52 protein-coding genes and 3 pseudogenes (1 of these 55 running past the window's edge) are annotated in these 57,671 nt (G+C 52.3%); 17 read left to right on the top strand and 38 right to left on the bottom strand.

Annotated elements, in window-relative coordinates:
• Together AC3Y5R_RS18225 and AC3Y5R_RS18220 are read right to left on the bottom strand one after the other, a co-directional pair.
• A protein-coding gene (locus AC3Y5R_RS18225; protein WP_489922488.1) for an ATP-grasp fold amidoligase family protein crosses the window boundary here: on the bottom strand, nucleotides 1-348 show its 5' portion. Its footprint begins 606 nt before the window's first position; 348 of the gene's 954 nt are visible here — the first part of the coding sequence; its start codon is at nucleotides 346-348; its stop codon lies beyond the left edge, outside the window.
• Nucleotides 349-356: 8 nt separating this feature from the next.
• Nucleotides 357-1,613, bottom strand: coding sequence for an MATE family efflux transporter (locus AC3Y5R_RS18220; protein WP_489922487.1), 1,257 nt, complete (start codon nucleotides 1,611-1,613; stop codon nucleotides 357-359).
• Nucleotides 1,614-2,153: 540 nt separating this feature from the next.
• Here AC3Y5R_RS18220 and AC3Y5R_RS18215 point away from each other — a divergent pair.
• A complete protein-coding gene (locus tag AC3Y5R_RS18215; RefSeq protein ID WP_489922486.1) occupies nucleotides 2,154-2,549 on the top strand; it encodes a transposase in 396 nt (131 codons plus the stop codon).
• 842 nt (nucleotides 2,550-3,391) lie between these two features.
• Here AC3Y5R_RS18215 and AC3Y5R_RS18210 read toward each other — a convergent pair.
• Both AC3Y5R_RS18210 and AC3Y5R_RS18205 read right to left on the bottom strand, forming a co-directional pair.
• Complete coding sequence (locus AC3Y5R_RS18210) at nucleotides 3,392-4,357, bottom strand: DMT family transporter (RefSeq protein ID WP_489922485.1); 966 nt, start codon at nucleotides 4,355-4,357, stop codon at nucleotides 3,392-3,394.
• A 75-nt stretch (nucleotides 4,358-4,432) separates the two neighbouring features.
• A complete protein-coding gene (locus AC3Y5R_RS18205; RefSeq protein ID WP_489922534.1) occupies nucleotides 4,433-5,263 on the bottom strand; it encodes an AraC family transcriptional regulator in 831 nt (276 codons plus the stop codon).
• Between the two features lie 322 nt (nucleotides 5,264-5,585).
• Here AC3Y5R_RS18205 and AC3Y5R_RS18200 point away from each other — a divergent pair, with 322 nt between their 5' ends.
• Complete coding sequence (locus AC3Y5R_RS18200; RefSeq protein ID WP_489922484.1) at nucleotides 5,586-6,458, top strand: VirK/YbjX family protein; 873 nt, start codon at nucleotides 5,586-5,588, stop codon at nucleotides 6,456-6,458.
• Nucleotides 6,459-6,489: 31 nt separating this feature from the next.
• Here the strand turns inward: AC3Y5R_RS18200 and AC3Y5R_RS18195 are convergent, their stop codons facing one another.
• On the bottom strand, nucleotides 6,490-6,927 hold the full coding sequence (locus AC3Y5R_RS18195; protein ID WP_489922483.1) for a DUF3828 domain-containing protein: 438 nt from the start codon (nucleotides 6,925-6,927) through the stop codon (nucleotides 6,490-6,492).
• A gap of 135 nt (nucleotides 6,928-7,062) precedes the next feature.
• Nucleotides 7,063-7,764, bottom strand: a complete 702-nt coding sequence (locus tag AC3Y5R_RS18190; protein ID WP_489922482.1) for an alpha/beta fold hydrolase — start codon at nucleotides 7,762-7,764, stop codon at nucleotides 7,063-7,065.
• A 319-nt stretch (nucleotides 7,765-8,083) separates the two neighbouring features.
• On the opposite strand from AC3Y5R_RS18190, the pseudogene AC3Y5R_RS18185 reads away from it, so the two are divergent.
• Nucleotides 8,084-10,163: pseudogene (locus tag AC3Y5R_RS18185) on the top strand (TonB-dependent receptor).
• 42 nt (nucleotides 10,164-10,205) lie between these two features.
• Entirely contained in the window at nucleotides 10,206-11,198 is a 993-nt protein-coding gene (locus AC3Y5R_RS18180; RefSeq protein ID WP_489922481.1) for an ABC transporter substrate-binding protein, read from the top strand.
• 153 nt (nucleotides 11,199-11,351) lie between these two features.
• Here the strand turns inward: AC3Y5R_RS18180 and ssb1 are convergent, their stop codons facing one another.
• Entirely contained in the window at nucleotides 11,352-11,888 is a 537-nt protein-coding gene (gene ssb1 / locus AC3Y5R_RS18175; protein WP_158781659.1) for a single-stranded DNA-binding protein SSB1, read from the bottom strand.
• Nucleotides 11,889-12,192: 304 nt separating this feature from the next.
• Between ssb1 and uvrA the strand changes: the two genes are divergently transcribed.
• Both uvrA and AC3Y5R_RS18165 read left to right on the top strand, forming a co-directional pair.
• Nucleotides 12,193-15,024 carry an excinuclease ABC subunit UvrA gene (gene uvrA, locus AC3Y5R_RS18170; RefSeq protein ID WP_489922480.1) on the top strand — a complete coding sequence of 944 codons (2,832 nt, stop codon included), beginning with the start codon at nucleotides 12,193-12,195 and terminating at the stop codon, nucleotides 15,022-15,024.
• A 197-nt stretch (nucleotides 15,025-15,221) separates the two neighbouring features.
• Nucleotides 15,222-16,274, top strand: a complete 1,053-nt coding sequence (locus AC3Y5R_RS18165) for an NAD(P)-dependent alcohol dehydrogenase (protein WP_489922479.1) — start codon at nucleotides 15,222-15,224, stop codon at nucleotides 16,272-16,274.
• Nucleotides 16,275-16,372: 98 nt separating this feature from the next.
• Here the strand turns inward: AC3Y5R_RS18165 and AC3Y5R_RS18160 are convergent, their stop codons facing one another.
• Both AC3Y5R_RS18160 and AC3Y5R_RS18155 read right to left on the bottom strand, forming a co-directional pair.
• Nucleotides 16,373-17,023 (bottom strand): TenA family protein, encoded by a 651-nt coding sequence (locus AC3Y5R_RS18160; RefSeq protein ID WP_489922478.1) that lies wholly within the window; start codon nucleotides 17,021-17,023, stop codon nucleotides 16,373-16,375.
• Nucleotides 17,023-17,868, bottom strand: a complete 846-nt coding sequence (locus AC3Y5R_RS18155; protein WP_489922477.1) for a BtpA/SgcQ family protein — start codon at nucleotides 17,866-17,868, stop codon at nucleotides 17,023-17,025. Before AC3Y5R_RS18155 ends, AC3Y5R_RS18160 begins: the two co-directional genes overlap by 1 nt.
• A 27-nt stretch (nucleotides 17,869-17,895) precedes the next feature.
• Here AC3Y5R_RS18155 and AC3Y5R_RS18150 point away from each other — a divergent pair, with 27 nt between their 5' ends.
• The gene (locus tag AC3Y5R_RS18150) at nucleotides 17,896-18,756 is read left to right on the top strand and encodes a PfkB family carbohydrate kinase (protein ID WP_489922476.1); all 861 of its coding nucleotides are present in this window, start codon (nucleotides 17,896-17,898) and stop codon (nucleotides 18,754-18,756) included.
• 37 nt (nucleotides 18,757-18,793) lie between these two features.
• Here AC3Y5R_RS18150 and AC3Y5R_RS18145 read toward each other — a convergent pair whose 3' ends face one another.
• Nucleotides 18,794-19,747: an ABC transporter substrate-binding protein gene (locus AC3Y5R_RS18145; protein ID WP_489922533.1), complete on the bottom strand. Its 954-nt coding sequence runs from the start codon at nucleotides 19,745-19,747 to the stop codon at nucleotides 18,794-18,796.
• Nucleotides 19,734-20,033, bottom strand: coding sequence for a hypothetical protein (locus tag AC3Y5R_RS18140; RefSeq protein WP_489922475.1), 300 nt, complete (start codon nucleotides 20,031-20,033; stop codon nucleotides 19,734-19,736). The genes AC3Y5R_RS18145 and AC3Y5R_RS18140 overlap by 14 nt, the downstream gene beginning before the upstream one ends.
• A gap of 67 nt (nucleotides 20,034-20,100) precedes the next feature.
• Between AC3Y5R_RS18140 and AC3Y5R_RS18135 the strand changes: the two genes are divergently transcribed.
• From AC3Y5R_RS18135 to AC3Y5R_RS18110, 6 genes are all read left to right on the top strand, one after another.
• Entirely contained in the window at nucleotides 20,101-21,114 is a 1,014-nt protein-coding gene (locus AC3Y5R_RS18135; protein WP_489922474.1) for a LacI family DNA-binding transcriptional regulator, read from the top strand.
• A gap of 376 nt (nucleotides 21,115-21,490) precedes the next feature.
• Complete coding sequence (locus tag AC3Y5R_RS18130; protein WP_489922532.1) at nucleotides 21,491-22,237, top strand: ATP-binding cassette domain-containing protein; 747 nt, start codon at nucleotides 21,491-21,493, stop codon at nucleotides 22,235-22,237.
• A gap of 10 nt (nucleotides 22,238-22,247) precedes the next feature.
• On the top strand, nucleotides 22,248-23,258 hold the full coding sequence (locus tag AC3Y5R_RS18125) for an ABC transporter permease (RefSeq protein WP_489922473.1): 1,011 nt from the start codon (nucleotides 22,248-22,250) through the stop codon (nucleotides 23,256-23,258).
• A 3-nt stretch (nucleotides 23,259-23,261) separates the two neighbouring features.
• Nucleotides 23,262-24,341, top strand: a complete 1,080-nt coding sequence (locus AC3Y5R_RS18120; protein ID WP_489922472.1) for a phosphotriesterase family protein — start codon at nucleotides 23,262-23,264, stop codon at nucleotides 24,339-24,341.
• Between the two features lie 12 nt (nucleotides 24,342-24,353).
• Nucleotides 24,354-25,109: a glutamine amidotransferase gene (locus AC3Y5R_RS18115; protein ID WP_489922471.1), complete on the top strand. Its 756-nt coding sequence runs from the start codon at nucleotides 24,354-24,356 to the stop codon at nucleotides 25,107-25,109.
• Nucleotides 25,109-26,227 carry a M20 family metallopeptidase gene (locus tag AC3Y5R_RS18110; protein WP_489922470.1) on the top strand — a complete coding sequence of 373 codons (1,119 nt, stop codon included), beginning with the start codon at nucleotides 25,109-25,111 and terminating at the stop codon, nucleotides 26,225-26,227. The genes AC3Y5R_RS18115 and AC3Y5R_RS18110 overlap by 1 nt, the downstream gene beginning before the upstream one ends.
• Nucleotides 26,228-26,279: 52 nt before the next feature.
• Here AC3Y5R_RS18110 and AC3Y5R_RS18105 read toward each other — a convergent pair whose 3' ends face one another.
• From AC3Y5R_RS18105 to AC3Y5R_RS18055, 11 genes are all read right to left on the bottom strand, one after another.
• Nucleotides 26,280-26,612, bottom strand: a complete 333-nt coding sequence (locus AC3Y5R_RS18105) for an MmcQ/YjbR family DNA-binding protein (protein ID WP_489922469.1) — start codon at nucleotides 26,610-26,612, stop codon at nucleotides 26,280-26,282.
• Between the two features lie 500 nt (nucleotides 26,613-27,112).
• Nucleotides 27,113-27,667, bottom strand: coding sequence for a hypothetical protein (locus tag AC3Y5R_RS18100; protein ID WP_489922468.1), 555 nt, complete (start codon nucleotides 27,665-27,667; stop codon nucleotides 27,113-27,115).
• A gap of 96 nt (nucleotides 27,668-27,763) precedes the next feature.
• On the bottom strand, nucleotides 27,764-28,525 hold the full coding sequence (locus AC3Y5R_RS18095; protein WP_489922467.1) for an N-acetylmuramoyl-L-alanine amidase: 762 nt from the start codon (nucleotides 28,523-28,525) through the stop codon (nucleotides 27,764-27,766).
• Between the two features lie 647 nt (nucleotides 28,526-29,172).
• On the bottom strand, nucleotides 29,173-30,591 hold the full coding sequence (locus AC3Y5R_RS18090) for a TolC family protein (RefSeq protein WP_489922531.1): 1,419 nt from the start codon (nucleotides 30,589-30,591) through the stop codon (nucleotides 29,173-29,175).
• Between the two features lie 50 nt (nucleotides 30,592-30,641).
• The gene (locus tag AC3Y5R_RS18085; RefSeq protein WP_489922466.1) at nucleotides 30,642-31,550 is read right to left on the bottom strand and encodes an HlyD family secretion protein; all 909 of its coding nucleotides are present in this window, start codon (nucleotides 31,548-31,550) and stop codon (nucleotides 30,642-30,644) included.
• 12 nt (nucleotides 31,551-31,562) lie between these two features.
• Nucleotides 31,563-31,769 (bottom strand): DUF1656 domain-containing protein, encoded by a 207-nt coding sequence (locus AC3Y5R_RS18080; protein ID WP_489922465.1) that lies wholly within the window; start codon nucleotides 31,767-31,769, stop codon nucleotides 31,563-31,565.
• Between the two features lie 4 nt (nucleotides 31,770-31,773).
• The gene (locus AC3Y5R_RS18075) at nucleotides 31,774-33,816 is read right to left on the bottom strand and encodes an FUSC family protein (RefSeq protein WP_489922464.1); all 2,043 of its coding nucleotides are present in this window, start codon (nucleotides 33,814-33,816) and stop codon (nucleotides 31,774-31,776) included.
• Nucleotides 33,817-33,864: 48 nt separating this feature from the next.
• The gene (locus tag AC3Y5R_RS18070; RefSeq protein ID WP_489922463.1) at nucleotides 33,865-34,287 is read right to left on the bottom strand and encodes a MarR family winged helix-turn-helix transcriptional regulator; all 423 of its coding nucleotides are present in this window, start codon (nucleotides 34,285-34,287) and stop codon (nucleotides 33,865-33,867) included.
• 528 nt (nucleotides 34,288-34,815) lie between these two features.
• Complete coding sequence (locus AC3Y5R_RS18065; protein ID WP_489922462.1) at nucleotides 34,816-36,147, bottom strand: MFS transporter; 1,332 nt, start codon at nucleotides 36,145-36,147, stop codon at nucleotides 34,816-34,818.
• A 36-nt stretch (nucleotides 36,148-36,183) separates the two neighbouring features.
• Complete coding sequence (gene murQ, locus AC3Y5R_RS18060; protein ID WP_489922461.1) at nucleotides 36,184-37,107, bottom strand: N-acetylmuramic acid 6-phosphate etherase; 924 nt, start codon at nucleotides 37,105-37,107, stop codon at nucleotides 36,184-36,186.
• Complete coding sequence (locus AC3Y5R_RS18055; protein WP_489922460.1) at nucleotides 37,104-37,745, bottom strand: anhydro-N-acetylmuramic acid kinase; 642 nt, start codon at nucleotides 37,743-37,745, stop codon at nucleotides 37,104-37,106. Before AC3Y5R_RS18055 ends, murQ begins: the two co-directional genes overlap by 4 nt.
• A 233-nt stretch (nucleotides 37,746-37,978) precedes the next feature.
• Between AC3Y5R_RS18055 and AC3Y5R_RS18050 the strand changes: the two genes are divergently transcribed.
• Entirely contained in the window at nucleotides 37,979-38,827 is an 849-nt protein-coding gene (locus AC3Y5R_RS18050) for a MurR/RpiR family transcriptional regulator (RefSeq protein ID WP_489922459.1), read from the top strand.
• 68 nt (nucleotides 38,828-38,895) lie between these two features.
• Here AC3Y5R_RS18050 and AC3Y5R_RS18045 read toward each other — a convergent pair.
• From AC3Y5R_RS18045 to AC3Y5R_RS18000, 10 genes and pseudogenes are all read right to left on the bottom strand, one after another.
• Nucleotides 38,896-38,973: pseudogene (locus tag AC3Y5R_RS18045) on the bottom strand (IS6 family transposase); the annotation flags it as partial.
• Between the two features lie 86 nt (nucleotides 38,974-39,059).
• On the bottom strand, nucleotides 39,060-39,908 hold the full coding sequence (sseA, locus tag AC3Y5R_RS18040; RefSeq protein WP_489922458.1) for a 3-mercaptopyruvate sulfurtransferase: 849 nt from the start codon (nucleotides 39,906-39,908) through the stop codon (nucleotides 39,060-39,062).
• Between the two features lie 69 nt (nucleotides 39,909-39,977).
• On the bottom strand, nucleotides 39,978-41,159 hold the full coding sequence (locus AC3Y5R_RS18035; RefSeq protein WP_489922457.1) for an enolase C-terminal domain-like protein: 1,182 nt from the start codon (nucleotides 41,157-41,159) through the stop codon (nucleotides 39,978-39,980).
• A 20-nt stretch (nucleotides 41,160-41,179) separates the two neighbouring features.
• The gene (locus AC3Y5R_RS18030; protein WP_489922456.1) at nucleotides 41,180-42,184 is read right to left on the bottom strand and encodes a Gfo/Idh/MocA family protein; all 1,005 of its coding nucleotides are present in this window, start codon (nucleotides 42,182-42,184) and stop codon (nucleotides 41,180-41,182) included.
• Between the two features lie 15 nt (nucleotides 42,185-42,199).
• Entirely contained in the window at nucleotides 42,200-43,204 is a 1,005-nt protein-coding gene (locus tag AC3Y5R_RS18025; protein WP_489922455.1) for a DUF4862 family protein, read from the bottom strand.
• A 26-nt stretch (nucleotides 43,205-43,230) separates the two neighbouring features.
• Complete coding sequence (locus AC3Y5R_RS18020) at nucleotides 43,231-44,310, bottom strand: ABC transporter substrate-binding protein (RefSeq protein ID WP_489922454.1); 1,080 nt, start codon at nucleotides 44,308-44,310, stop codon at nucleotides 43,231-43,233.
• Between the two features lie 73 nt (nucleotides 44,311-44,383).
• Entirely contained in the window at nucleotides 44,384-45,184 is an 801-nt protein-coding gene (locus AC3Y5R_RS18015) for an ABC transporter ATP-binding protein (protein ID WP_489922453.1), read from the bottom strand.
• Nucleotides 45,181-46,038 (bottom strand): ABC transporter permease, encoded by an 858-nt coding sequence (locus AC3Y5R_RS18010; RefSeq protein ID WP_489922452.1) that lies wholly within the window; start codon nucleotides 46,036-46,038, stop codon nucleotides 45,181-45,183. Before AC3Y5R_RS18010 ends, AC3Y5R_RS18015 begins: the two co-directional genes overlap by 4 nt.
• 282 nt (nucleotides 46,039-46,320) lie before the next feature.
• Complete coding sequence (locus AC3Y5R_RS18005; protein WP_489922451.1) at nucleotides 46,321-47,232, bottom strand: SMP-30/gluconolactonase/LRE family protein; 912 nt, start codon at nucleotides 47,230-47,232, stop codon at nucleotides 46,321-46,323.
• 1,103 nt (nucleotides 47,233-48,335) lie between these two features.
• A pseudogene (locus tag AC3Y5R_RS18000) lies at nucleotides 48,336-48,721 on the bottom strand (IS3 family transposase); the annotation flags it as partial.
• A 317-nt stretch (nucleotides 48,722-49,038) separates the two neighbouring features.
• Here AC3Y5R_RS18000 and AC3Y5R_RS17995 point away from each other — a divergent pair.
• Nucleotides 49,039-49,311: a hypothetical protein gene (locus tag AC3Y5R_RS17995; protein ID WP_489922450.1), complete on the top strand. Its 273-nt coding sequence runs from the start codon at nucleotides 49,039-49,041 to the stop codon at nucleotides 49,309-49,311.
• Nucleotides 49,312-49,456: 145 nt separating this feature from the next.
• On the opposite strand, the gene AC3Y5R_RS17990 is transcribed toward AC3Y5R_RS17995, so the two are convergent.
• The 3 genes from AC3Y5R_RS17990 to dnaB form a co-directional block, all read right to left on the bottom strand.
• Nucleotides 49,457-50,650, bottom strand: a complete 1,194-nt coding sequence (locus AC3Y5R_RS17990; RefSeq protein ID WP_489922449.1) for an amino acid aminotransferase — start codon at nucleotides 50,648-50,650, stop codon at nucleotides 49,457-49,459.
• A gap of 365 nt (nucleotides 50,651-51,015) precedes the next feature.
• Entirely contained in the window at nucleotides 51,016-51,480 is a 465-nt protein-coding gene (locus tag AC3Y5R_RS17985; protein WP_489922448.1) for an Lrp/AsnC family transcriptional regulator, read from the bottom strand.
• 119 nt (nucleotides 51,481-51,599) lie between these two features.
• The gene (gene dnaB / locus AC3Y5R_RS17980; RefSeq protein ID WP_158781677.1) at nucleotides 51,600-53,015 is read right to left on the bottom strand and encodes a replicative DNA helicase; all 1,416 of its coding nucleotides are present in this window, start codon (nucleotides 53,013-53,015) and stop codon (nucleotides 51,600-51,602) included.
• Between the two features lie 99 nt (nucleotides 53,016-53,114).
• Between dnaB and AC3Y5R_RS17975 the strand changes: the two genes are divergently transcribed.
• Entirely contained in the window at nucleotides 53,115-54,095 is a 981-nt protein-coding gene (locus AC3Y5R_RS17975) for a quinone oxidoreductase (protein ID WP_489922447.1), read from the top strand.
• A 223-nt stretch (nucleotides 54,096-54,318) separates the two neighbouring features.
• On the opposite strand, the gene pspG is transcribed toward AC3Y5R_RS17975, so the two are convergent.
• On the bottom strand, nucleotides 54,319-54,549 hold the full coding sequence (pspG, locus tag AC3Y5R_RS17970) for an envelope stress response protein PspG (protein ID WP_489922446.1): 231 nt from the start codon (nucleotides 54,547-54,549) through the stop codon (nucleotides 54,319-54,321).
• A gap of 470 nt (nucleotides 54,550-55,019) precedes the next feature.
• Nucleotides 55,020-56,069: a tRNA dihydrouridine(20/20a) synthase DusA gene (dusA, locus tag AC3Y5R_RS17965; RefSeq protein ID WP_489922445.1), complete on the bottom strand. Its 1,050-nt coding sequence runs from the start codon at nucleotides 56,067-56,069 to the stop codon at nucleotides 55,020-55,022.
• Between the two features lie 91 nt (nucleotides 56,070-56,160).
• Between dusA and AC3Y5R_RS17960 the strand changes: the two genes are divergently transcribed.
• Nucleotides 56,161-57,261, top strand: a complete 1,101-nt coding sequence (locus AC3Y5R_RS17960) for a site-specific integrase (RefSeq protein WP_489922444.1) — start codon at nucleotides 56,161-56,163, stop codon at nucleotides 57,259-57,261.
• A 32-nt stretch (nucleotides 57,262-57,293) separates the two neighbouring features.
• Here the strand turns inward: AC3Y5R_RS17960 and AC3Y5R_RS17955 are convergent.
• On the bottom strand, nucleotides 57,294-57,671 hold a 378-nt coding region (locus AC3Y5R_RS17955; protein ID WP_489922443.1), incomplete at its 5' end, for a hypothetical protein.

Below are 57,671 nucleotides of genomic sequence, written 5' to 3'. Positions count from 1 at the left end.
CATTCCTGAGCCGTGGTTGGATTTTATAACCGTATCTTTTAACGACTTAAGTCCTAACAGCGTAACGGGCTTATCCGTTTCGTGCAGCAAGGGAATTAAATACTCGTTACCAATGGTTTTTGCTATGTAGTCTCTCACCAATACTTTGTCCGAAAGGATCCCATAACGAACATAGTCGCCGGTGACAAATTTACGATACAGAATTTTCTCATTAAACAATTTCGGCTGGCGAATATTGGGTAACTTTTTAAATTTACGATAATAATGAAATCTGTCCTGGTAAGACCACGGCATTTTCCTGAGAAGGTATAAGACGCTGTTTCTCAATTGTGCTTTGAGTTTTGACATTTTTTACCTCATTTGTAGGTTTTGTAGTTAAGTGAGGAAAGCTGTATTTTAAGAATGACGCCATTCTTAAAGAAATAGTTCATTACCGTGAGGGACAACAGCTCGGTAACCAGTACGCTCCAGGCAGCGCCTGTCAGTCCCCAGGAACGAATGAAAAACCAGTTGGTTGCCACGCTAATCACCACCAGTAAAACGATCTTTACCAGCAGATAATTAAACCCACCTTCTTTCACCATGTAACGATAAGCTACTGTTCCCATTGCCGAAAAACAGGTTGCTAACGACAATAACGTAACGAGATTTCCCGATTGTGTGTAGTCATGCCCATAAAGGGAACGGATGATCTGCTCGCCAAACAGCGCGACGATTAAGAGCATCAAAAATGAGACTGCCATAACATAGCCATACAGCTTCGCAGCTAACTTCGCAGCCACATCCGCCCGCTCCCTGAAGATCTCAGAGAAGCTGGATGTAATGATTGCCACAGGGATAAAAATCCACGAGGCAGAGATCGTATTCGCAGCGGTAAACAGCCCCAGCTCATGCGCTGAACCCACGCCAACCAGGAAAAACTGTGCGAGCTTTACCTGAATTGAGATAAACACGCTGGAAATCGCCAGCGGCAACCCGGCATGAAACAGATAGCGCAGGTAGCTGCGGTGCTTTCGCTTCGGTGGCGGACTGATGCTGTTGGCCTGAAAGAAGATATTTCGCTTGATCAGGTAAGGCACCAGTGTCACCGACACGATCGATAACGAGAGCCACACGGGGTTCAGCTTCAGCCAGGCCACGGTAAAACTGATCCCAAAACTGAGTGCCATCCCTGTTGCATTAGCAATGGTGTTCATGCGCGATTCCAGCCTGGCGTTGTTATAAACGCTGAAGATATCCTGCGTCACGAACAGCGATGACAGAAATGCAGCAATGGCGAAAACCAGAAAGTTTTCCCGCATAATTAACCAGACATAAATCAAAACCGGTACGGACAGTAATAATAACAACGCCATACGCAATTGTTTTGCCACCGCCATCAGGCGTATGCCCTTGGTCGCACTTTTGCTGATACTTTTAAACAGAATGGTTTCAGTCCCGAATATAGCAATGGTCTGAACAATTGAAAAAAGTGAGGCAGAAAATGCTATTTGACCAAAAACGGATGGGCCAAAAGATTTAGCGACATAGGATGTGACAAATATCACACCGAATACAGAGACCACTTTCTCTGACATCATCCAGGCTGCATTTGATACGACACTGTGTTTCATCCAAGCATCCTTTGTAGTGCTTTAACGTATTGCCAATACTCGGTACGTCCTTGTCTACAAGGGAGAAAGTCACGCCAAGCTAACCCTGAACCCAAGTGGGCTCTGAAAATTTTTTTATTATGCGGACGAAACGAACCCGCTCTTATTCAAAAGATTTATTTTAAACTTATCATCCTTCAGGAATATTCTGATTATATCTGGACTTGAATTCCTGTGAGCCAAATCAGCAAATCTCTAAATCGGTAATTTATTTTGGCACAGATTTTTTTCTGTGAGCTGGATTAATCTGAATCATCCACCAGCCCTCGCTGCCGATACGAACGAATTTATAACAAAAAACAGAATATCGAAAGCTAACTGGCCTCTAATAAAATAAAATCGGAGAAATCCCATGATGATATTTCTTCATAATACTTTAACTTAATGTGTGCCATTCAAATCGCGAACTTAACAACATTCAGCTAATTCCTGGAACATTTAGATCCATGAATTAGTGAAGTTGTTCTCATCACATTATAGTTAAGAAAGGTAATAGCATTTATGAGAAAGTCACGATATACAGAAGAGCAAATCACCAATGCTATTAAAGCATCGGAGTGCGGGGTTAAAGTAAAGGAGATCTGTGAAGATCTGGGGATTTCCGAGGCCACTTTCTATAGCTGGAAAAAGAAATATGCCGGTCTTTTCTCTGAGGAGGGTAGAAAAATCAAAGAGTTGGAAGAGAAAGTGCACACCATGGAGCGCGAACTGCTAACGCTCTCTTCTGATAAGGAAATGTTACAGAGCGTCCTGAAAAACTTCTTTACTACCAATGACAAGCGTCAGGCAGTTAATTTTTTACAGGACACTTACGAAATCGGTACCCGCCGCAGCTGCCGGTTGCTGGATATTAGCCGCAGCGTGTATCATTATCCGTACAACCTGGAAAATCATTAATTGAGACGGGCGACACATTTTTTATTCGCCCAGCTAAAAATTAAAATATTCCCACTGTTAATTGAAAAAGATACTTTCATTTTCAGGCGACATATTTTCCTGATGAGTTAATCATCACGGCTGTCACCTGCCAGGTCGTCATATTACCTTCGCAAGAAAAAATTTTGCATTAAAGTCATATAGTTAATGGTGCATTTATCTCAAATTTAAGAGATAAATGCACCCCATTATGACATTAGCACCACTTACTTAAAGCGCTATAAACCTCCCTTTTTGTTCAAAAAAAGTGATGTATTCGATTTTAACATTGATTCACAATGCTCACTCATCTTCCAAAAAATCATTTCATGTGCCACTTACAAAACTAACGAAACACCCCATCAAACGGACAATTCTTTAACTTCCCCACCCACAACACCGCCATTAATTAAGTAGTAAAACTTAACATTAGGCTGGATTTCGCCTGAAAAGCAACCATCAGACAATACCTTAACTCAGTATTTCTAATGTTTCCAAAGCCGTTGCAGACCTGTCATTCAAAGAGAGTGGGCGGAAAATTTGAGTTAATGGTGGTTTGATAAATTAAAAACCGTCTCAAAAATTTCCATCCGGCTAATGAACAGGGAAAATTGACTGTCCCAAAATAGGAAGGAATCGCATTAGCGATTAATCTTATAGCGGAACAATTGCTTCCTGTGCCAGGGGATTGGCGAAAAAAAAACGGCATTTCAGGAAAAAAATTAGAGATAAAAATGCGGGTGATATCACAATTTTGGTTAAAGAAGGAGCCACCCGGCAGCAGGACCGGGATTTAAAAACCGGCCCTGACCGTTATTATCACCTCATTTTGAGACAGTTAATTGCTGGACTACCGGCTCAGGCTTTATCCTGGTTGCCAGAACCACTCCAGCCACGAGACAGGCGATTCCACAGGCGGTCAGTAATGGTGGCCAGCTGCTTCGCAGCAGAAAAGTATAGGCCAGCCCTGCAAGGGTTTCGAAAACGATCAAAGGGCCAACCAGTACCGTAGGCAAGCGCTGGCTCGCCTCATTCCAGCACAGCGCTCCAAGCCAGGAGCAGAGAAGGCCAATCAGGATCATCAGCGGAATAAACACTTCCGGTCGCGGTCCCAGCGGCAGCGAAAAATCGGGGCGGGTGAAGTGCAATTGCAGGCTGACCAGCAGATATCCCACCACCGCCAGCGGTAAAGTGGCGATGCCCTGAGCCGTCGCCCAGGTTGTGGCTTTGCGGTCCGGATGCTCACGCAGCCAGCGTGCGTTGCGCAGCGGATACCATGTCCAGCAAACCATTGCGACCACTGCCAGCAGGATGCCACTCAGATAACGCAGCAGATCGTCCTGCTGGCTGCCTCCCTGCCATTCCGCCACGTTGACAAAAACCAGCCCTCCAGCAATCAGCACCAGGGCCGGGGCAAGCTTCCGCCACGCCAGCCGCCCATCATAACGGCCATAAAGCAGATTGGCACTGACCGAAATGACCACTGGCAACGTCCCGATAATCATGGTGGAAACCGGGGCGCCGGTACGCTGGATGGCGCTGGCCAGACAGGTGTAATAAAGAAGGTTACCGACCAGCGCCAGCTTGAGGGCTTCAACCCAGTCGCTGCGTGTCAGCAGGCTTAACCGCTGCCTGTCACGCCAGGCAAGCGGCAGCGCGATCAGCCCGAAGGCCACATAACGCCCAACGGATTGCAGAGCACCGGGATACTCCGGCACCAGCAGCGGGCCGACAAAGATCAGGCCCCACATCAGCCCTGCGGTGAGGGCAAAGAGAACACCAGCAAACATTTTTATCCTGAGTATCAGAAAGAGAAAACGCCATTGTCTGCTGTGCACAGGCAAAAAGATTGTAGCAAATTGCGCTTAACGGCTTGCTACAACCTGTTTCTGATAGCGCACCGGCGTAATGCCATAACGTCCGGCAAAAGTTTTGGTCAGGTGCGCCTGGTCGGTCAACCCAACGGCAAGGGCAACTTCGGCGGCGGGCAGCCCCAGGGTCAGGAGTTCTTTGGCGCGGAACAGACGAAAGGCCATCAGCATCTGATGGGGAGTGACATGGAACTGCGCCTTAAACTGACGCTGGAAATGATACGGACTGAGCGAGACCAGCCCGGCAAGATCGGCCAGGGTTAAGGAAAGGGAAAGATTATCGCGCAGGAAGCTTTTAACAATGTCGAAGCGATGCGCGGGTTCATCGGGGAATTTGTCACCGATTCTGGCATGGGGACGCAACAGATCAATCAGGGACTGCATCATCCCGTCTCTTTCCAGCGGATCCCTGACGTGCCATAAAGCAGCCAACAGGCGGGAAATTTGTACGGCACGCTGCGGATCGAAACGTACTGCATCCGAGAACCACCAACCGCGCTCACCCGTTATGGCTTCCAGCTGCTGTGGATCGATATAGATCATCCGGTATTGCCAGCCGTTTTCAGTGGCAGATTCGCCGGTATGAAGTTCATCGGGATTCATCAGCACCAGCGACCGGGCAGGTGCAATGTGCTGTGCGCCGCGATAACGAAAGCGCTCCGCTCCCGCATCGATGGTGCCGATACCAAAAGCTTCGTGAGTGTGCGGTTCAAAGGCATAGCGTGAGATATGGGCGTGATAAAGCTCCACGCCTGGTAACCCGGCAAGGTGCCGGAACTGGGCGCGGTCTTTGTCAAAGCTGAACTGTGCCGGAACGCCCTGCAAAGTTGCCTCCATCTACAACCGTAATGGCATTAAGACTACGATGTTTGGCAACAGCAATCCATTCTACAGCCATTAAATGGCCACCATTTAATAACACAAGCACATAATAACTATCTGTTATTATAAATAATTTGACTTAAAATCTTAACATTTTAAACATTCACTCAACCACATTAAGATAACCTTAACCTCTGTGGTCAGTTTAAACAGCGTTGAGATTGGCGGTGCTTCACTGTGGTTTTCCCACAGGAATACACATCCTGTCTGATACCACACTCGCTCCCCGTCAGGAGACCAGCCTGACCTTTTTCCTGTCTCTGGTGTGAACGGCAAGCTGAAGCCTGGCAAGCTTTGGTATGACCGTGAGTATCGGGTCAAATATCTGATGCGTTCTCTGGTTTACCCGGCCCCCACGCACCGGCTGGTGAACGCCATTTCAGCAGAGCCGGTGATGCGCGATATTTTGTCGATCCAGCACACGCTGCCGAGCAAGATCCACCGCCCTTACCTTTATGGCGGCATGCCGGTGATGAGGCGCGTGCAGGCGGTGATCGATCACTATGACTTCACTAAAAATCTGGCCTCCCCGCGTCTGCGCCAGGCAATGCTGACTGAGCAGGGAGTCGAATTAATCCGTTTCAGCGGGAAAAATGGCGAGCAGTTCGGGATCACTCTTGCCTGTACCGGCCGCTGCGAGCGCGAAGGAGAAGTGAACCTGTTTATCACCTTTAATGAAGTGAAACTGGCCATGCTGACCTTTGCCGTGACCCGGCAGAAGGAGGATAAAGTGGTGGTGATTGGCGGCATTCAGGGTGCCCACCGGGACACGCCGCATGAGATGATCCGGGAGGCGACCAAAGCCTGTTATGGCTTGTTCCCGAAACGTCTGCTGATGGAGGCGCTGGTGTTGTTCTGTGGAGCGACGGGCGTTGCACAAATTCAGGCCGTCAGCGATACCGGTCATATCTTCCGCAGCCTCCGCTATCGCCTGAAGAAGAAAAGCCTGTTTCATGCCAGCTATAACGAATTCTGGGAAACGCTGAACGCTAAACCGCTGTCGTCAAAACTCTATGAGATCCCACTCGCCTTCCCGCGTAAACCGCTTGAAGAGATCGTCAGCAAGAAGCGCTCAGAATACCGCAAGCGTTACGAACTGCTGGATACGCTCAGCCAGCAGTTTGCAGATCATATCTGATCGCCCCGCCTTCAGCCCTGCCTGTGCGGGGCTATTTATTCTCTTTTCCTACGTCATCAATTTTCCAGCCTTTACGATCCCGGTGCATGGTAATCAGTAGTTGCTGCTGATCGTCAGGATCGTTACCCAGCGTCACGTCACCAGAGGCGGTATCGCCATTGATAGTGAAGCGGCTGACGCTGACGTGATCCACCCAGGAATCGCTGTAGTCCTGATCCTGCAGAAAGTAGTCGTCATCCATGCCGTCCGGGCTTTTAATCAGCACGTAAATTTTTTGCAGCAGCTGCGGCGTTACATACTCGTTCAGCAGCGGATCGTGCTCATCGATTGGGCTTTCATCCTTGCTCAACGCGCTGAGGTACCAACTGTAAAAGTTTTTGCTGGCAGTCTGAGGGTCGTTAATTTGTGCCGCCGCTCCGGCGTGCAAAGCAAACAGCGCCATGCCCAGCGCCAGTAACCATTTTTTCATTAATGCCATCTCTGCCTGATTATCTTTCCTGTTAAGGCCCGTATGCATCCGTGCACTATGTTGCCAAAAAACTCAGCTAATTTACCCTTTCACATCACTTTTTGAGCGTGTTTCTGCATTATTTTTAGTAAATGTTTATACCGGAGTAGCTGCCAGCCAGCGCTGCATCACCTGCATCAGCGCGGCAGGCTGCTCCAGCGGCAACATATGTCCCGAATCATCAATGATTTCAAGCCGGGCCTGAGGAATATGCTCATGCAGCGTCCGGGATTCCTGCACGCTGCGCATCCGATCCTGCTGGGCAGCAATCACTAATGTCGCGCAAGAAATCTGGCTCAGCAGGTGCGTGTCGCTGTTGCGCGCCATCAGCAACTGGCGACAATACGCCTCTTTTCCCATTCGCAGGCTCATCTGATGGATTTGAGACTGCAGGCGTTCGTTGTCAGCATGTTTTTCACTGAGCGAAAGCGCGATGGCTTTATGGCCAAGGCCCCGAAAAGCCCCGTGAGAAGCAGACAGTGATTTTGCGGTGGCCGCTTTGAAAGACTGTGCCTGCTGGCTGTCCTGCTTGCTGGAGGTGGCAATCAGAATCAGCCTTTCCACCCGTTCCGGTGCCTGACGGATCATTTCCCGGGCGACATACCCCCCCATTGAAAACCCCACCAACGTAAACCGTGCCGGAGCTTCTGAAAGCACTCTTGTCGCCATCTCTTCCAGCGAAGCATCACGGGATAAATCGCCATAAACCAGCGGTCCGAACGCCGCCAGATCCTCTGCCATTTCCTGCCACAGCCCGGCGTCACACATCACGCCCGGCAGTAAAACCATTCCCGCCATTTCACCCTGCTCCGTTGCCTGAACTGTCCTGATGATAACAGTTTTGCAACATTGCTTTTAATCAATGAGCAGATTAATAAGAAACCGGCTCTGTAGCACGTTATTGGTACGCCAAATGTTGAACGCAGGCTGGCCTGACTGAGATCAAAATATCCCACTCTTACGATCGTAATATAACGTTCTACACAACGGAGCAAAACTTATGGATAAGATCTTGCTGGTCACGGTGCTGACCACTCTGCCCGGGATGGTAACTGCAGCCTCTGCGGATACACCCTCTTCTTCAATTAATCAAACTCAGCCGCAGAAAGAGACAACGATGGTGGTGACCGCCCGGAAATCTTCCGGTCCGGTGGCCGCCAATCAGGCCGGTGCCGGATTTGTCACTCCTGACATTGAACTCGCCCCTCTCGGTAACAGAGCCTGGGCTGATATGCCCTATTCCACCAATACCGTCAGCAAAGAGATGATTGCCAACCAGCAGGCGCAGAGCGTCAGCGAACTGCTGATATATACTTCGGGCAGCCAGATGCAGGCCCGTGGTGGCATGGATGTGGGTCGCTCGCAAAGCCGCGGAATGCAGGGAAGCGTGGCCGCGAACAGTCGCCTCGACGGGCTGAATATCGTCTCCACTACCGCCTTCCCGGTGGAGATGCTGGAGCGGCTGGATGTGATTAACAGCCTGACCGGCGCACTGTACGGCCCGGCCAGCCCGGCAGGACAGTTTAATTTCGTGGCTAAACGTCCGACGGCTGAACCGCTTCGCCGCGTGAGCGTGGGCTATCAGAATCGCAATGCCTTCAGCGGCTCTGCGGATTTGGGAGGGCATTTTGACCATCGGCAGCGCTTCGGCTACAGGTTAAACCTGGTGGATCAGGAAGGCGAAGGTAACGTTGATGACAGCACGCTCCGCCGCAAGCTGGTTTCGCTGGCTCTGGACTGGAATATCCAGTCGGGCACCCAGCTGCAGCTGGATGCCAGCCACTATGAGTTTCTGCAAAAAGGTTATGTCGGCGGGTTCAGCTATGGTAAAGGGATCGACCTGCCTTCGGCTCCAGATCCGAAAAATAAGAACTACACCCTGCCAACCACCGGGAACGATCTGACCACGGATACTCTCAGCAGCCGTCTGATCCACTATTTCAACGAAGAGTGGTGGCTGACTGCGGGAGTGAGTGGGGTTCCAGCAGGCAGATCGCGCTATGCGTACAGTCTCCAGTACCCTCAAAGATAATGACGGCACTGTTGCACGATCAATCAGTGATTCCGCCGCAGCCGGACGTTTCCGGGTTCTGAGCAACACGGTGACGCTTAACGGTCACGCAAATACCGGCGATATCGGACACGATCTGGCGTTCTCCACCAACGGCTATGTCTGGTCAATTTATGGTGCGAAAGGGGCCAGCAAGCGTTATGACCTGGGCACTTCCAACTTTTACCACCCCGCCCCGATGGAAGAACCGGGCAATGGACGCATTCGTAAAAACGGTGACCGTTCCAGGTCCAGCGTGAATACCCAGCAAAGCATCACCGTCGGCGACACCGTGACGTTCTCCCCGCAATGGTCCGCGATGTTTTACCTGAGCCAGAGCTGGCTGGAAACCCGCAGCTACAGCAAGCAGGTAAGTAAAACCGGCGAGACTACCGCCAAAGGTTTAAGCCCGAATGCGACCGTCATGTACAAAATCACCCCGTCGCTGATGGCCTGGATCAGTTACGCAGATTCACTGGAACAGGGAGGCACTGCGCCGCTCGGTGTGGGCGTAAAAAATGAGGGTCAATCGTTGGATCCGTATCGCAGCCAGCAATATGAAATCGGTCTGAAGAAAGAGTTCAGTGGTATAAACCTTGGTGAGGCGCTGTTCCGCCTGGATCGCCCTTTTGCCTATGTCGATCCGTCTGACATGACCTACAAAGAACAGGGTAATCAGGTGAATAAGGGGCTGGACCTGACCGCCAGTGGCAGCATCTGGAAAGGTCTGAATATCTACAGCGGCGTCACCTTCCTCGATCCAAAGTTAAAAAACACGGTCTCAGACAGCACCAGCAATAAACAGGTGGTGGGTGTACCAAAAGTTCAGGCGAATATGCTGATGGAATACAGCCTGCCATCCATGCAGGAGCTGGTTTACAGCGCGAATATTCACTACACCAGCAAACGCGCCGCCAGTGATACCAATTCCAACTGGGCGAAAAGCTTTACCACGCTGGATCTTGGCCCCCGCTACACCACCAGACTGAATAAAGTGCCGACCACTCTGCGCCTGACGGTGAATAACGTCACCAATGAGCACTACTGGGCTTCGATCTTCCCTTCAGATACTGACGGCGGCGGTTCAGCCAGCGCATTTCCCGGTGCGGGTCGTGAAGTCCGGGCCTCAGTGACGTTCGATTTCTGATAACCGGAGCGGTGCCCTCCAGATGGGAGGCACCGGATTACCATGAATATTCAACAACGCCTTGTAGCCCTGCTGCTTTCTGTATTGTTACTCCCCGCCACGGGCATGGCAGCAGTTGAAGGACATAGTGTCATCCGCGTAGCCACGCCCTGGCCCGCGCAAAATACCATTATTGCCATGCTGGGATACGGTGAAAATATTGTCGGCACTTCTGCGGTGGCACAGCGTATACCGCTGTTCCGCCAGATCTATCCCGGAATCGAACGGGTACCGGCGATCGGCGTCACCACCGCTCATGAAATCAACTCTGAGCAGGTGATTGCCCTGAAGGCCCAGTTGCTGATTATTCCGCAGAATATGCATCTCAGTCAGCCGGAGATTCTGGCTCAGGCAGGGGTGAAAACCCTGGCGCTGCAGGCCAACTCGATTGCGGCATTACGCGAGCGGGTGACACTGACTGCGAAAGCATTAGGGCCGGATGCCGAAGCCATAGCTCAGCGCTATCAGCGCTATTTTGACCATAATATCGCCCTGATCCAGCAGCGGCTGGAAGATCTGCCTCCGGCAGGACGCGCCAGGGTTTATCACAGTATGGGCAGCCCGCTCAAAACCAGTGGCCGCCCGTCGCTGAATCAGGACTGGATGGATCTTGCCGGTGCGGTCAATGTTGCGGAACAGTGGTTCCCCGCCGGGAAAAGGGGAGCAGCAGAAGTTCCATTGGAGAAAGTGGTGACCGCTGGCCCTGAAGCGATCGTTGCCATGAACCGCAGAGATGCTGAAATCATCCGCGAGTCGGCAGCCTGGCAGTCAACTTCTGCGGTACGGCATCATCGGGTGTATGTGAATCCGCAGGGGCTGTTCTGGTGGTGCCGGGAAACCAGCGAAGAAGCGATACAGATCCTCTGGCTGGCGAAAACCCTCTATCCCCAGCGCTTTGCCGATATCGATATGGTGAAAGAGACCCACGATTTCTATCAAAATTTTTTTGGTATTTCGCTCAGCGCTCAGCAGATTGCCGGGATTCTGGAACCCTGAGGAGCGCCAGGATAGCCAGGATAGCCAGGATAGCCAGGATAGCCAGGATAGCCAGCCAGCATGGGTAACATAAGAAAGCATCAGGCATAAAAAAGCCCCTGAATTAACAGGGGCCTATGTGTTTATTCTCTACAAATAACGCTCAGGTCAACTCTAGAATGGGATATCGTCGTCGAAATCCATTGGCGGTTCATTATTCGCTGGCGCGCTGCTCTGCTGTGGCTGCGGACGGGACTGCTGGCCGCCGCTGAACTGGTTGCCGCCCTGCGGCTGCTGCGGCTGGCCCCAACCGTTATTGTTGCCCTGACCGCCACCTGCTGGTGCGCCTGCGCCACCGCCCTGACGGCCGCCCAGCATCTGCATGGTGCCGCCGACGTTAACCACCACTTCGGTGGTGTACTTTTCGACACCGGCCTGGTCAGTCCATTTACGAGTCTGCAGTGCGCCTTCGATATAAACCTGAGAGCCTTTGCGCAGGTATTCGCCCGCCACTTCTGCCAGCTTGCCGAACAGCACAACGCGGTGCCACTCGGTCTTCTCTTTAGTTTCGCCGGTCTGCTTGTCACGCCAGCTTTCGGACGTGGCCAGGGTAATGTTGGCAACGGCGCCGCCATTTGGCATGTAGCGGACTTCCGGATCTTGACCCAGGTTGCCCACCAGGATCACTTTGTTTACGCCTCTGCTGGCCATGTACGTGTCTCCGATAATTATTCAGCTTTAAGTCTAAGCCGGAAATTCTAACATTGTATACCCGCAAATCCTATCTTCGGATCCAGATCCACAGCAACATATCCGGCTTGCAGCGTTACATCCCGCGGCTGGAGAAGGATCGTAAAAATAAACTTTATCGGGCAGTGGCAGCAGCCGATCCCGGTCTGAACGATCCGGCAAAACACTGTATATCCAATCAGGTTATTTTGTGCCATAATAACAGGCTTCATTCTGGCCGTGCCGGACAGGCATGGTGGGGTCTGTGTTAATCCGGGAATTGTGAATGGATAAGATCGAAGTACGGGGTGCCCGCACCCATAATTTGAAGAATATCAACCTGATCATCCCCCGCGACAAACTGATTGTTGTCACCGGCCTGTCAGGTTCGGGCAAATCCTCGCTGGCGTTTGATACGCTGTACGCCGAGGGGCAACGCCGCTATGTGGAATCGCTTTCTGCCTATGCGCGCCAGTTTCTCTCCCTGATGGAGAAGCCGGATGTCGATCATATAGAGGGGCTGTCGCCAGCCATTTCGATCGAACAGAAGTCAACCTCACACAACCCGCGCTCCACCGTGGGCACCATCACTGAAATTCACGACTACCTGCGCCTGCTGTTTGCCCGCGTGGGCGAGCCGCGCTGCCCGGATCATTACGTCCCGCTGGCGGCACAAACCGTCAGCCAGATGGTGGATAACGTGCTGGCGCAGCCGGAAGGGCGCCGCCTGATGCTGTTGGCGCCAATCGTCAAGGAGCGCAAAGGCGAACACACCAAAACGCTGGAGAACCTGGCTTCTCAGGGCTATATCCGCGCGCGTATTGATGGTGAAGTCTGCGATCTGTCGGATCCTCCCAAGCTGGAGCTGCAAAAGAAACACACCATCGAAGTAGTGGTGGATCGCTTCAAAGTGCGTGAAGATCTGCAGCAGCGCCTGGCCGAATCCTTTGAAACCGCGCTGGAGCTTTCTGGCGGAACCGCCGTGGTCGCCGATATGGACGATCCGGAAGCGGAAGAGCTGGTGTTCTCCGCCAACTTTGCCTGCCCAATCTGCGGCTACAGCATGAGCGAGCTGGAACCCCGCCTGTTCTCCTTCAACAACCCGGCCGGGGCCTGCCCGACCTGTGACGGACTGGGCGTGCAGCAATATTTCGATCCGGAGCGCGTAGTGCAGAATCCGGAGCTTTCTCTGGCTGGCGGCGCAATCCGCGGCTGGGATCGCCGTAACTTCTACTACTTCCAGATGCTGCGCTCACTTTCAGAGCATCTGAAGTTTGATATCGAAGCGCCGTTCGACACGCTGGATGAAAAATCCCGCAAGGTGATCCTGTACGGATCAGGCAAAGAGAATATCGAGTTTAAATACATTAACGACCGCGGTGATACTTCGATCCGTCGCCATCCGTTTGAAGGCGTGCTGCATAACATGGAGCGCCGCTATAAAGAGACGGAATCTGCGGCAGTTCGCGAGGATCTGGCAAAGTTTATCAGCAACCGCTCTTGTGCCAGCTGTGAAGGCACGCGCCTGCGTCGTGAAGCGCGCCATGTGTTTGTTGAAAACACCACGCTGCCAACCATTTCTGACATGAGCATCGGTCATGCGATGGAGTTCTTCCAGAACATGAAGCTGAGCGGCCAGCGCGCACAGATTGCTGAGAAGGTGCTGAAAGAGATTGGCGACCGCCTGAAGTTCCTGGTCAACGTTGGCCTGAACTACCTGTCGATGTCCCGTTCCGCCGAAACGCTCTCTGGCGGTGAAGCGCAGCGTATCCGCCTTGCCAGCCAAATCGGCGCGGGTCTGGTCGGCGTGATGTACGTGCTGGATGAGCCTTCAATCGGCCTGCACCAACGCGATAACGAACGCCTGCTGGAGACGCTGGTACATCTGCGCAACCTCGGCAATACGGTTATTGTGGTGGAGCACGATGAAGATGCGATCCGCGCCGCCGACCATGTGATCGATATTGGTCCGGGTGCCGGTGTGCACGGCGGTCAGGTTGTGGCAGAAGGTACGGTCGATGACATTATGGCCGTGGAGGCTTCCCTGACCGGGCAGTTCCTTAGCGGCAAGCGTGGGATTGCGGTGCCGGAGGATCGTGTTAAAGGCGATCCTAATAAAGTGCTGAAGCTGACCGGCGCAAAGGGCAACAACCTGAAAGATGTGACGCTGACGCTGCCAGTCGGGCTGTTCAGCTGCATCACCGGCGTGTCCGGCTCGGGCAAATCCACGCTAATCAATGACACGCTGTTCCCGATCGCTCAGCGCCAGTTGAACGGTGCCACCATCGCAGAGCCTGCGCCTTATCGCGAAATTAGCGGCATGGAACATTTCGATAAAGTCATTGATATCGACCAGAGCCCGATTGGCCGTACGCCACGCTCCAACCCTGCCACCTATACCGGCATTTTCACCCCGGTACGTGAACTGTTTGCTGGCGTGCCAGAGTCCCGTACCCGTGGCTACACGCCGGGCCGCTTCAGCTTTAACGTGCGTGGTGGACGTTGCGAAGCCTGTCAGGGTGACGGCGTGATCAAGGTGGAAATGCACTTCCTGCCGGATATCTACGTGCCGTGCGATCATTGCAAGGGCAAACGCTATAACCGTGAGACTCTGGAGATTAAATACAAAGGCAAAAGCATTCACGAAGTGCTGGAGATGACCATTGAAGAAGCACGCGAGTTCTTTGATGCCGTTCCGGCGCTGGCGCGTAAGCTGCAGACGCTGATGGATGTGGGGCTTTCCTATATCCGCCTTGGTCAATCGGCCACCACGCTGTCCGGCGGTGAAGCACAGCGCGTTAAGCTGGCCCGGGAACTGTCGAAGCGCGGAACCGGCCAGACACTGTATATCCTTGATGAGCCGACCACAGGCCTGCACTTTGCGGATATTCAGCAACTGCTGGAAGTGCTGCATCAGCTACGCGATCAGGGCAACACCATCGTGGTGATTGAACACAATCTTGATGTGATCAAAACCGCCGACTGGATTGTTGACCTGGGGCCGGAAGGCGGCAGCGGCGGCGGGAAGATCCTCGTTTCCGGTACGCCGGAGACGGTCGCGAAGTGCAAGGAGTCGCACACTGCCCGCTTCCTGAAGCCTTTGTTAAATATTAAATAATGTTTGTGGGGCGAATGACTTCGCCCCACTACCACAGAAACTTACTCGCCCCCCTTTTTTGCCCCATCAGACAAATGTTTGCAGGATCAGGCAAGATTTAAACAGATTCCGGTATACCCCCTTTGCCGCTGGCTAACTATCCTTAGAGTTCTCGTTTTAGCGTCACGAACAAGACACTTTCAATTACTGGAGACACCATGAACGTTACTCATGCTTATGCAGCCCAGGACGCAAAATCAAAGCTGGCCCCGTTTGAATACCAGCCGCGCGAACTGCGTGAACACGATGTCCAGATTGAGGTTATGTACTGTGGCGTTTGCCACTCCGACCTTCACCAGGCCCGCAACGAATGGAAAAACACCATTTTTCCGGTCGTCCCTGGCCATGAAATCGTTGGCCGCGTCACCGCAGTTGGCGGCCACACTCATAAATACAAAGTGGGTGATTTAGTCGGCGTGGGCTGTCTGGTTGACTCCTGTCGCACCTGCGACAGCTGTAAAGAAGACCTTGAGCAATACTGCGAAAACGGTTTCACCGGAACTTATAACGGTCAGGACCGTATCACTGGCGAAACCACTTACGGTGGCTACTCCACTCAGGTGATTGTTCACGAAGATTTCGTGCTGCGCATCCCTGACAACCTGGATCCGGCTGGTGCCGCACCGCTGCTGTGTGCCGGTATCACCACCTTCTCTCCTCTGCACCACTGGGGCGTCGGCCCGGGTAAAAAAGTCGGTATCGTGGGTCTGGGTGGCCTTGGCCATATGGGCGTGAAAATTGCCCATGCGATGGGCGCGCATGTCGTGCTGTTCACCACTTCCCCTTCTAAAGTGGAAGACGGTAAACGTCTGGGTGCTGATGAAGTGGTCATCTCTAAAGATGCCGATCAGATGGCTGAACACACCAACAGCTTCGACTTCATCCTGAACACCGTAGCGGCTCAGCATGATCTGAACCAGTTCATAACCCTGCTGCGTCGCGATGGCACCATGACGCTGGTTGGCGTTCCTGAACATGACCATCCATCACCGCAGGTATTTAACCTGATCTTTAAACGTCGCAGCGTGGCTGGTTCACTGATTGGCGGCATTAAAGAGACTCAGGAAATGCTGGATTTTTGCGGCAAGCACAATATCGTTTCTGATATTGAGATGATCAAGATGAATGAGATTAACGAAGCCTATGAACGTATGCTGAAAAGCGACGTGAAATACCGCTTTGTGATCGATATCGATACGTTACGCGGTTAACAAAAAATGGGGCGAATAACTTCGCCCCTGCCAATAACCGGCCCCAGCGGCGGATTTATTCCGCCCTGTTTAGTGATTTTGACCTGCCTTAGCGAAATTCAGCCCTCTTCAGGATAAGCCGCCGTATGGAAATCTATCTCCCACTTCAGCACCTTGCCGTACAACTCTGACAGCGCAAACCGCTGCTCCGCGTTCAGTTCTGCCGTACAGCGATCCAGCTCCTCCTTCAGCCAGCTGGCCTGTTGGAAAAACTCCTCTTCCGCATGCAGCTCAACCCAACGACGCACGTCCTCATCACTCTGGGTTGCCGCACTCACTCGCTTGCACCAGTGGTAATACATCCACTCAGCACCAAACATCAGCGTGATAATCTCCTCGTAGCTGCCGCGCTGTGCCACGTTCAGCATGCCATCGCGAAAACGCCGCACGCCGGGCAGATCGTCCGGATAGTTTGCCGGATCAACGTTACGCTTTGCCAGCACGCTCTCAAACCAGGCAATCTGTGTATCCACCAAAGCGTTCAGCACGCCAATCAACCAGCGCTGCTGGCGGATACCGGGCGCTTTAGCCACACCCAGTGAGAAGATGGCGATAGCGGTTGCCACAAAGTTGCCCTCAAACACCAGATAGCGGTTGAACACTTGTTCCGGCAGGCTATCCTGCTCAATCTCGCAGACGAAGCGGTGCTGCTGCATCGCCTGCCAGTCCCCCTGATGTTCACGCAGTAAACGCTCGCTGAACGCTTCCACTATTCTTCCCCCAGCGCTACACGAGCCGCAGCCATAAAGTGTTTGACGCGGGCCTGCTCAACATCGTTCCACCAGACGCCATCAACTTTCAGCGCGCTGGCGACGATCACCCCCTGGGTACGGGAGAGGATTTCGCTGACGTTATCCGGCGTCACGCCCGACCCCACCAGCAGCGGCAGCGCGGTTGCACCACGGATTTCATCAATTTCGCTCAGGGTTGCACTGTCTCCGGTACGCTGACCGGTGGCGATCACCGCGTCCGCTTCGAAAAAGTCCACATCGCGGGTCAGCTCCTGAATCGAACGGTCGGCGACAATCGCATGGCTGCCGTGCTTCACGTGACTGTCAGCAAACACTTTAATATGTTCGGCGCGTAACTGGCTGCGATAGCGCAGGGCTTTCGCGGCAGCCCCTTCGATAAAGCCTTCGTTGGCGATATAAGCATTCGCCCACTGATTTACGCGGACAAAATCGGCCCCACCGGCCAGTGCCGTAGCCAGCGCCGGAATAGCGGCGTTAGCCAGTACGTTGATCCCCAGCGGAACATTAAAGCGGGTGCGGATTTTATCGGTAATCACCGCCATGATGGCTGCCGTCTCAGGACCAATATCCTCCGGTTTGGAAAAAGGAATGTCGCCATGATTTTCAATAATAAGGCCATGAACACCACCGGAAATATAATTATCAGCATCACGAAGCGCACACTCAATTATATCACCCACTGTTTTTACACTGTATTTTGGCGCACCTGGAAAGGGGGCGCAGTGAATAACACCTATCACCGCTTTCTTACGTGAAAAAATAGCTTGTATTGCGTCAGTTTTTTCTGCTGATATAGCACCCATCTTCTTAATCCTGTTTAAGGAAACACTATGCGTGTTTATGTCACCGGTAATATCACCGTCGATGAAAGCTGGGCGATAGCCGATATTCCCACAAAAGGATCATCCATTCATGGGCATAAAATTTCACAAGATATCGGCGGCAAAGGCGCGAATCAGGCAATTATACTTTCCCGCTGCGGCATTCCGACTACATTAATAGCCGCGACGGGAAATGACAGCAATGGCAGCTGGATCAGAGAACAGATAATTTCTGAACCGTTGCAGCTACTGCCTGATTTCTGTTTACCCTGCCATAGTGATACCTCAATTATTTTCAACAGTGCCGACGGTGATAACGCTATTATTACCACCGCCACCGCGGCAGACTCTCTGAGCCTGGAAACCATCACCAGGACTCTGGCTGAGGCACGACCCGGCGATATTCTGCTGCAACAGGGCAATTTCTCCTTTGAGAAAACCCGTGACCTGTTTCAGCTGGCAAAAGCACGTGGCATGACCACCGTGTTTAACCCTTCACCGGCCAAGCCAGCCTTCGCTCAGCTCTGGCCGCTGGTGGATATTGCCGTCCTGAACCAGCCAGAAGCCGCCGAACTGCAGCCTGCTGGTGTTAAAACGTTAGTGATCACTCACGGTTCTCAGGGTACCGGGCTGACGACGGCTGAGCAGCAGCTGCATTGCCCGGCTGAACCCGTGCAGGCGGTTGACAGCACCGGTGCGGGCGATACCTTCCTCGCCGTGATGCTGGCCTCTGCTCTGTTGCGTCAAACCCCTGTTGATATGTTAGCACTCACTCACGCCAGCAAAGCTGCGGCGATAACCGTCAGCCGCCATGGCACCTGGAGCGCCTTCCCTCAACGATACGAACTGGCTGCTCTTCTTCAGAGCTGACCGAAACCGGCCCCTCAACAGAGGGACCGGAACGGAGTTACTTAAACAGCGAACGGTACGGGTCAACGTTCGCTTTGGTTACGACAGTTGCCGGAACAAGGATTTTCTTCGGCACGGTTTTGCCAGAAGTGATGGCATTAAGAGCCTTCAACGCTTCAGTACCCATTTTCTCCGGGTCCTGCTGCAGCACGGCGGCCACGTAACCACCATCAATACCGCTAATGGCTTTTGCCGTCAGATCCCAGCCAAACACCTTGAGATCCTTCTGGCGTCCCTGGTTTTCCACTGCGGCAATAGCACCGAGCAGTGCCGGCTCACCAGTGGCATAAATCGCCGTCAGGTCCGGGTTACCGGTGATCAGGTTTTCCGCCGCCGTCATGGCGTTATCCTGAATATTGCGGCCATCCACCACGTCAGCCACGGTAATCTGCTTGTTGCTTTTTATCGTGTCCTCAAAGCCTTTCTGACGATCGTTCTGGATAGCCGAGTTTAGCGCTCCAACGATGCCCAGCCGCGCTTTACCACCCATATTCTTCTTCACGTAATCGAGGAAGAATTTGCCGAGGATTTTACCGCCTTCAATATTGTCGACACCAACCTGGGCCGCCTGAGGACCAGCCGGTAACACCGCATCGATAGCCACCACCGGAATATGTGCAGCCGCCGCTTCTTTAATCGCAGGCATAATGCCGTTAACATCAATCGCATCCACCAGAATACCTTTCACACCCTGCTGAATATAGTTTTCAATCGCATCATTCTGAGCCACCGGATTATCCGTAGCGTTGAACACTACCAGATCTTTACCGCTGGCTTTGGCTTCATCCTGTGCGCCTTTATTCATCAGGTTAAAAAACAGGGCCTGCTGATTAATCTGGACTAATGCATAAGTGGGAGCCGCAGCTATCGCACCACTTATATAACTGCCCGATGCCAATAATGCAGTTGCCAGAGCTACGATGCGCAATTTTCCGGTGTTAAATACCATCATCATTGTCCTCATTGGGATTGAGCGCTGCCACAGTCGGAAAACACTGAGCAGAAAGTTTGTTGGCAGGACAAATATCAGACTGAAGGCTGAGCAACCCCATAAATAGATGAAGATTGTCAGCAAAGGCCGCCAGGAGACATTTTGACGGCCGGTCCGTTTCGGCGTCTGGATAAAATGCTCGTTGTCGGTTGGGAATCGCTTCCCCGGTGGTGCAGGTAAACTGGCTATTACAATTCTCCGTGGCCGTATTTTTGTCAAGCGCTATTTTTCTACTGCGTTCCGTCATCAGAAAGTGCTATAACAGCGGCGCTTAACTATGTTACAGATATCCCTCCTTCTCTGACGTGGCGTGAATGATGATTAAAAAACGCATTCTGTTATCCGATGTGGCGGCGCTTGCCGGGCTGTCAAAGGCCACGGTTTCCCGCTACATGAACAACAGCATCGTCCTGCCGCAGGAGACCATTGCGCGAATTGAATCAGCCATCAGCCAGCTGGATTATCGCGGCAACAGTCTGGCCCGACGCCTGAGCAAAGGCGGCAGCGAAACGCTCGGGCTGGTGCTGCCGGATATCACCAACCCGTTCTTTGCGGAACTGGCGGATGCGGCTGAAGAAGCTGCCTTTGAGCACGGTTACAGCCTGGTACTCTGTATCACCCGCAACAATCCGGAAAAAGAGAGCCAGTTCATCCGCTGGCTGGATACCTGCCAGGTTGACGGCCTGCTGTTCACCACCAACCGCCCGGATAACGGGCTGTTACGTCAGGAAATTCAGCGTCATCAGCGCATCGTCCTGCTGGATGAAGATATTCCCGGCAGCCGCGTACCTAAAGTATTTGCCGACAACGTCCAGGGAGGCATGCTCGCCACACAGCAGCTGATTGCTGCGGGTCACCGCGATATCGCGTTTATCGGCGGGCCTGACGAGCTGATGAGCGTGCGCGAACGTTATCAGGGATTTTGCACCGCTCTGGAGCAGGCCGGTTTACAGTGCCCGCCAGAGTGGGTGATGTACGGTGACTATCAGCGCGAGTTCGGCCAGCGGGCGCTGCGCCAGCTGTTCAGCCGCGACCGCCGCCCCACAGCCGTGTTCGCCGCCAGTGACTTTTTAGCGCTCGGATTGCTGGATGGCCTCCGTGAACTGGGCCTGAGCGCGCCGGAGTCGCTTTCACTGGTCGGCTTCGATGATGCCAGCTATGCCGATTTTACCCAGCCACGGATCTCCACTATCCGCCAGCCCGCACGGAAGCTGGGCCGGACGGCCGTCAGCCTGATGCTCCGCCTGCTAAACGGCGAAGAAAATGTACCCGCCGAAACCCGCCTGCCCGTCACCTGGGTCGGTCGCGACTCCATTCAGTCACGTTAATACTGACCAAAATGGCGCAAATTGCGCACAAAAATGGCGCAAAAAGCGAGCAGCACTGAGTCCTCTGGCGCTGCTTAGTAAACCGGTTTACACGTACATTTAAAATTATCTGATGTGTTTACAGCAGGTTAGAAACACCGACTCCCTCATCGCGCCAGTGCTGGCATGGAAGCTGCTTTGCTTATCCCGGCGAACAAATATTTGCTTTGTCCAGATGCAGATGGAGATGGAGACGGTTCCGTTGCCAAGGTAAACCGGTTTACAAGAAGTAATCCGCGAGCAACGGAACATTTTTCTCCGGCATCACCGTCCACCAACTGTCTGGCGATGGGAGTCCATAATGCAACAGCTTAAGCCTGCCACCGCGCGGGTAGAAATGGTCAACATTACCAAGACTTACGGCTCGATCCGTTCGCTGCGCGGCGTCAACCTGCAGCTGGCTCCGGGCGAAGTTCTCGGCCTGGTCGGCGACAACGGTGCAGGGAAATCCACCCTGACCAAAGTGCTTTCCGGAGCAGTCGTGCCCACCAGCGGCGCGATCCGTATTGACGGCGAAGAGCAGCATTTCACCAACCCGGCAGATGCCCGCCGCTGCCATATCGAAATGGTTTATCAGGATCTCTCGCTGTGCGACACCGTCGACGTGGCGGGTAATCTGTTTATGGGCCGCGAGCCGATGAAACATGTGCTCGGCATTCCCTTTCTCGATCAGGCCAGAATGCATGCTGATGCCCGCGAGATGCTGAAGGGGCTGGGAATTTCAATTCCGGATACCCGTCTGCTGGTGCGTAATCTCTCCGGCGGTCAGCGCCAGGCGATTGCCATTGCCCGTGCAGCCGCGTTCGAACCGAAAGTGCTGATCATGGACGAACCGACCGCCGCGCTGGCGGTAGCCGAAGTGGAAGCGGTGCTGGAACTGATCCGCCGGGTCAGCGCACGAGGCGTCAGCGTGATCCTGATTACCCACCGGCTGCAGGATCTGTTCCTGGTCTGCAACCGCATTATGGTGATGTACGAAGGCACCAACGTAGCCGATCGCCAGGTGACGGAAACCAGCCTTGGCGACATCGTTAACCTGATCGTGGGTGAAAAGTTCACCGCGCATTCCGCTGCCGCGCACTGAGGTAACCAGGATGAGTATGGTCAATTTAAGCGGTTCCCGTGTCATTCGGCACTCGCTGCCGCGCCGCATGCTGCACAACCATTCGGGTGAGGTCAGCATCGCGCTGTTTTTTATCTTCTGCTGCGTGGTGTTTGGGCTTATCACCAGCAACTTTCTCAGCGGCACTAACTGGCTGAACATCATCCGTCAGAGTGCCCCGCTGCTGATTGTTGCCACTGCCATGACGCTGGTAATCACCACTGGCGGCATCGATTTGTCCGTCGGTTCCACGCTGGCGCTGGTCGGGGCGCTGTCGGCTATCGCACTGAATAACTGGGGATTACCCTGGCCGGTGGTGTTGATCGGCGGCCTGCTTCTGGGTGCGCTGGTCGGGGCGGTCAACGGCTTTTTCATCGCCTACGAGGGGATACCGGCGTTTATCGTCACCCTGGCAACGCTGGCGGTGGTGCGTGGCGTGGCGCTGCTGATCACTCAGGGCTATTCCATTCCCATCCCTGCTGACAGTGCGTTCACGTTTATGGGGCGAGCCTGGGTTATTGGCATTCCGATGCCCGCGCTGATTGGCATTGTGGTGCTGATTGTCGGTCATATCGTACTGAATCATATGCGTTTTGGCCGCTACGTCACCGCAATCGGTGCCAATGCCGAAGGCGCGCGCCGCAGCGGGATCAATACCAAAGCGGTAACTATGCGCGTGTACATGATCAGTGGGATGGCGGCAGCGCTGGCGGGGATGATCATCACTGCCCGTCTTGGCAGCGGCTCCTCTAACCAGGGCGAAGGCTTTGAGCTGCAGGTTATCGCCGCGGTGGTGCTGGGCAGTACCAGCCTGTTTGGTGGCTTCGGCACCATTATCGGTACGCTGCTGGGCGCGATGTCGATCGCCATTATCCAGAACGGTCTGATCCTCTCGCATATCTCGCCGTTCTACACCCAGATTGCCACCGGCACCATCATCCTGCTGGCGATCTGGCTGAACACCCGCATTCTCAACCCGGCGCGAACGCCGTCGAAAGGATAGCCGATGAAAGGATCGATTTTTCGCCATGCCGATCCGCTGCCGGTTGGAGTCCGTAGCGGCCATGTGATGACCGTGCTGGGACCAATGCCGCTGGGTGAGATGGGCGTGACGCTGATGCACGAACACATTCTGCTGGATGCCTCGGGCAAATGGGTCCCTCCCTGCTGTTGCAGCGATCGTCATGTGGCCGAGATGCCGGTAAAGATTGAGAATCTCGGGGAATTGTCACTTAACCCATTGATGAGCCGGGATAACTGCCAGCTATTTGACTCCGATATGGCGATTGAAGAGCTGATGAAGTTCCGCGCACTGGGCGGTGAAACGGTTATCGACCCGACCAATATCGGCATCGGCCGCGACCCGAAGGCGCTGCAGCGGATTTCACGCCTTGCCGGGTTGAATATCGTGATGGGGACCGGGCTGTATCTGGAGCCTTCACACCCGGAGTGGGTGAAAACCATCACCGTTGAGCAACTGACGCAGAAGCTGATTTACGACGTCGGCGGCGCGGAGGAAAAACCAGAAGTGATTGCCGGACTGATCGGCGAAATCGGCGTTTCCAGCCGGTTCACCGCCGATGAAGAGAAATCGCTGCGCGCGGCGGGAAGAGCCAGTGCCGCTACCGGCGTGCCGATTGAGGTGCATCTGCCAGGCTGGGAACGACTGGGGCATAAGGTACTGGATATCCTTGAGCAGGAAGGGGCCGATCTGCGCCATACCGTCCTGTGCCATATGAACCCCAGCTTTGCCGACAAAACCTATCAGCGGGAACTGGCGCAGCGCGGGGCCTTCCTCGAATACGACATGATTGGCATGAGCTATTACTACGCTGATGAATCCGCACAGTCCCCTTCGGACGAAGAGAATGCCCGCGCCATCTGCGAGCTGATTGAAGACGGCTTCATTCACCAGATTTTGCTGTCGCAGGACGTGTTCCTGAAAACCATGCTCACCCGCTACGGCGGCCATGGTTATGGCTACATCCTTAAACATTTTGTTCCCCGCCTGCGCCGTCATGGCGTCAGCGGCGGGCAGCTTGAAACATTAATGATTGCTAACCCGCAGCGCGTGTTTGGCGGGTAAAGGGAGAGTGTGATGCAAAAGAAAATTCTGCTGGTCGGAGAATCCTGGACCAGCACCTCCACCCATGTTAAGGGCTTCGACCAGTTCGCCACCGCTACCTGGCACAACGGCGCGACTGATTTCCTCGCGGCGCTGGCCGACAGCGATTACGCCATTACCCATATGCCAGCCCATGAAGCGCCGGTCAGTTTTCCGCTGACGCTGGCTGAGCTACAGCGGTGGGACGCCATTATTCTCTCCGACATCGGGGCTAATACGCTTTTGCTGCACCCGGATACCTGGCTCAAAAGCCAGCGCACGCCGAACCGTCTGGCGCTGATCCATGACTATGTGGCGGCGGGCGGCAGCCTGATGATGATTGGTGGCTATTACAGCTTCCAGGGAATTAATGGTGGCGCACGCTATCGCAATACTCCGGTAGAAAAAGTGCTGCCAGTGCGCTGCCTGCCCTGGGATGACCGCATTGAGTCACCGGAAGGGATTTACCCGGAAATCAGGGAACCACACGCAGTTTTCAGCGAGATTTCTGGCGACTGGCCATGGCTGCTGGGCTATAACGAAGTCGAAATGCAGCCCGGAGGGAAACTGCTGGCGACGGTCGCCGGAACTGAATATCCACTGCTGGCCGTTCGGGAATTTCAGCAGGGCCGCTCGCTGGTGTGGACCAGCGACATGTCCGCTCACTGGCTGCCAAATGAGTTCGCCGCGTGGCCGGGCTATCGCCAGCTGTGGATTAACTGTCTGGACTGGCTGACGGAGAAAGCCTGATGGCAGATCGAACTCTGCAACTGGCACAGCGCCTGCTGGGTTTTGACACCATCAATCCCCCCGGCGATGAGGCCGCCTGCATGGCCTTTTTCGCCGGATGGCTGAGTGACCAGGGTTTTGAAGTCACCCTCAGCAGCTTTGACGAAGATCGCTGTAATCTGATCGCCCGCATGCCGGGAACCCAGGCTGGCAGCCCGCTGGCCTTTACCGGTCATCTGGATACGGTGCCACTGGGCAATCAGACCTGGCAGCACGCCCCCTTTGGGGCCGACATCGTCGACAATCGCCTGTACGGGCGTGGCTCCAGTGATATGAAAGCGGCAGTCGCTGCCTTCGCCGTAGCCTGCGTTACTCATCAGGCCGCAATCCGTGCAGGCAAAGGCGTGGTTCTTCTGATCACCGGCGGTGAGGAAACCGGTTGTGACGGTGCCGAAGCGCTGATTGCTGGCGGAGATTTACCGGAAGTGGGTGCATTGATCGTCGGCGAACCAACCGCGAACTACCCGGTTATCGGCCATAAAGGTGCTCTTTGGCTACGTTGTGAAACCCGGGGAAAAACGGCCCACGGTGCCATGCCGGAGCTGGGGATTAACGCGATTTATCTGGCGGCGGAAGCGCTGGGGAAAATCCGCCAGTTCGAACCGGGAGCGCCGCATCCGTTAATGAAAAAACCGACGCTCAACGTGGGCCGGATTCAGGGCGGGCTGAATATCAATTCCGTTCCCGACCGCACGCAGTTTGATGTGGATATCCGCACCGCGCCAAATCTGCAACATGTCACCATCCGGCAAAACCTGTCCACCGCGCTGGGTGAGACGGTGACGATTTCCACTCTGGTGGATCTGCCTGCAGTACTGAGCGCAGAAGATAACGACTGGATTGCCAGTGTTTATCAGCATTGCCAGCCGCTGCATCCTGAACCACTGGCGGCGAAGATTGTGCCCTACTTCACCGATGCCTCACTGTTGCTTCCGGCCCTGAACCATCCTCCCTGCATTATTTTAGGCCCGGGAGAGCCGGCTATGGCGCACCAGACCGACGAATACTGCCTGCTCAGCCGTCTGGCAGAGGCTGAAAAGCTCTATGGCGAATTAATTTGCGACTGGCAGGCGAAGTAAATTCTGCCATAACGGCGGTGGCAAATCCTCAACGTGGGCGATCAAGCGGCCATCAATGCGCCGTTTTAGTATCCAGCGCCTGCTGCCAGGAAGCATCCACCAGATAGTAAATCTGTGAATCCTTCAGCGACCCGTCCAGCAGCACCGTGCTCCAGTGCGATTTGTTCAGGTGCTCGCTGGGCAGCACATCTTTATGCTCTTCACGCAGCAAATCAGCCAGCGCAGGTGTCGCTTTCAGTGCCACGGCTGGCCGCCCGTCCACTTCATGCACCAGCGCAAACAGGACGTCATCCACTTTGATCTGTGTGGCTTTCCAGTCGCTGTGTACGCTCTGCACCGCGCCCGGTTTGTCCATGCAATAAGACAGAAGATCCGATACGTTCATGTTGTTTTATTCCCCTTGTTGCGTGGCAACGATGCGCCTTTTAAACAGTTATGAACCACATTTGAACTGGCTCGTTATTACCGAAACGGCTTAACATATTTATATTTACTTATGTTGGTTAATGAGTATAGGTGATAGCAACAAGCACACCATAAAACCAAAGAGGACAGGTTTATTGTCTGAACGGCTCTGTCTTATCAAGACCTAACACAGAAAATGGAGAGGTTCTGCCGCATTCAGAGATCCATAATGTAACGTCAAGTTTTTTATAACATTCCTGATGATGTCGCTGACCCGAAACGCGTTTATACGCCCACATTATCCTGTCGATGTTATTAGCAGGCATGGAACTGGTGCACATGACTCGTAAGGGGAAATTGAGCATCCGGGTGGGGACGAGCTGTCCTCCCGACGGAGCAGTTTTACCCTGCCAACTGTGTAAAAAAAGGAAAAGAAACTTTTGTCAACCTGCTATCATTAATGCGACAGAATTTTATTTCCTAATTCCACAGTCTGTCTTTGATTATTTTATAATGCACATCTTTTAAATCATCATACTTCCAGATGAACAACCCACCAAGATTAAAATCCAGCACCTGTTCGATGAAATAATTTAAATTCCAGTCAGTTAACCCCTTTGTTGTCAGGGCCAGTATACATTCCTTTTTTTCGGCACCGTGCTCTAACGTCCGTTTTAAAGCAGGAATAACATTGCTGGCAATGTCCTCTCTGCTCCACATGGCAGAAGCGTAACAATAATGGATAAAACGGTCACACAGACCAGATTTTATTAGCTTCTTAATCTTTTCGTTTAATTTATTACCATTATCTGTAGTCGGATGATTGTAGGAATATCCGGAAATAAAACCAAAGCTTGTGTCTTTCTGGCATTTTTTTAATTGCTGCATTGCCTCAACGGCCAAAGCAATGTTCATATTGCATTCATCATCAAAATCAACACCATCCCAGCCCCGGCTTTTAGTAGCTTCAGCAATCCTCAACACTTCATCTTTATCTGAAGGCTTTCCGTCAGGTGAGCCCCCCCATAGACCCAAAGAGTTTTTCCTTTAAAGTCGGGAGCATTGTCTGGTCTGTTTTGTTTCTCCGGGCTCCATCCCCCCCTAATAAATTTGTTCATAATATGCATCTCCTCATTTGTATTTTTCCACTAGTGCATAAAGGATCGCAGCAGTTTCAGTATCCAACTGACCGCTGTAATTGCAGGGGCGAAAATGCAACTGAAATGCCCGGAGTAACTGAGCGTAACCGACATCACTTCCCGAACCAGATGTATCATAGCCATACCGTTTCAACATTCCTGTGATATCATCTTTCGCAGGTAACGAGTGGCAAAATTGCGCAGCATATTTATCCTTCGTTTCTTCATCAAACCATGCCCCGACTCCGGCTGTGTAAAGTTCTTTCCATGGGAAAACTGAACCCGGATCGCTTTTTCGTCCGGGGGCAATATCACTGTGTCCGACGACATTGGCAGGCGTAATATCCGGGTAGCGCTGAAGGATATTTACTGCTAATGCTTTAATTGCATCAATCTGGGTTGGATTATAGGGAGGGAATGTGAATACCCCATTATTATCGGTAGCTAAATTAACCGTCTCAATTCCTATTGATGTATCGTTAAGATTACTTCGACCGCCCCACGAACTGACCCCGGCATGCCATGCACGTTCATCCTCATCGACTAAATTAAAAATCCGCATATTTTTAAAGCCGGCATCTATATATGTTTTATCGGAAGGGTCCGGAACAAGGTAATGGGCGCTGACCGAAGAACCTGTCAGTGAAATAATCGATTTTTCAAAATCAAGAGCGGTATAATGCATTACCAGAAAACGGACGCGGCGATTGAATCCTTTTACTGAGCGATAAGTGTTATAATCAATCTGATACATACAGACTCCTTCCAATAAGATACAATTTATCATTCCCAATACCTGTCAGAGTTTGTTCGCCCGAATGAGTTCATAAAAAATACAGCAAGCGTGATTTATATCGCATTTTATATATAGGCCGACATCGCAAAACGAGCACTTTTTCAAAGTTCGTAAGGAGGCAACCTCCTGTATAGCAAAAGCTATGCGGCGGCAGACATATCCCATGATGAGATGCTGCAGGTTTACGCAGGAAGGACGAATGAAACTTGAACAGGATCAATACAGCGTGAAACACTTACCATTTAAACAATATAACAGTGATTAAATGAGCTGACATTCAAAAAATCGGTTATGTCGCATCAATGACAACAGACCAGCTAAAGTTGTACTGTCTGTCCTTAATAGGTTCATCGTCTTCCCAGCCAGTATTAAGCGCTGCGAGGGCTGCAGTATTCGCCCCCGCGTTTACCAGTGGATACCAACTTCGGTTGACCATGGTAACGGATGGCATTGCTTGCGGAAGAAGTGCCATATAACTACGACTTCATGCGAAAGAACCGTCTGAGAAGCGGCGCGCGTTCTCCGTAGCAACACCTTTGTAATGACTTGCAAACTCAATCTGTTACTCATTCTGAGTAAGAGAGTGAAAAGGATTATTTGTTGTATCACCATCCGCCGCCAAGTGCCAGGAACAACGCAATCTGGTCGCTGTTCAGCTTCCCGGCAGACTGTACTAATGCCAGTTCACTGTCGGCAAGAGTACGCTCAGCGTCCAGCACATCCAGATAGCCACTCTTTCCATGGGTATAGAGGAGTCGGGTTTGCTCCGCCACATTCTGACGCGCTGCAACCTCTTGTTTCAGTGAGTTCTGGCGTTGGAGTTCCTGTACATAATTATTAAGCGCTGTACGAACTTCCTGCAGTGCGGTCAATACTGTTTTTTCAAAACGGGCATAATCGGCACCTGCGCCTGCACGCGTAGCCTCAATCCGCGCCTGAACCTCACCGGTATTCGGTACGGTCCAGGAAATGAGTGGTCCAAAACTCCATGCGCGGGTGTCCTGTTCACCCATTCCGTGCATGAAACCAGCCGAACTGGTGGTAAGACCTAAAGCGATTTTAGGATAGAGATCGGCCATGGCGACGCCAATTTGCGCCGTTGACGCGGCCAGCAGGCGTTCCCGCTGGCGAATATCCGGCCGTCTCGCCAACAGTGCGCGCATATCACCCACAGGTAACGGTTTTTTCAGCGCCGGCAGGGACGCACATTTTCTGATACGGGATGGCAGATTTTCAGGTAAGTCTCCGGTCAGCGTGGCCAGGCGGTAAAATGCATTTTCTTGCTCGGCCTGCAATGGAGGCAGAGATGCTTCGAGACTGGCAACCTGCGCATTAGCGCGGATATTGTCCAGTTCCCCGGCTCTTCCAGCCTGAACCAGTTGTTCCGTAAGACGGGCCGACTGGTGTTGTAAATCTATCGATTGTTGTACCGTATGAAGTTGAACGCCAGCAGCACAAACATCTGTCCAGGCGCGGGCAGTTTCTGCCGCTACATTCACTTTTACCAAATCATAAGCTGCCTTCGCTGCTTCACTCTCCGCCTGTGATGACTCAATCGCTCGTTTAATTTGGCCAAACAAATCAATCTGATAGGAAAGCTGCAAACCCGAGGTATAATGCCAGGTGTTCGGTGGGACATAACCCGGCTGCAACGCCGACAATCCTGAGGGATGACCATAGTAGGGTTGCACGTTGATATCAAATTGCGGTTGCTGTTGGCCTTCCACCTCTTTGAGTGCGGCCTGCGATTGCATCAGGCTGTACAAGGCCGTACGCAAATCCAGGTTATGTCGGAGCGCTTTCTGAATCAACCCATCCAGTTCGGATGACTGATACAGATGCCACCAGTCATGCGGTAGTACCGCGTCGGAAACCGACTTTGAAGGCAGAGTTTCTGTCATCAGCCCGCTGGATGCCGCCTGGTGTAGCAACGGGGTATCAGGTTTTTTATAATCAGGCCCGATAGCTGAAAAACTACAACCCGCCAGTAACAGTGAGACCAGTAAAGGCAAGACGCGACGCATACAACCCGTTTTGTCGATATAACTGACGGAAAATGATGACATTGTTGCCATTACTGTTTCTCGTTATGTTCTGAAGTCGACGTACCGGGTTTGTTATCCACGTCAACAGTGACCGTCTGTCCGGCAACCAGCAAAAAATTTTCAGGAAGATCAAGTTTGATCCTCACGGGAATACGCTGTGCCAGCCTCACCCAGTTGAAGGTTGGGTTGATATCTGGCAGCAGATTGCTTCCCACTGAGCGATCCCTCTCGGCTATCCCGGCGACAATGCTTTGAACGACACCGTGGATCGCCGGACCGCCGCTCATCGGAATAACCCGGGCCGCATCGCCGATATGGATACGGGATAGTTTGGTTTCCTCGAAATAACCTTCCACATACAGCGAGCTTTCATCAACCACGGCCAGTGCAGGTTTCCCTTTCGTTGCATAGCCACCGCTACGCAGATCAAGGTTGGTGACGCGTCCGCTTACCGGCGATTTAACCTCCGCACGTTGCAGATCCAGCAACGCTTGTTTCAACATAACCTGTTCGCCGTTAACATCATTAACTGACTGATCGTATTTCATTCTGCTACGTTCAAGTTCTTCTGTTGGCACCAGTTTGCCCAGATTTTGGTTACGCATATATTCCCGTCGAGCCTGCTCCATCACCGTTTTTCGTGAGGTCAATGCCACCTGCGCCTGTTCCACTGCAAGTGCATAACGTGAATGATCTACCACAAACAGTAAATCACCGGCATTGACATGCTGGTTATCCGTCACCGCAACACGATTAACCAGGCCAGAGACATCTGGTGCAATAACGACCACATTAACGCGAACACGGCCATCCCGGGTCCATGGCGCCAGTTCATAGTGATCCCATATCTGGCGAATTCCCCATGCACCCAGCAGACAGAGTAATAACGTAATGCTGATGCGGATAAAGGAACGGAAAGACATATTGTTTTTTTTCATAATGTTATTTTGCTATTTCATAAAATCAGTCAGTTTGAACACAATGAAAAGCAGTACACAGTAAAAGGCGATATCAAACAAAGCCGGGTGCCACACCCACTGATACACGCCAGTACGAACCATCGCTTTTCGCATCAGAAAAAAAAACGCTAACGCCACAATCCCCTGCAACTGAATAAGGGGGAAAAAGACGCCGTAAATACTGACTTCGCCAGCCATAAAGTCACTCTCCGTTGGTCAATAATTCCGGCCCGGCATCCGGGAATAAATTATGTCGAATCCCCACAATGGCGCTGATACTGGCTTGCCATTGCCCTGACTTCGGTGATAACTGAAAGAGCGCCATGAGTGAGGTGTCTGTAAACCTGCGCAAGTTTTCTGATGGTGTTGAACGACCATAGACATCGTCCAGAAAGTAACCTTTCAGGGCAGACAACAGCGCAGAAATGGAAGCAATAGAATGGTGATTCTTGGCCTGCCTCAGAGTGATGAGGTTTGTACCGATATGCAAATCCCGGAGAGCCTGTTGGGCTGTCGTTGCACGGTCAAGATCATCATATTGCGCCAATCGTGCTGCGATCAGGCCGGTACGATCTACCGCTCGTACCATAAATGCACGTTGATGGATGCGGGTAGCGGTTGTCAGTACCGCCAGTTCTTTTCTGACGCTGCGGCGTATGCGGTTTACACTCCATTCACTGCTAAGCGTCCGCATCAACTGATTTACCGCGGCCGCTATCCATGTGCCAATAAGTTGAGCGACAAAAGTATTTATCACTACCGGTAACGTAGCGGTACCGTAGTCATGCAGCAGCAGCGTTCCTGCCACGCCAAAAAGAAAAGGAAGCGCCTGAGCGATAGTCGCCGGACGTGCGGTATAACACCCGGTGATGAGAAAGAAAGGCGCGGAAACCAGCACAAACATCGCAAAATCGTTGACCAGCGGAAGCAATCCAACAATATAGAGCACGGCAAAAGGAAAAGACCAGGCGGTATATTTAATAAACCCCGTAATATGCGGAACGGGGTTATCCATCGAGGCAAAAAAACTACAGAAAACTGCTGCCATCATGGCGGCGGTCGCACCATCGGGCCAGCCCGTCATAATCCAGATAAAGCAACTTAGTGCCACGGCGATAATAGCCGTTATAGCAGAGAGCATCGCCACACCTTTATCCCGGTGCAAATGGAATGAACGTGCCGCTGCTTCCCGGTAGCGCGGTGCTTTACCATCCTGAAGGCCTTTCAGAATGTCGTTACGTAAAGTGATACATTGCTGCCATTGACGATCAAGCCGAGCCAGATGATCAAGAAGAGAAATGCGCACTGCCGTCTGCCAGATTTCGTCTGGCGCAGGAGTGTCCGGGATCGTCAAACAGTGCATCGCTTGTAAAAGTATCGGTGATGTCGTCGGGATCGTTGTTTGGTTTCCCGGGGAAGAGGCCAATTCCTGGCTCAATCCTGACAGCCATTGCTGCAACAATATCATCATCCTGGTCTCATCATCCGGAAATTCCCCTTCATCATTCCGCAGCGCCTGGATCAGGTCTTCTGTGGCAGAAAGCAATGGGAGTAACGCGGCAATATGGTTTTGCATTGCCTGAACGGCCATCGCCGTCCATTTTAAATTCGTGGTGTCGAAAGGGATGTGGGTGGAAAGCAGGCGTAGTTGGACAATGTCCATTGATAAAGAGATGGGCTCACTTCGTATCGTCTGCGGCATGTGAGGGTCATTACCGAAGATGGACTGCATCCAGCTTATGCAGTTATTCAGACACTTATCCAGAGAACCCAGTATCGGTACGGTTAATCCTGCCGGTAATATCACACTATGCACCAGCGTCGCACACATGATACCAATGAAAATTTCCTCAACACGTGTGACGGCGGTTTCAAAAATGGTCTGAGGTTTTACCACTCCAGGAAAGGCAATAAAGGCTGCAGTATACCCTGCCAGCATAAAGACATACGAGCGCGCAGTTCTGTCCAGTTGAGAAATAAAAACGCACAGACCAACCCATAAAGCCAAAGCGGCTGACAGAAGTTCCGGGGACTGAACAAGCGGTGGTAATAGAAAAATTGCCACCGAACTCCCGATAAACGTCCCTGCGACGCGGTAAACTGCTTTCGAGCGTACCATTCCAGCCCATGGCTGGCTGACGACATACACTGTTATTAGCGACCAGAACGTGTTCGGCAGGCCCGCCAGACTGGATAGATAAAGCGCAAGCATTGCGGCAATAAAGGATTTGAGAGAATAGATCATTTCTCCCGTGCTAAAAAAAGGTCTTGGCCAGACATTCATTATGCGTTATTACCCAATCAACAGGCCCAAGGACAGTTCATCCAGACGTTTTCCCATACACTCCATAAAACGAGAGAACCTTTCCAGCTCGTCATCGCTCAGATCGACAAACAACTCATCACGAAGCTCATGAAGCAATGCTTCTATCCGTAAGCTGTTAGCATGCCCCTTTTCTGTTAGCCGCAAGATTTTGGCCCTTTTATCAGTGGGATCATCCTCACGAACAACCAACCCACACTTAATCAACTGATTCATCGGGCGCAGTAATGAAGGGCTGAGGATGCCAAGCTCTTTCGACAACTGACCATGGCGAATCCCTTCAGGGTGACGGCCAATCATTATCAGCGGCCAGCCCAGCGCGGAGGACATCCCCAGGTGAGCAAGACGCTGGTCCGCACAGGCACGGTAACGGCGGTGTTGCCACCCCATCATTACCGTCACCCGCATCTGATTTTTTTTTCTTGATCTAACCGCCACAGGAGTCTGCACAGATATTGCCTCAATAAAATAGGAAGCTAACTATATTTTTACCTGCACAGTAAAGCAATATAGAAAATCACACAGGTCATAATAAGGGGCAGCCTGGCAAACGGAATCTAGTCGTACGGGCGTGAAAGATAATGGCGAACCGGGAGTTCGTGAGCATTATCTTTCACAATACTATGCAACGTACATCTTTGATCCAGATGGTAACAATCTGGAAGTCGTCATCCGCCTGCGGGACTGATACTGCAGCACGACAGCATAGATGATGCTATATTGGCAACATCAGCGTACCGTCCCCAGGATGATTTCGAGCTGAAAGTGAAGCCCATGGAAAGGACTCATGCGCTGCTCCCTCAGCAAAATGTGGCGATAGGTTTACTATTTTCCTCTCTTTGCAACAGCGCCCCTTTTCGTTCTATTAACCTTCAGACCCGACTTCAGTTACGCAGCAGACAAACTCATGCTCCAGATCTGCTACCGTTCAGGTAGGCTATCCGGGAACTCGTCAAGAGAACGTAGATGATCGTTTTTATTGAGGGTCATGAGAGCCGGTATGCTTACCAATGCTGTTATCATCACATACCATGCCGGAATATCTATATTTCCCGTCTGGCTAATCAGACCGGTAATAATCAGGCCTGCACAGCCTGAAAAAACGGCATTTGACAGCGAGTATGCCAGGCCCAGACCGGTATAACGTACCCGCGTTGGAAACATCTCAGAAAGCATTGCCGGCCCGGGTCCAGCAAGAAGGCCAACAATACCACCGGCAATAAAGACCACGATACCTTTTACAACAAGTGTGGATGATTCCGCCTGCAGGATCTTTAGCAACGGCATTGCCAGAATCAATAGTAGACAGGCAGCCATAACCATCACTTTGCGGCGACCAATTTTGTCACTCCATAGACCAGCCGGAATAATCGTCGCCGCGAAGCCCAAATTCGAAATGACGGCGATTAACAGGGCCGTGTTAAAACCGGTATGTAGCGATGACTGAAGGTAAGTCGGCATAATGACCAGGTAAGTATACCCAGCTGCTGACCAGACCATAACACGGCTGATACCCAGCAGAATTATTTTGAACGTTGCCCCAGTCCCTGTATTGGTCGGAAGAGATATCTCCGATGTTTTTTTCTGCTGCTGCCTGACAAAAGTAGGCGTTTCTTCCATGCTGAGGCGTAACCACAAGGCCACTGCGCCCATGGGTAATGCGAGAAAAAACGGAATCCGCCATCCCCAAGAATGTAAATCCTCCGGGTTGAGTAGTGTCGATAGAAGCGCAACGATACCAGCTCCAGCGAGCAGGCCGAGCGCCACCGTAAGCGACTGCCATGCTCCAAACAGGCCTCGTTTGCCACGGGGAGCAAATTCAGTCATCAGTGAAACAGCGCCACCATATTCTCCCCCAGCAAACAGTCCCTGAAGGATACGTAATGCAGTGACGATCAGAGGGGCCGCTATCCCGATGCTTGCATATGTCGGCACCAGGCCAATTGCCGTGGTCGCCAGTGTCATCATGAGCAGCACGAATATGAGCGTTGGTTTGCGCCCCAGCCGATCGCCCATCCTTCCGAAAACGATTGCTCCCAGAGGTCTGAAGAAAAACGCTATCGCAAAAGATGCATATGTCAGAATAATCCCCGTCAGCTCAGCGTCTCCCCCGAGGCGAAAGAAGTTCTGCGCGATGACGGTAGCGAGAAAACCGTAGACTGCAAACTCATACCACTCAATGAAATTACCTACTGAACCGGCGACCAGAGCACGTTTCTGTACCGCTAAAACTGCTGTATTTGAATTTTGCATTACCGCTCTCTTGTGTGGAACATCGTTCGAATTAAGTCAGTCAGCCTGTCGTGTCAGGGCATCTCTGAGTCGGCCATCAGCCTCGATCAATAGATGCTCTGCGTCGCGACGGTCAAGACCGCTGAGCAGCATCATGATGGCAAGCTTTGCGCGGTTGTCTGCGGCAACTAGCGTGGAAACTGCTTGCGACTCCTCACAGCCGGTAGCCTGCATGACTATCCGGACCGCACGAGCGCGCAATTTTTCATTGCTGGCCTGCACATCAACCATCAGATTCTGATAGCATTTGCCGATCAGGATCATACTGGTCGTGGAAAGCATATTAAGTACCATTTTCTGGGCGGATCCTGACTTCATACGGGTTGATCCAGTCAGAATTTCCGGGCCTACAAGAGGAGAAATGGCGATATCGGCAACCTGCGCCATAGCTGAATCCGGATTGCATGTCAGCGATATCGTGCCAGCCCCAACCTCTTTCGCGTAACGAAGGCCTGCCAGCGCATATGGAGTTCGCCCGCTCACCGCAATTCCGACCAGCGTGTCACGTCTATTCAGGCCGATATTGCGTAAATCATCCATACCAGCCTGGGTATCATCTTCAGCACCTTCCACTGCATTTCTCAGAGCATGTTCACCCCCAGCAATAAGGCCAACGACCATATCCGGTGACACACCAAAAGTCGGTGGACATTCAGATGCATCCAATACGCCGAGACGCCCGCTGGTACCCGCTCCCTGATAAATGAGCCGGCCGCCTGTCCGGAACGAACTAACAATTTTATCGACTGCTTCTGCAATTGCCGGCAGTTCATTTTTGATAGCCAGCGAAACGAAACGATCCTCGTCATTGATCAAGGTGAGAATACTTTGACCCGACAGGACGTCGATATTTACTGTCTTGTCGTTACGTTTCTCGGAGACCAGTGAGTCAAGGACATGAAGAAGATTGGTGTCTGTCATGTTAATTTCCTGATGTTATTGAAATTTTCTGCTGAATAGATGGCAGCCTGAGAAGCGCCGGTAACAGATGGAACATTTCCCGGAAGATTGTTGATGCGCTGATATGCCAGCCAGGCGAAAGCGACGGCCTCAACATAATCAACGTCCAGGCCGTAGTCTGTCGTTGTCCCAATGGACCAACCAGGTAGCATAGCGGTAAGCCGGGTAAGACTAAACCGCGCCCTGTCCTCCGAACGCCATATCCTTGCGACGAAAATCAGCCACTGTCGTGATACCCGTGCGGGCATCGATAATATTTGCATCGCCAATTTGCATTGCGAGCGGAAAATCGCCCGCCGGTGGATACCAGACCGTCCGACCGTGGCAGCCGGTTCCGCGCACTTCTGATGCATCAATGCCCTGTTCGTCAAGTAATTTATTGACGGCATCAGCATAGAGCAGCCCCAGACGGTGGTCGAGTTCGCCATCGTTTCGCCCTTCAGACATAAAGATGTGAGCCCTTCCCGCAGATACTCAGGCATTTCGATGAAGCTTGCAGCCACAATGGTGGGTTTATTGCCCGAAAAATCCATCATGGCGGCGTCCTCGCCATCCAGACTGGTTCCCGACATCAGAGCCAGATAAAGTTCACTTTTCACTTGCACCACCTTAAAGCCAGCAAGATCGGTTAAATTCAGGGGGTCTTACCTGACTGTTTAAAAATAAATTATTCATAAATTATGTAAATTTGTAATATGATATTCTTATCAGGCTTGAAATTTTGTCGCACTCAGGTAACAAGCCTCATTGCGGTGTGTGACTTTTAACCTGTATGGCAAACGTGAAATAATAAGGATCACGCCAGAAGGGGTCGTGTACAGAGAGGAGTTCCATGACCATTCTTACCAGAATTGCTGCGGCTATTTGCGATATGACACTGCGTGAAAAGGAGATAGCCCGTTTTATACTGGAGCAGCCTGATAAGGTCTGCCAGCTCACTTCCGTTGAACTGGCGGCGGCAGTTGGCACCAGCCAATCCAGTATTGTGAAGTTCAGTAAAAAACAGGGATTGGATGGGTTTTCTCAATTGAAGCTGGCGGTCAATGAAGCTGTAACCCGACGGGATTTATCTACTCCGGAAGGAATACATGGCACGATCAACACCGACGATTCTCTGCGAGATGTCTGTCTGAAGCTATTGGGCGGTAAATTGCATTGCCTGCGGGAGACCATTGAGCTTAACAGTGAGCCCGTAATACTACAGACTCTGGATATGCTTGATGGGGCTCGCCGCATTTATCTTTCCGGTGTGGGTTCTTCATCACTCGTTGCGCAAGATTTTCAGTTCAAACTGCTCAAATTAGGCCGGGTAGCGGTGCATGATCGGGACAGTCATATTCAGATAGCCAATGCATCCACTATGAATCCGCAGGATGTCCTGCTGGCCTTGTCATATTCCGGTTCCAGCCGTGAAATCACAGCGATTGCCGATGTTGCAAAAGCACAGGGTGCCAGAGTGATATCAATAACAAGACCAGCAGATAATCCCTTATCGGCTTTGGCAGACATCAGCCTGTATACCGTTGCCGATGAAGAAAAGGCACGAGTGTCCTCAATTATTGCGCGGGATGCGCAACTTCTCATCATCGATCTGTTATTTATCCAGTTAGCTCAGCGTCAACCTGATGCGGGAGAGTTTGTCCGAAAAAGCAGGGAAGCTGTGGAAAAATTAAAAAAATAAAGTTCTGTCAAATTCACGGCAGTAGACCACCCAAAGTTGCACTGACTGTTTTTCAGGCCGCCACTCACCAGCTCCCAGTAGACACACTGAGCAATAATATCGACGGGATCATGCAGGCGTTTAAAGGCGTTGCGAATCCGAGATATCATCGTAAATATTATAAATAAAACGGTTAATTACAAGAATACTTGCTGAATGCTACAAAATCAGCCCTCAACGGTTGCGCGGCAGTTTATGCCGGACCGAGGGCTTTTTCGGTGGCCGGATGGACACCCCATTCGGCCCAGGAGCCGTCGTACAGTTGCAAATCAGAATGTCCCAGCCTTGTCAGCGCCAGGAGGAGAACGGCCGCCGTTACGCCCGAACCGCATGAGGCGGTCAGGGGTTTGTCCAGCTCCACGCCAGCAGTGATAAAGGCATCGCGCAACGCCGCCGGATCTTTAAAATGCCCGGACGCTTCCAGTAATTGACTAAAAGGCAGGTTACGGCTGCCGGGGATATGACCAGACGCTACGCCAGCGCGGGGATCAGCCGCTTCGCCGGTAAAGCGCGCCGCGGCGCGGGCATCGATAATCTGACGCTCGCCGCACACCAGATATCGTCTGATGGCATCCAGATCGCAGACCCGCTCCCCTGCAGATTGCAGCCTCACATCACCTGTTTCCACATCGGGCTGCCCCTCTTCCAGTGTCCCACCCGCCGCCAGCCAGGCTGGCTGCCCCCCATCCAGTACGGCGACCTGGCTGATACCAAACGTCCTCAGCATCCACCATGCCCGGGGGGCGCTGAATATTCCGGCGCTGTCGTACACCACTACCGGTTGCCCCTGTTTAAGTCCTGACAAACGCAGCACATGTTCAAAATCGGCAGCAGCAGGCAGCATATGCGGCAAGTCGGTCGAATGGTCGGATAATTCATCGATATCAAAGAATTGCGCGCCAGGTATATGGCCGCGTAAATACTCTTTCCGGGTAGCGCGCTTATCGGCAGGCATATACCATGAAGCGTCGAAAATCATCAGGTCTGCTTTACCTGTCAGGCGCTTAAGCGCTTCTGCCGAGATTAATGGTGTGCTTATCACTGTCGCTCCTGCAAAGTGCAAAGGGAAATAGCCGAGTTACCCCCCAAATGGGCGTGCTCCGGGCGGTGTTCAGGGCCTTAAGATCGTACCGTCCAGTCGGCGCACCTCGGGCCACGCCCCACCATAGGGATGATCGATTAACGGATATTTGGCCGCCAGCGCCTCATCGATATCAATACCCAGCCCCGGCTTGTCACTCGCCCACTGCGCGCCATCACGCAGCTCGGCACTGCCTGGGAACACCTCGCGGGTGCGTTCAGTAAACAGGTGAGCCTCTTTGATACCGAAATTACTGCTGGCCAATTCGAGATGCAGCTGCGCCAAGTGCCCGACCGGCGACATATCTCCCGGGCCGTGCCAGGCCGTTTTAACGCCGAAAAACTCGGCGAAGATCGCCAGTTTCCTGGCTGGTGTGAGTCCGCCAATCATCGACACATGCACGCGAATATAATCAATCAATCTTTCGCGGATGACCGGCAAATATTCGCGCTGATTAACATACAACTCACCGCTGGCGACAGGAATAGCGCTTTGACTGCGTAAAGTACGCAGCCAGTCATCGTCCTCCGGCGCGAACAGGTCTTCGATAAAAAACAGATCGAATGGCTCCAGCACTTTGGCCAACTGAATAGCGTGAATCGGCGACAGCCGCTCATGTACGTCGTGCAACAACTCTATTTCCGAGCCAAGTTCGGCGCGCAGGTGTTCAAACAACCGCGGCACTTCCTGACAATAGGGGCGTGGCTCCCAGCACGGCTGGTGCATATCCAGCCGATCTGGTGACATCGGCTGGCAGCGGAAATAGCGAAAACCGGACGCCATATGCTGGCGTACAAGATCAACCAGCTCAGCCGGATCACTGCTTTTCACATGCACATAGACATCGGCCGCCTGGCGCGCCTTACCGCCGAATAATTGATACACCGGCATACCGGCTCGTTTACCTTTGATATCCCACAGCGCCTGATCCAGTCCCGAGAGCGCATTGTTTAATACCGGCCCGCAGCGATAATACGGACTGTAATACACCGCCTGCCAAATATCCTCGATTTCGTCAGGATTGCGCCCGACCACGAAAGGCTTGATATACTCATCAATCGCCACCGCTACCGCCAGTGCGCGTTGAGGGAAGGTGGCGCAACCAATACCATACAGCCCCGGCTCGCTGGTCTCCACTTTTACCACTACCAGGTTCAGATTTTCCGGCGCAGTACAGATGGCCCTCACATTGGTAATTTTTAACTCAGCCATCGGCCAGCCTCATAATGGTGTTAAACAATATCGATGGTGACTGCCGCGCCTGTTTTGGCACTTTGATAGGCCGCATCCACAACCTGCATGGTGCGATGTAAATCGGCAATACCGGCCAGGCCCTGGAAGCCATTTTTCACTCCAGCAACCGCCGCTTCGATAAATATGGTGGTCAGCGGGCCGGAGTCGACATTCGTATTGGTGACTTCGGCGCTGGCATTGGCTGCGGTAAAGGCAATATCGCCATTGCGATCAATCGCCAGAAAGCCGTTTTCACCCCGGGCGGAGTATGAAAGATAGCGCACGTCGGGAGATGCGGGAAAAATGTAGCCCACCTCAATGACAGTCGACACGCCTTCGGGGGTGGTGATCAGCGCTGTCATGCGGTCTTCCACGTCGTAGGCTGGCGAAAGACGACGCTGGGACTGTGCCTGGACCTGCAACGAGGTGGCACCGGTTGCTTGCAAAAACAGATCGATATAATGCACCGCCAGATTGATAAAGCTGCCGCCACCGGCGTGCTTTTGTTGCAAAATCCACGGGCTTTGGTTGAGGTAACGCTCCGGCGGGCCCGACTGGAAGAGGAAGGTCGCGTAGTCCAGTTTTCCAAGCTTTTGCAAGTTGCTCCACAGGTGCCCGGCTCGCTGGATAAAGGCTACCGCAACCGGAACATTGGCCTTGTCGGCGGCCTGGCGTATCTCGTTGACTTCCGCCGCGTTGATACCACCGGGTTTTTCCAAAATGACAGGAATACCGCGCGCAATGAAGGCCAGCGAGACCTCTTTCATTTCATCGTGCGGGGCCAGGTTAATTACGCCATCAAGACGCAAGGCGGGATCCAGTAAATCACGCCAGTCCAAATGGCCGGTATCGCCGTAAAATTCCCGTACCTCTTCAATTTTGGCCGGTTCGGGGTCGGAATAAGCGACGACTTCAGCATCACGGGCAATGGTGGCACGGTAAAATTTGTGATGAAAATGGCTACTGCCGACCACGGCCAGTCTTGGTTTTATGTATTGGGACATGTCTGTTTCCTGGAGTTAACAAGCGTTGGAGTGGGAGGTCACGCTGGCTGCGAGTGGATCGACATTATTGGCCACAGCTTCATCCAGCAGCGAAACCACCGCCTGGAAATTGGCGATAACCGATGCAGCACGTTCAACTGGGGATGTCCGGGGGGCGGGCCAGTTGGTCTTCACTGCAAGGAACAGCAATTGGCCCGCGCCACGCACGGTTTGTCGGGCATGTTCGAGCGTCATCAGCGAGTTGGGTTCGGCATACGCCGCATCGGGCAGCTCTTTAAATGCCAGATGGGAATCTGCCCACGCTTTGCCTACAGCGTTATCCACCCCGGACGCACCGGACAAGGTATAACCGCGCAGCAGACCGCTATTGCGGGCTTCAATCAGGTGATCCCCCACCCGGTCAGGATCGCGCAGCTCCAGCAGCGAACGGCCCCAGTTCAGACTGATGCCGATATGGGGGTAGCCCAGGCTCTTGAGAACCGCCAATTCTTCGTTAAGGGGTAAAAAGCCTTTGGCTGCCGTTTGCCCCGGTACCCAGGCATCACAATGTTCCAGCAACACTTCGGTCCCCTGCCAGTCAAACTGCCCCACCTCTTGCAGCGAAAGGGCCAGGGCATCGGCCTGAGCAATATGGGTACGATTACCGAAACCCGGCGCCGACTGCAATTCAACAGCCAATATCACTGTTCTTCCGGCAGCCTGATTGATCTCTTTTACCGTGGCTGCGATGCGCCCCACCAGGTCGACCGCAGCGCGGCGGCCTGCTTCATCCGGGGATGCCAGCCCAAAGCGTGGGTCTTTCGCACAGGCCTGGGCAGTAGCCTGGATAGCGTTCAGGGTGAATACCCAGTGGTCTGGCACCATCTCCAACAACTCAGCAATCTCTGTTGCCGTATGTTGTTCTTTCCAGGAAAGTTCCATTCCCCCGGCGCGTTCAACCGTCGCCAGGTGCTGGTAGTAGATTCTGGCATCGTTCTTCTCCGCCGGTGCGGCGGTATATGCGGCAATTATTAGTGTCACGTAGTTTCCCTTAAAGTGGTAACCTGTCATTCTTGGCGGTAAGAAGCATTCAGATGATCGACATAATGACTATCGGCCAGCGTTTTATTGATGTCGTCCGCAAACCGGTCATCAAGCAGGGCTTTGGCATCGACATTAGTTTTCAGCAGGCCGAATTTCACAGCGGTTTCCGCCAGATGCTGAGAGTAGTTAGCGATCTCCGCTGAAGGCACTTGTGGCAGCACGCGGGTATATTCCCAGACCAGCTTTGCCTGATCTGGCGTCAGTTTGCGAAACTTGACCAGCGCCGCCTGAGCTTCTTTGGGATGTTGCACAAACCAGTCCATTGAACGGATGATACGCAGCGTAAAATCGCGCAACGCGGCGCCCTTGGCGGGGTTATTCAGCGATTTCACATTGGCTAAATAGCCGGTATAGACGGTGAAATCAAACTGATGGGCTTCACCGAGTACTTTCGCCCCGCGAGATAACGAAGCAATCAGATTGTCGCGTGGGTTAAAAATCACATCGACATTGCCGGTTTGAAGGGCGATAGCCTGATTGGTGGAATCAAGATTGGCTGACGAGATGTCTTTAAATGTCCACCCCTCTTTCTCCAACACTTTGGCGGCGAACAGTTGGCCCGATGTGCCAGGCAGTATGCCCCAAATCTTACCGCGTGCCTGCTTGATATCCGTGATACCCGACTGAGCCGAGGCAGCGATGACGAAACGGTCGAATTTTTCCGGGTTTCCGGGAGCATTAACCAGAATGTTTTTGTAGGGGGCGGTGTCGGCGGTCCATGGCAGGTTTGACGCCGCCGCCGCTTGGGTGGCTGTCCACTGAGCGACATTATTACCAATATCAATCTTACCGCTGCCCAGTGCGGTCAATGTGTCGCTGGGGCTGGAGAAGGTGGCGTAATCAATTTTATAGGGTGCATCAGCGAACGCTCCCGAGGCAATAAAGATAGCCTCGGTTTCCGAGCCCTGTTGTCCCATGGTGATGGTGACACCGCTCAGGTCGGGTGCCAGTGCCGGTGCCGCCATTAAGCCCAACGACCCCAGTCCAAAAAATGTCACTACTGTTGCTCTCAGGGAATATTTTAGCAATCTGTTTGCCAGCATAATAATACTCATTATTAAGAAAAAATTAACGCTCTGCCGCTGCGGCCGATCACCAGGCTCGTCAGGACAAGGCTTAGTTTTCCGACACACCTAAATGACTGAGCAGCGCTTTACGAATGTCTTTAAATTCGGCTGAGGTGCGATCGCGCGGCCGTAGGCTGGATAAGCTAATGTCTACTGACAGCAGGCCGTCCTTCAGTACCAGTACACGGTCCGCCAGCACGATAGCCTCCTCAACGTCATGGGTGATAAAGAGCACGCCAGGTGAGTGGCGTTGCCACAGGCGCAGCACCAGGTTCTGCATCTTGATACGCGTGAGCGCATCGAGGGCCGCAAAGGGCTCATCCAACAACATCAGGTCAGGTGCTCGGATCAGTGCCCGGGCCAGCGCCACCCGCTGCGCTTCACCACCGGAAAGGCTTTTCGGCCAGGCATCGATATGCCTGGTCAGCCCCACTTCGGCCAGTGCTGCGTTGACATCAGCCTCCTCTCGTTGCGCTTTTGACAGGCCGAACAGCACATTGCTTCCCACCCGTCTGAAGGGAAACAACCGCGGCTCCTGAAAAACGACCGAGCGATTTTGAGCGACATGCATCACGCCATCGGTGGCGCTCTCCAGTGAACTGAGGATACGTAACAGCGTGGTCTTTCCTGAACCCGATGCGCCCAGCAACGCCACAAATTCGCCTTTTTTAAGCTGAAAATCGATGTTGTTCAGTACCAAACGTTCACCGAAGATCTTGCTGACCTTGCTGAGCGAGACCACATTAACCGATGCTTTCTGCCGGGTGGCAGCAGAAACCTGGCCTTGCCGGGGGATAAATTCTTTAGCATCTGCGACAGGCCGGTTTTCAGTCAGGTCTGCAAGGCTCATAATGGACTCCGGTTCAGCCAGGGCATGGCATAAAACTCTACCAGGCGCATAGTAATATCGACAATGATACCCAACACGGCATAAATAATAATTCCAGCCATAATAAGGTCGATACGCAAGGCGTTAGAGGCTAAATAAATTATATGGCCTACGCCGTTTTTACTATTGACCTGTTCAGCCACCACCAGTGCCAGAAGCGAGGTACTCATGGCATAGCGCACACCAATCAGAATTGTCGGAAATGCAGAAGGAATAATAATTTGCAATATGATATTCATCCTGTTCATGCCGAATGTCTCTCCCACTTCTATCAATTTCTTATCCACTAACTTAACGGCGGAATAAGTATTGATATAAACCGGGAATGAACAGGCCAGTGCGATCAAAATAATTTTCATTTCCTCACCGATGCCGAACCAAACAACAAATAGAGGGATGACAGCAATAAATGGAACGACGCGAATGATCTGCATTGAGGAGTCAAGCATTTCTTCAGCAATTCTGAACAGTCCGTTGGCGATACCCAGAACCAGTCCGATCCCCAGCCCAAAGACTAATCCCGTCCCGGCACGTGCCAGCGAGGCTGGAATAGCACTTTGAATATCACCGCTCTGCCAGAGTTCCACAAAGCCCTTTAGCACTTCAGTGGGAGAAGGCAGCTGAAAACCATGCTCGCTAACCACCGAGGAGCTCAACTGCCAGATCACAATGACCATAAGCGGAATAAGAAGTCGGTTAACGTGGCGAATGGAGAGAAATAATTTACTGCGGCTACTGCGGCGCCCCGGAGAAACCTCTATTGGTAATAATTTCATATTGATGGACGTAGAGGTTCCCAGTGGATTGTTGCTCATAATACGGAGCTCTCCTGTAATAATGCTGGGTTATGTCAACAGCAAAAAAATTGGCTTAAGAAAAAAAATAACAAAAATACCTTTGACCTAAAACCGAAGTGAATATTTTATTGTTGACGGAAGAAATTAATTTCCACACAGTCCGCATTTTAATTATGGTCATTTTCAGACTGGAATAAACTCGGACTGATTTTTTTTGCAAAAGGCGCTTCCCAGCGAAGGATAAACTACAAATCAGGCCATGCTTTAGCAAGAGAAAATATTGGATAAGCTTAGCTAGTTTTAGCATAACCTGTCAAACAGCGGCAGCGGACACTCGATAAATTCCGGCTCCGGCAAGCCGGCAACATCCATGTGGACGGAAAACAAATTGCCGGAAAGGGGAAATTGCGCCAGCTCTTGTTCAGTGCGAAAGGCTCGCAAGCTGGTAATATAGAGGGTTTTCAGGTCCAGCCCGCCAAAGGCTACCATGGTCGGTCCGCGCACCGGCACCGCTATTTCCTGCACGATGTCTCCCTTATCAGGATCGATTCTGACAATACGACCACCATCCACCATGGCGCACCAGTAGAACCCTTCGCTGTCCACCGCCGCGCCATCAGGACTGCCCCCCTCACCTGCGGGAAAACGGGTCAGGATTTGGCGCTGACCGATATCGCCGGTAAGGGGATCCATCGGGTAACGGTAGAGTACGCGGTGGGCGGTATCGGCATGATATACCCAGCGATTATCGGGCGAAAACGCCAGCCCGTTAGATACCAACACGTCGCTTGCCTGCTCAGTGAAATTTAACTGGTTGTCCAGGCGATACAACACACCGCCATTACGATCCCGCGGCTCCCAGATAGAGCCGCTCCAAAAGCGGCCGAAGGCATCTACCCGACCATCGTTAAAGCGACGATGTTTAACCTGTTGAGGAGTACCGGCCACCTGACGTTCAGTATGGCCCTGAGCATTCAGGTAAAAGATGCCGCTGCGCATAGCGGCAACAAACCCGCCACCAGGGCGTAAACCTATGCAACCCACCAATTGATCCACCGGCATCACACGATGTAAGCCGCTGGCTGGCTCATAGCGGTGAATAGCAGGAGCCAGAATATCGATAAAATAAAGCGCCTGTTCACGCACTGACCACAGCGGGCACTCTCCCAGCTGCGTCTGAACAGGCAATATGCTTTCAACTTGATGGCACATAGCTATTTCTCCCTGAATAAGGCATTTAATGACCGATTTTGGGCCGGACAGCGGAGACATGATAATCGGGGATAAAGCCGGACACCCACAGCACAGCAAATCCCTTACATTTGATGTGGTTTGGCGCATTATATTCTTGCAGATAATTCCGAAAGAGAGTGCATTATGCAATCCAAATTTTACTACATTGTTGAAGAGAAAAGAGGTATTTTTTTCTGCATACAAACTGTTGTAGCATTCTACCGCCACACGCAGCAAAAAAATTCATTGGGACATTTTACTCTGCGCACGGGGCGCTTACACATACCCGCTCTATGGGAATGATGTGTCGCCTGTGTGAGCAATGCTGCCGGTTGACAGGTAAGAGATGATATTGTAGAAAAAAAAGTAACCTTCCGTTATCTGTTGTTAACCCAAGTCCAATCCGTTGAATGGCGGAAGGCAGCCCCGGTCATCAGTTGCCGGGGTTTTTTATGGCTGCACAACTAACAAGTTACCTGAGGAATTGAACGGCCCTGCGGAGCAGGCGTGCTGTGAAACGGGCCGCTTTTCATTATTAACAACCCCGGGAATTCTGGAAACTAAGCCTTTGAGTCCTTCCCCTGGTCGTCCTTTTCAGCGTGACGTCATCTTCTATTTGCAACAGTACCATTCAATCTTACACCGATGAACCTGAAAAATGGTTAACACCAATATTTTCCTTCTACAAAGAAGAAACGAAACTCCGTTGTCCTTATTGAAGAGAAAAGAAAACTATTTATTTCTCTTCTGTTTAAGCTTGCTGTTATTTAATAGCCTTGTCGTCAGACTGTCGTTGAACGATTTGATAGCTATCCATTTAATCAATCATTTACCATAGTGGGATATAGTGTTTCTCCGTGGTATATATCTTGTATTCCCAGGGGCTGTGATATGAAGAATAAAAAAGGAACCATCCTTGTTACCATTTGGGTTGCCCTCTACATTGGCACAATGTATATGCTATATGCATATATTTCCCAATCACCATGGTGAAGTATTGTGATCCTACCCACGTAATGCGGGCAGGACCCTAAGCGAGGTTCTGGTTTTCAAATTGATCCTTGCTGGAACCATCACGGGTACTGTGGCGTCCTGCGTGAAGACTTCAACCAGCCAATAATGGCTCTCGACCACAGGGCTGTGGCCACCGCCATGTACTACCAACCTTCGTCCGTGCGCAGAAATGTCATATCGACCGCTCAATTCTGGTTTGGGCCGCTGGTACTAAAATCCTGCTTCAGTGGATTCTCCGATACGGGCAGACCATACTCACCGTGGCTGACCAGACTGAACTTTCGGATGGCTTTCGCCCGTAGCCCTGAGGCAGATCCGTCTGATGAAGGCGCAGACAGCAGGTATATCAACCACTGCGAGCAACCCGCAGCAAACGACACATGACTTTTACGCAAAACTCAGCCTGATGCTTTCCGATGAAGACCGACTTCATTTCAGGCGCTTCGCTAAGTATGCCGCCGTCTTCGGGAGAATGATCATGACGGTAAACATGAACAGACTGACAGCGGGGACAATGAATGTTAATGCCCGCCATGAGGGAACCTCAAAAGCGAGCATAATACACCAGATTCAAACAATGAGAGTCATTAGCGAAATTATTACTATCTTTTTCCTTTTGGAAAAAATAGGCATTTAATTACAGCTACTGCCTGGTAATAATATTCAGTTTATTTATTAATAAATGGCTTGACTTTTTATATTATTTATTAGATATATTAAAGCGCAGGTTTAAAATCACATGTCTGTTTAATAAATTTCAATGGAGATTTTATGCGTGAATTATCCAGTAAAGAAATAGACAATGTTTCTGGTGGTACCTTATTTTCGTCCCTGGGGAATAGCATCGGTACTGAGCTGGGATCTATTGTTGATTCAATCATCGGGACAACCAGTATATCCACTTCAGCCGCTACCTTAGGTTCAGGTATAGGGAGTATATTTGAACTTAATTTCGGGACCGCTGCCAGCAATATCACTAGCGGTATCTTGGGTCTGATCAGTACCGGAGTCTCAGCAATTATCCAGACGATCAGCACGACCTGAGGCACAATGGCAGAGTAAGAGTTATTGTTATTCTGAATTCTACCGTTAATGCGCCAGAATCCTTTCACCCCGAGTTGCTGAGCATGCCTGGCGCACCAGTAAAAACGGCTCTGCAGGAGCCGTCAAAGCAATAAATTAGCCTGACTTACATCACGGCAGCAAACGCCTCGGCGACCTGATGAACATTTTTGCTGTTCAGACCTGCCACACACATCCGACCGCTGGCAATCAGGTAAACGCTGAACTCATTACGCAGGCGTTCGACCTGCTTTGCGCTCAGGCCAGTGTAGCTGAACATACCGCGTTGTTTCAGCAGATAATCGAAGTTTTTGCCTGGCATCGCCGTGGTCAACACTTCGACCATCGCCTGACGCATGGAAAGAATACGCAGGCGCATCTCTTCCACTTCCACCAGCCAGTTAGCTTTCAGCTGCGCATCGTTAAGCACGCAGGAAACGACCTGAGCACCGAAGTTCGGCGGGCTGGAGTAGTTGCGGCGCACGGTCGCTTTCAACTGACCCAGCACACGGGACACTTCTTCCGCATTATCACAAACCACTGACAGGCCGCCAACACGCTCGCCATACAGGGAGAAAATTTTGGAGAAGGAGTTACTGACCAGCGCGGACAAACCGGCTGCGGCAATAGCGCGGATAGCATAAGCATCCTCATTCATACCCGTTCCAAAGCCCTGATAGGCGATGTCCAGGAACGGGATCAGATCGCGGCCTTTCAGCACTTCAGTCACAATATCCCACTGGTGGTTAGTCAGGTCAGCGCCCGTCGGATTATGGCAGCACGGATGCAGCAGCACAATGCTCTGCGCAGGCAGAGTCTTAAGCTTCGCAACCAGTTCTCCGAACTTAACACCGTTACTCTGTTCGTCGTACCATGGGTAGGTGTTAACCTGGAAGCCGGCACCGGAAAAGATCGCTACGTGGTTATCCCAGGTGGGATCGCTGACCCAGACCTGAGAGTTCGGAAAATACGTTTTCAGGAAATCAGCCCCCACTTTCAACGCGCCAGAGCCACCAATGGTCTGGATGGTCGCAATGCGGCCCGCCTGCAAGGCAGGATGCTCCTGCCCGAACAACAACGGAGCAATCACGCTGCAGTAAGAAGCCAGGCCGTCCATCGGCAAATAAACGGCTGCGTTGTGTGTCTCAGCCTTCAGACGGGCTTCAGCCTCGGCCACGGCCTGTAGCTGTGGAATCTGGCCCTGTCCGTCATAATAAAGCCCGATGCTCAGGTTCACCTTGTGCGGTCGCACATCTTGTTTGAAAGTCTCCATCAGGGAGAGAATAGGATCGCCAGCATAGGCATCAACGTTTTGAAACACGGTGCAGATCTCCATTAATTGGTTGGGGCAGGCTGTCGCCTCCTTCAGGGGCGCTTCATTTCATTATACCTTTTTGCTGCAACGCACCTGAAAGGAATTCAGTCATAATAGCGTCCAGTGCGGTTAACCATGGCGATAATGAGATTGAGGGGCACCGCGCCGATGATTGAGGCCACCAGCGTCGGCAGCGATACGACAAACAACGAGGCCTGCACCTCTCCGTCACACCCGCGCGTCACGTTTTCAGAGTGAAGGGCCGACTCATCCGGCGGGCAGTCAGCCAGTAAAATGGGTTAGTAAATCACAAAGAAAGCAACGCCAAAGGAAATATAGATCAAAGAGCCAACCCGCAGTAGTAACGCGACTTACATCGGCATCATCACGCCATTCTCTTTCAGTCGGGTAAGCACCACGGACGTTTTCACATGCGATACGGTCTGGTGCCCCGCAACCAGTTGACTGATTAGAGCGCTGAGGCCTGCCAGATCGGCAACCGCCACCTTCAGCAGATAATCGGCATCACCCGTGGTTTTGTAAGCGTCAACAATTCCGGACTCTTCCGCCACCATGCGGTGAAAGCTGTCGACATAATCAGAAGTATGATTAATCAGGCGGACTTCGATCAGGCCAATCATCCCCAGTCCAACCGCGTCGGGCGAGAGCCGTGCATGGTAGCCGAGAATCAAACCTGCCTGTTCCAGATTGATCCGCCGTCGCGAGCACTGGGAGGCGGAAAGCCCGACCAAATCACTCAGTTCCTGATTGGTCAGTCGACCATTTGTTTCAAGTAAAGTCAGTATCTTAAGGTCGTAATCATCAATCTGGGTCATTATCGATCCGGGCGGCTTATCAGGTACGCTACCCGGACAGATAACCGCATTTTTCGTGCCCTTGTCCAACACTATTTTCTGATAACCAGTGAGATGATGCACAAAGTGTGCATGAAGAATTATTCTTCATCGAAGGCAGGCCCGGCGTAGTTATCAAAACGTGACCACTGGCCGTTAAAGGTCAGGCGCACGGTCCCGATGGGTCCGTTACGTTGCTTACCCAGAATAATTTCGGCGATGCCCTTCAGATCGCTGTTCTCGTGATAAACCTCATCACGGTAGATAAACATAATCAGGTCGGCATCCTGCTCAATAGAGCCGGACTCACGCAGATCCGAGTTGACCGGGCGTTTATCGGCACGCTGCTCCAGCGAGCGGTTAAGCTGCGACAGCGCCACTACCGGCACCTGAAGCTCTTTCGCCAGCGCCTTCAGGGAACGGGAAATTTCGGCAATTTCCAGCGTACGGTTATCGGACAGCGCAGGCACGCGCATCAGCTGGAGGTAATCGATCATGATCAGGCTCAGGCCACCGTGTTCGCGGAAAATACGGCGTGCGCGGGAGCGGACTTCCGTCGGCGTCAGGCCCGAGGAGTCATCGATAAACATGTTCTTTTTCTCCAGCAGAATGCCCATGGTGCTGGAGATACGCGCCCAGTCTTCATCATCCAACTGGCCGGTACGGATACGGGTCTGATCCACGCGGGACAGCGAGGCCAGCATACGCATCATAATCTGTTCGCCGGGCATCTCCAGACTGAAGATCAACACCGGTTTATCCTGCAACATCGCCGCATTTTCGCAGAGGTTCATTGCAAAAGTGGTTTTACCCATCGAAGGACGAGCGGCTACGATGATCAGATCCGAACGCTGCAGACCAGCGGTCTTTTTGTTGAGATCCTGATAGCCGGTATCCACCCCGGTCACGCCGTCATGCGGGGTCTGATAGAGAGATTCAATCCTGGAGATCGTCGCTTCAAGGATCTGATCGACGCTTTTCGGCCCTTCATCTTTGTTGGCCCGATTTTCAGCGATCTGGAAAACGCGGGACTCTGCCAGATCGAGCAGATCTTCACTGGTACGCCCCTGTGGATCGTAGCCCGCATCAGCGATCTCATTGGCCACGGCGATCATTTCACGCACAACCGCACGTTCGCGAACGATATCCGCATAAGCGCCGATGTTCGCCGCACTTGGCGTGTTTTTTGATAACTCAGCGAGATAGGCAAAGCCGCCCACCATGCTCAGTTCACCCTTGGTCTCCATCGATTCTGAGAGCGTGATCAGATCAATGGGCTTGCCCAGTTCCAGCAGGCGCTGCATTTCGCTGAAGATCATCCGGTGAGGGCGGCTGAAGAAATCCTGCGCCACCACACGTTCCGAGACGTTGTCCCAGCGTTCGTTATCCAGCATTAACCCGCCCAACACGGATTGCTCCGCTTCCAGAGAATGGGGCGGCAATTTAAGCCCTTCCATTTGCCGGTCGCGCGGCTCACGTTTTTCAGCGGATTTGTTGGAGGGTTTATTTCCTGCCATAGTGATGCAATACCAAAAATCTGAGGGGGAAGCGCGCAAGTATACCCGTTCGGTGGCCTTTCGTCCTCCCTCAATGACGCAGAATCAACAGGAGTGACCATGGCAAAACGTATACAAATCAGCCAGCATGGCGGCCCGGAAGTGATGCAGGTAATTGACGTTGATATCCCGGAGCCCGCAGCGGACGAAGTGATTGTTGAGAATAAAGCAATCGGCATCAACTATATCGATACTTATGTGCGCAGCGGTCTGTATCCGGCCTCGTTGCCTGCGGGCTTAGGCACCGAAGCGGCGGGCGTGGTGAAAAGTGTCGGCGAGGGCGTAACGGCTGTGAAGCCTGGCGACCGCGTGGTTTACGCTCAGTCCGCGCTGGGAGCCTATAGCGAGTTTCATGCGGTGAATGTCGATAAGCTGGCGCTGCTGCCCGACGGGATTTCTTACGAGCAGGCGGCGGCATCTTTCCTGAAAGGGCTGACCGTGCATTATCTTCTGCGCCAGACTTACGTGGTGCAACCGGACGAAGTCTTTCTGTTCCAGGCCGCAGCGGGCGGTGTGGGTCTGATTGCCTGCCAGTGGGCGAAGGCGCTGGGCGCTCATCTGATCGGCACCGTAGGCTCAGCCGAGAAAGCGGTACGGGCGAAGGAAGCCGGGGCATGGGCGACCATCAATTACCGTGAAGAGGATATTGCCCGGCGAGTGGCAGAACTGACCGACGGTAAGAAGGTGCGGGTGGTTTACGATTCGGTGGGCAAAGATACCTGGGAAGCTTCGCTGAACTGTCTGCAACGTCGCGGTCTGATGGTCAGTTTTGGTAATTCATCTGGCCCGGTCAGCGGTGTGAATCTGGGGATTCTGAACCAGAAAGGCTCACTGTATGTCACCCGTCCCTCACTGAATGGATACATTACCACGCGGGAAGCACTGACCAGCGCCAGCAACGAGCTGTTCTCACTGATTGCGAGTGGGGCCATTAAGGTGGATGTTCCGGAGCAGCAGAAGTTTTCTTTGACCGATGTCCAGCGGGCGCATAAGACGCTGGAGAGCCGTGCGACTCAGGGTTCCAGTTTGCTGATACCCTGACGCCTGAAATAAATTGGGCTTCCCGAAGGAAGCCCTTTTTTCTTTTTTATAGTTCGCGCTGTTTGTAGGGTCAGCGGCGATGAATTCGTTTCAATTCAATGAAACCATCCTGGCAGAATTCATAAGTAAAAAATATGTTTAATTGCAAAATCGTCTGAACAATCTGCCATGTTGTGATCCAGCCCGCATTCCGCCACGCGGAAAATTCGCCAACATGTTGATATTACCGGGATAACCAACGGTCAGCTTTCGACTGAGGTTTTTTATAAGCGCGGTATATCCACACGCCCACCACGGCCAGTAGCAGCCACGGCAACATTTTGATCACAACTGCCAGCAGGCCACCAAACATCATCACTACAGTTGCAACAACGAGTGCCGCGATGATACCGAGCACGGAGATGCCGGTCAGTAGTAGCATTACAAAAAAGCCAAGGACGAATAAGATTTCCATCAGGGGAGCTCCAGATAAGGGACTGGAGGAGTATTACAAGATACGTGCCAGGATTGGATTTTATCTATCCGATTGAATTTTAAGAAAATCAGTGAGTAGTGTAAAAACGAACGTGGTGAAATTGATTATTAAGTGGTGAAGAATTAACGAAGGATTGGTGTTGAACAGGACTGGTACGACTTAAGACCCTGCCAGGATACCGGGGACAAGAAGGCAGTTGGGTGGCCAGGTAAGTTGATGGCCCTGTTAAGTCGCTGACGGTTGGTATGCCCGCTGGAGAGGTTATCCGGAACACGGACACGCCATAAACTCGTCCATAAGGGCTTGATTCGCGCGTCCCTGCGCTTAACAGTCCGCTTATCCGGATAACCTCTCCCCCAGAAAACATTGGTCTTGCTGCTTATAGGCATTCGGAGAAGCGCTTTAAACTTAGCGTTGATGATTCAGGGCATTCGGCGACGGCTTTGCCGTTAAACCGCAGCCGGGATCTTATCGGCCACCAGCGCCAGCGCCTGCTCTACCGTTTCAATATTGGCACCGGGTTTGTGCGCATTCTCGCTCAGATGACGGCGCCACTGACGTGCGCCCGGGATCCCCTGGAACAGCCCCAGCATATGGCGGGTAATATGGCCGAGGTAGGTTCCCTGTGCCAGCTCGCGCTCGATATACGGATACATTGAACGCACGACGGCGATCGGATCAACCGGCTCGCGGTCGCAGCCGAACAGTTCACGATCAACCTGCGCCAGCAGGCCTGGATTCTGGTAGGCTTCACGACCCATCATCACCCCATCCACATGCTGCAGATGCACTTTGGCTTCTTCCAGCGACTTTACGCCGCCGTTAATCGACAGGGTCAGGTGCGGGAAATCACGCTTAAGCTGGTAAACACGCTCGTAATCCAGGGGCGGGATTTCGCGGTTCTCTTTCGGGCTGAGGCCCGACAGCCAGGCTTTACGGGCATGGATGATAAACATCTCACAGCCGCCCTGCTCAGAAACCTGACGGATAAAGTCACACAGGAACTCGTAGCTGTCCTGATCGTCAATGCCGATACGGGTTTTCACCGTCACCGGAATTGACACCCGGTTGCGCATCGCTTTAATGCCCTCCGCTACCAGCGCCGCTTCACCCATCAGACAGGCTCCAAAGCGCCCGTTCTGCACGCGATCGGAAGGGCATCCGACGTTGAGGTTGATCTCGTTGTAACCCCGCGCTTGTGCCTGCTCAGCACACTGAGCCAGCGCAGCAGGATCGAAGCCACCCAGCTGCAGCGCGACGGGCTGCTCTTCGTGGCTCCAGGCCAGATAGTCCCCTTTGCCATGAATGATGGCACCGGTGGTGACCATTTCTGTGTACAGCAACGTCTGGCGGGTCAGTTGTCGGTGGAAAAAACGGCAGTGACGATCGGTCCAGTCCAGCATGGGGGCCACGCTAAACCGACCTACCCAGTGATCGCCAACGTCATCAGCTATGGCGCTGGTTTTGTGGGTTTTGGAATTAGTCATATTATCGTGCATTTAGTCTGATTTTCGTCTATTTTTGCATTCTCAGGACACCACAGAGGACACCTAATGCATGGTGTCCCGGAATGCCGGAACTGTTTAAATTATGGCTTACTATAACACAACAAAGCGCCCAAAAGCTGATGGTACTGTTCGCTACCGTTGCATCGTCGGCGTTAAATCCGGTGGGAAGCATGTCCACCGGGAAAGTCGGACTTTCAGCAAACAATCCATGGCTGACACATGGGGTAAAAAGAGAGTTGCGGAGCTGGAAGCAAATGGTGTCCCGAATCTCAATGATGTAAACATTATGACAGTTGGCGAGCTGGTCAGGCGATATATTGACGATCCCAATTTGGGAGGCAAAGCTGGCCGCACTAAAAGCTATGTGCTTCAACTTCTCGCGGATTGTGATATTTCACTGATCAAACTGACAGATCTGGATACTACACATGTCATTGAACATTGCCGGGGGCGTAATGCAGCCGGTGCGGGTCCTTCAACCATTAGTCATGATGTCAGTTATCTGGCCTCGGTGCTGAGCACTGCAAAACCAATTTTCGGCATTGAGTTTACCAGGAACCCGGCACACGAAGCCCGCCCTATGCTCCTTCAAATGGGTTTGATAGGGAAGTCTCGGAGGCGCAATAGAAGAGCGGTAGGCGACGAACTGGACCGGCTTGAGGCTGCTTTGAAAACACGTAGTGAGCACCGCGCCGCCATAATCCCCTATGTCGATATCCTTAACTTTTCAGTGCTCAGCTGCATGAGAATCGGTGAGGTGTGCCGCCTGCGATGGGAGGATGTGAACGAGAAAAACAGGGCTATCCTCGTTCAGGATCGTAAAGACCCAAGAAAGAAAGTCGGTAACCATATGATCGTCGCCTTGCTTGGCGATGCGTGGACTATTTTGCAGAGACAGCCCCGGAAAGGTCAGCTAATTTTTCCTTATAACTCCCGTTCTGTAACTGCCGGTTTTCAACGTGTGCGTAATGATTTGGGAATTGATGGTTTGCAATATCGCGATCTACGAAGAGAGGGAGCCAGTCGGCTTTTTGAGGCAGGGTTTGGTATTGAGGAAGTTGCGCAGGTTACCGGGCATCGTGACTTAAGCATCTTATGGCTTGTTTACCGTGAGCTTTACCCGGAACCTTTGCACGAAAAATATGAAGAGCTGCAAAAACGACTTAAACAAAATAAGACTTAATTTTAGGCCCGGCGAACCGGGCTTGCTTTGTTCTACGGGATCACAACGCCACGGGCGGCCATGACTGCCGCGACTGAATCCAGCAACGCAACCGTCTCTTCTGTCGTGAAGGCTTTGTTGTAAAATGCCACCAGCCCCATAGTTCCCTCCTGTCCGCCACCTGCCGGGGTAGCCAGTGACTCCGGCGAACCGTTGGCATAAAAATAGCCCAGGTCTGAAATGACACGGGACGCCAGCGCGGTTTCATTCACGCCACCGCCGTGCGTGATACGCCGGAATGTTGTGGGTGTTATCTGAAGAGCCTGGGCTGTCCAGGCTCCGAATGATCCGACCGTCTGTAACGTTAATGACGGGTTGGTCCCGCCTGTCGCGATCTGACTGTACTGCACGCCGGTGGTGTAACTTACGTG

It is taken from the genome of Erwinia sp. 009765445 (assembly GCF_058137865.1).
The sequence above is the reverse complement of the archived record's forward strand: the minus strand, read 5'-3'. Positions and strand labels throughout refer to the sequence as shown.

Coding starts and splice junctions, on each gene's coding strand:
- AC3Y5R_RS18220 (WP_489922487.1), bottom strand. CDS start 1,613: ATGAAACACAGTGTCGTATCAAATGCAGCCTGGATGATGTCAGAGAAA.
- AC3Y5R_RS18215 (WP_489922486.1), top strand. CDS start 2,154: ATGAGAAAGTCACGATATACAGAAGAGCAAATCACCAATGCTATTAAA.
- AC3Y5R_RS18210 (WP_489922485.1), bottom strand. CDS start 4,357: ATGTTTGCTGGTGTTCTCTTTGCCCTCACCGCAGGGCTGATGTGGGGC.
- AC3Y5R_RS18195 (WP_489922483.1), bottom strand. CDS start 6,927: ATGAAAAAATGGTTACTGGCGCTGGGCATGGCGCTGTTTGCTTTGCAC.
- AC3Y5R_RS18190 (WP_489922482.1), bottom strand. CDS start 7,764: ATGGCGGGAATGGTTTTACTGCCGGGCGTGATGTGTGACGCCGGGCTG.
- AC3Y5R_RS18180 (WP_489922481.1), top strand. CDS start 10,206: ATGAATATTCAACAACGCCTTGTAGCCCTGCTGCTTTCTGTATTGTTA.
- ssb1 (WP_158781659.1), bottom strand. CDS start 11,888: ATGGCCAGCAGAGGCGTAAACAAAGTGATCCTGGTGGGCAACCTGGGT.
- uvrA (WP_489922480.1), top strand. CDS start 12,193: ATGGATAAGATCGAAGTACGGGGTGCCCGCACCCATAATTTGAAGAAT.
- AC3Y5R_RS18165 (WP_489922479.1), top strand. CDS start 15,222: ATGAACGTTACTCATGCTTATGCAGCCCAGGACGCAAAATCAAAGCTG.
- AC3Y5R_RS18155 (WP_489922477.1), bottom strand. CDS start 17,868: ATGGGTGCTATATCAGCAGAAAAAACTGACGCAATACAAGCTATTTTT.
- AC3Y5R_RS18150 (WP_489922476.1), top strand. CDS start 17,896: ATGCGTGTTTATGTCACCGGTAATATCACCGTCGATGAAAGCTGGGCG.
- AC3Y5R_RS18145 (WP_489922533.1), bottom strand. CDS start 19,747: ATGATGGTATTTAACACCGGAAAATTGCGCATCGTAGCTCTGGCAACT.
- AC3Y5R_RS18140 (WP_489922475.1), bottom strand. CDS start 20,033: ATGACGGAACGCAGTAGAAAAATAGCGCTTGACAAAAATACGGCCACG.
- AC3Y5R_RS18135 (WP_489922474.1), top strand. CDS start 20,101: ATGATGATTAAAAAACGCATTCTGTTATCCGATGTGGCGGCGCTTGCC.
- AC3Y5R_RS18130 (WP_489922532.1), top strand. CDS start 21,491: ATGGTCAACATTACCAAGACTTACGGCTCGATCCGTTCGCTGCGCGGC.
- AC3Y5R_RS18125 (WP_489922473.1), top strand. CDS start 22,248: ATGAGTATGGTCAATTTAAGCGGTTCCCGTGTCATTCGGCACTCGCTG.
- AC3Y5R_RS18120 (WP_489922472.1), top strand. CDS start 23,262: ATGAAAGGATCGATTTTTCGCCATGCCGATCCGCTGCCGGTTGGAGTC.
- AC3Y5R_RS18115 (WP_489922471.1), top strand. CDS start 24,354: ATGCAAAAGAAAATTCTGCTGGTCGGAGAATCCTGGACCAGCACCTCC.
- AC3Y5R_RS18110 (WP_489922470.1), top strand. CDS start 25,109: ATGGCAGATCGAACTCTGCAACTGGCACAGCGCCTGCTGGGTTTTGAC.
- AC3Y5R_RS18105 (WP_489922469.1), bottom strand. CDS start 26,612: ATGAACGTATCGGATCTTCTGTCTTATTGCATGGACAAACCGGGCGCG.
- AC3Y5R_RS18095 (WP_489922467.1), bottom strand. CDS start 28,525: ATGTATCAGATTGATTATAACACTTATCGCTCAGTAAAAGGATTCAAT.
- AC3Y5R_RS18090 (WP_489922531.1), bottom strand. CDS start 30,591: ATGCGTCGCGTCTTGCCTTTACTGGTCTCACTGTTACTGGCGGGTTGT.
- AC3Y5R_RS18085 (WP_489922466.1), bottom strand. CDS start 31,550: ATGAAAAAAAACAATATGTCTTTCCGTTCCTTTATCCGCATCAGCATT.
- AC3Y5R_RS18080 (WP_489922465.1), bottom strand. CDS start 31,769: ATGGCTGGCGAAGTCAGTATTTACGGCGTCTTTTTCCCCCTTATTCAG.
- AC3Y5R_RS18075 (WP_489922464.1), bottom strand. CDS start 33,816: ATGATCTATTCTCTCAAATCCTTTATTGCCGCAATGCTTGCGCTTTAT.
- AC3Y5R_RS18070 (WP_489922463.1), bottom strand. CDS start 34,287: ATGATGGGGTGGCAACACCGCCGTTACCGTGCCTGTGCGGACCAGCGT.
- AC3Y5R_RS18065 (WP_489922462.1), bottom strand. CDS start 36,147: ATGCAAAATTCAAATACAGCAGTTTTAGCGGTACAGAAACGTGCTCTG.
- murQ (WP_489922461.1), bottom strand. CDS start 37,107: ATGACAGACACCAATCTTCTTCATGTCCTTGACTCACTGGTCTCCGAG.
- AC3Y5R_RS18050 (WP_489922459.1), top strand. CDS start 37,979: ATGACCATTCTTACCAGAATTGCTGCGGCTATTTGCGATATGACACTG.
- AC3Y5R_RS18035 (WP_489922457.1), bottom strand. CDS start 41,159: ATGGCTGAGTTAAAAATTACCAATGTGAGGGCCATCTGTACTGCGCCG.
- AC3Y5R_RS18030 (WP_489922456.1), bottom strand. CDS start 42,184: ATGTCCCAATACATAAAACCAAGACTGGCCGTGGTCGGCAGTAGCCAT.
- AC3Y5R_RS18020 (WP_489922454.1), bottom strand. CDS start 44,310: ATGCTGGCAAACAGATTGCTAAAATATTCCCTGAGAGCAACAGTAGTG.
- AC3Y5R_RS18015 (WP_489922453.1), bottom strand. CDS start 45,184: ATGAGCCTTGCAGACCTGACTGAAAACCGGCCTGTCGCAGATGCTAAA.
- AC3Y5R_RS18010 (WP_489922452.1), bottom strand. CDS start 46,038: ATGAGCAACAATCCACTGGGAACCTCTACGTCCATCAATATGAAATTA.
- AC3Y5R_RS18005 (WP_489922451.1), bottom strand. CDS start 47,232: ATGTGCCATCAAGTTGAAAGCATATTGCCTGTTCAGACGCAGCTGGGA.
- AC3Y5R_RS17995 (WP_489922450.1), top strand. CDS start 49,039: ATGCGTGAATTATCCAGTAAAGAAATAGACAATGTTTCTGGTGGTACC.
- AC3Y5R_RS17985 (WP_489922448.1), bottom strand. CDS start 51,480: ATGACCCAGATTGATGATTACGACCTTAAGATACTGACTTTACTTGAA.
- dnaB (WP_158781677.1), bottom strand. CDS start 53,015: ATGGCAGGAAATAAACCCTCCAACAAATCCGCTGAAAAACGTGAGCCG.
- AC3Y5R_RS17975 (WP_489922447.1), top strand. CDS start 53,115: ATGGCAAAACGTATACAAATCAGCCAGCATGGCGGCCCGGAAGTGATG.
- pspG (WP_489922446.1), bottom strand. CDS start 54,549: ATGGAAATCTTATTCGTCCTTGGCTTTTTTGTAATGCTACTACTGACC.
- dusA (WP_489922445.1), bottom strand. CDS start 56,069: ATGCACGATAATATGACTAATTCCAAAACCCACAAAACCAGCGCCATA.
- AC3Y5R_RS17960 (WP_489922444.1), top strand. CDS start 56,161: ATGGCTTACTATAACACAACAAAGCGCCCAAAAGCTGATGGTACTGTT.